The sequence below is a fragment of the Vibrio sp. Vb339 genome, from assembly GCF_902751245.1.
Classification (GTDB): Bacteria; Pseudomonadota; Gammaproteobacteria; order Enterobacterales; family Vibrionaceae; genus Vibrio; species Vibrio coralliirubri.
The window spans coordinates 288,358-346,028 of record NZ_CADDIS010000003.1; the positions used below are offsets into that span (position 1 = coordinate 288,358).

At 44.3% G+C, this 57,671-nt stretch carries 44 protein-coding genes (2 of these 44 only partly in view); 22 read left to right on the forward strand and 22 right to left on the reverse strand.

Annotated features, from left to right (window positions below):
* The 5 genes from HRQ85_RS17240 to nhaA form a co-directional block, all read left to right on the forward strand.
* Positions 1-85: the end of an MATE family efflux transporter gene (locus HRQ85_RS17240; protein WP_172380216.1), read on the forward strand. 1,289 nt of this gene lie to the left of the window's left edge; only the last 85 of its 1,374 coding nucleotides appear in the window; the start codon falls outside the window, past its left edge; it ends in the stop codon at positions 83-85.
* 122 nt (positions 86-207) lie between these two features.
* A complete protein-coding gene (locus HRQ85_RS17245; protein WP_017060385.1) occupies positions 208-879 on the forward strand; it encodes an ABC transporter ATP-binding protein in 672 nt (223 codons plus the stop codon).
* Entirely contained in the window at positions 860-3,313 is a 2,454-nt protein-coding gene (locus HRQ85_RS17250) for an ABC transporter permease (RefSeq protein ID WP_172380217.1), read from the forward strand. Before HRQ85_RS17245 ends, HRQ85_RS17250 begins: the two co-directional genes overlap by 20 nt.
* Positions 3,303-4,451 (forward strand): lipocalin-like domain-containing protein, encoded by a 1,149-nt coding sequence (locus tag HRQ85_RS17255; protein ID WP_172380218.1) that lies wholly within the window; start codon positions 3,303-3,305, stop codon positions 4,449-4,451. The genes HRQ85_RS17250 and HRQ85_RS17255 overlap by 11 nt, the downstream gene beginning before the upstream one ends.
* Positions 4,452-4,726: 275 nt before the next feature.
* Positions 4,727-5,890: a Na+/H+ antiporter NhaA gene (nhaA, locus tag HRQ85_RS17260; RefSeq protein WP_048609224.1), complete on the forward strand. Its 1,164-nt coding sequence runs from the start codon at positions 4,727-4,729 to the stop codon at positions 5,888-5,890.
* A 242-nt stretch (positions 5,891-6,132) separates the two neighbouring features.
* Here the strand turns inward: nhaA and HRQ85_RS17265 are convergent, their stop codons facing one another.
* Together HRQ85_RS17265 and HRQ85_RS17270 are read right to left on the reverse strand one after the other, a co-directional pair.
* A complete protein-coding gene (locus HRQ85_RS17265; RefSeq protein ID WP_048617519.1) occupies positions 6,133-6,744 on the reverse strand; it encodes an OmpA family protein in 612 nt (203 codons plus the stop codon).
* A complete protein-coding gene (locus HRQ85_RS17270) occupies positions 6,744-8,051 on the reverse strand; it encodes a TolC family outer membrane protein (protein WP_048617517.1) in 1,308 nt (435 codons plus the stop codon). Before HRQ85_RS17270 ends, HRQ85_RS17265 begins: the two co-directional genes overlap by 1 nt.
* A 301-nt stretch (positions 8,052-8,352) precedes the next feature.
* On the opposite strand from HRQ85_RS17270, the gene HRQ85_RS17275 reads away from it, so the two are divergent.
* The 4 genes from HRQ85_RS17275 (at position 8,353) to fabV (ending at position 16,986) form a co-directional block, all read left to right on the forward strand.
* Entirely contained in the window at positions 8,353-12,162 is a 3,810-nt protein-coding gene (locus HRQ85_RS17275) for a VCBS domain-containing protein (RefSeq protein ID WP_172380219.1), read from the forward strand.
* Between the two features lie 444 nt (positions 12,163-12,606).
* Positions 12,607-13,236, forward strand: coding sequence for a TetR/AcrR family transcriptional regulator (locus tag HRQ85_RS17280; RefSeq protein ID WP_017065403.1), 630 nt, complete (start codon positions 12,607-12,609; stop codon positions 13,234-13,236).
* A 55-nt stretch (positions 13,237-13,291) separates the two neighbouring features.
* Positions 13,292-15,574, forward strand: a complete 2,283-nt coding sequence (locus HRQ85_RS17285; RefSeq protein ID WP_048609220.1) for an acyl-CoA dehydrogenase — start codon at positions 13,292-13,294, stop codon at positions 15,572-15,574.
* 209 nt (positions 15,575-15,783) lie between these two features.
* Positions 15,784-16,986, forward strand: coding sequence for an enoyl-ACP reductase FabV (gene fabV / locus HRQ85_RS17290; protein ID WP_029405477.1), 1,203 nt, complete (start codon positions 15,784-15,786; stop codon positions 16,984-16,986).
* A gap of 240 nt (positions 16,987-17,226) precedes the next feature.
* Here fabV and HRQ85_RS17295 read toward each other — a convergent pair whose 3' ends face one another.
* Both HRQ85_RS17295 and HRQ85_RS17300 read right to left on the reverse strand, forming a co-directional pair.
* Positions 17,227-18,909: an aspartate:alanine antiporter gene (locus tag HRQ85_RS17295; protein WP_017060395.1), complete on the reverse strand. Its 1,683-nt coding sequence runs from the start codon at positions 18,907-18,909 to the stop codon at positions 17,227-17,229.
* 250 nt (positions 18,910-19,159) lie between these two features.
* Positions 19,160-19,423 carry a GrxA family glutaredoxin gene (locus HRQ85_RS17300; protein ID WP_009847069.1) on the reverse strand — a complete coding sequence of 88 codons (264 nt, stop codon included), beginning with the start codon at positions 19,421-19,423 and terminating at the stop codon, positions 19,160-19,162.
* Positions 19,424-19,829: 406 nt separating this feature from the next.
* Here HRQ85_RS17300 and HRQ85_RS17305 point away from each other — a divergent pair, with 406 nt between their 5' ends.
* The gene (locus tag HRQ85_RS17305) at positions 19,830-21,122 is read left to right on the forward strand and encodes an iron-containing alcohol dehydrogenase (RefSeq protein WP_059019308.1); all 1,293 of its coding nucleotides are present in this window, start codon (positions 19,830-19,832) and stop codon (positions 21,120-21,122) included.
* Positions 21,123-21,245: 123 nt separating this feature from the next.
* On the opposite strand, the gene HRQ85_RS17310 is transcribed toward HRQ85_RS17305, so the two are convergent.
* The 5 genes from HRQ85_RS17310 to HRQ85_RS17330 all read right to left on the reverse strand — a co-directional run bounded on the left by HRQ85_RS17310 (position 21,246) and on the right by HRQ85_RS17330 (position 26,804).
* Positions 21,246-22,100, reverse strand: a complete 855-nt coding sequence (locus HRQ85_RS17310) for a MurR/RpiR family transcriptional regulator (protein ID WP_004734686.1) — start codon at positions 22,098-22,100, stop codon at positions 21,246-21,248.
* Positions 22,101-22,459: 359 nt separating this feature from the next.
* The gene (gene panP / locus HRQ85_RS17315; RefSeq protein WP_172380220.1) at positions 22,460-24,103 is read right to left on the reverse strand and encodes a pyridoxal-dependent aspartate 1-decarboxylase PanP; all 1,644 of its coding nucleotides are present in this window, start codon (positions 24,101-24,103) and stop codon (positions 22,460-22,462) included.
* Between the two features lie 118 nt (positions 24,104-24,221).
* On the reverse strand, positions 24,222-24,749 hold the full coding sequence (locus tag HRQ85_RS17320; RefSeq protein WP_017065407.1) for a hypothetical protein: 528 nt from the start codon (positions 24,747-24,749) through the stop codon (positions 24,222-24,224).
* A gap of 174 nt (positions 24,750-24,923) precedes the next feature.
* Positions 24,924-25,829: a lysine exporter LysO family protein gene (locus HRQ85_RS17325; protein WP_172380221.1), complete on the reverse strand. Its 906-nt coding sequence runs from the start codon at positions 25,827-25,829 to the stop codon at positions 24,924-24,926.
* Between the two features lie 54 nt (positions 25,830-25,883).
* Positions 25,884-26,804 (reverse strand): HDOD domain-containing protein, encoded by a 921-nt coding sequence (locus tag HRQ85_RS17330; RefSeq protein ID WP_172380222.1) that lies wholly within the window; start codon positions 26,802-26,804, stop codon positions 25,884-25,886.
* 358 nt (positions 26,805-27,162) lie between these two features.
* Between HRQ85_RS17330 and HRQ85_RS17335 the strand changes: the two genes are divergently transcribed.
* On the forward strand, positions 27,163-27,744 hold the full coding sequence (locus tag HRQ85_RS17335; protein ID WP_060982740.1) for a TfoX/Sxy family DNA transformation protein: 582 nt from the start codon (positions 27,163-27,165) through the stop codon (positions 27,742-27,744).
* 150 nt (positions 27,745-27,894) lie between these two features.
* Here HRQ85_RS17335 and HRQ85_RS17340 read toward each other — a convergent pair whose 3' ends face one another.
* The 3 genes from HRQ85_RS17340 to HRQ85_RS17350 all read right to left on the reverse strand — a co-directional run bounded on the left by HRQ85_RS17340 (position 27,895) and on the right by HRQ85_RS17350 (position 31,158).
* Entirely contained in the window at positions 27,895-28,437 is a 543-nt protein-coding gene (locus tag HRQ85_RS17340; RefSeq protein ID WP_048609214.1) for a hypothetical protein, read from the reverse strand.
* 287 nt (positions 28,438-28,724) lie between these two features.
* Positions 28,725-29,222, reverse strand: coding sequence for a response regulator (locus tag HRQ85_RS17345; protein WP_172380223.1), 498 nt, complete (start codon positions 29,220-29,222; stop codon positions 28,725-28,727).
* Positions 29,215-31,158: an ATP-binding protein gene (locus tag HRQ85_RS17350; protein ID WP_172380224.1), complete on the reverse strand. Its 1,944-nt coding sequence runs from the start codon at positions 31,156-31,158 to the stop codon at positions 29,215-29,217. The genes HRQ85_RS17345 and HRQ85_RS17350 overlap by 8 nt, the downstream gene beginning before the upstream one ends.
* A 183-nt stretch (positions 31,159-31,341) precedes the next feature.
* On the opposite strand from HRQ85_RS17350, the gene HRQ85_RS17355 reads away from it, so the two are divergent.
* The 4 genes from HRQ85_RS17355 to HRQ85_RS17370 all read left to right on the forward strand — a co-directional run bounded on the left by HRQ85_RS17355 (position 31,342) and on the right by HRQ85_RS17370 (position 37,279).
* Positions 31,342-32,604, forward strand: coding sequence for a DUF945 family protein (locus HRQ85_RS17355; protein ID WP_172380225.1), 1,263 nt, complete (start codon positions 31,342-31,344; stop codon positions 32,602-32,604).
* Positions 32,605-32,767: 163 nt separating this feature from the next.
* On the forward strand, positions 32,768-33,862 hold the full coding sequence (gene serC, locus HRQ85_RS17360) for a 3-phosphoserine/phosphohydroxythreonine transaminase (protein ID WP_172380226.1): 1,095 nt from the start codon (positions 32,768-32,770) through the stop codon (positions 33,860-33,862).
* Between the two features lie 382 nt (positions 33,863-34,244).
* Positions 34,245-35,369, forward strand: a complete 1,125-nt coding sequence (locus HRQ85_RS17365; protein ID WP_082242610.1) for a sugar ABC transporter substrate-binding protein — start codon at positions 34,245-34,247, stop codon at positions 35,367-35,369.
* Positions 35,370-35,389: 20 nt separating this feature from the next.
* Entirely contained in the window at positions 35,390-37,279 is a 1,890-nt protein-coding gene (locus tag HRQ85_RS17370; RefSeq protein WP_172380289.1) for a GGDEF domain-containing protein, read from the forward strand.
* Positions 37,280-37,304: 25 nt separating this feature from the next.
* Here HRQ85_RS17370 and HRQ85_RS17375 read toward each other — a convergent pair whose 3' ends face one another.
* Positions 37,305-38,120 carry an AraC family transcriptional regulator gene (locus HRQ85_RS17375; protein WP_172380227.1) on the reverse strand — a complete coding sequence of 272 codons (816 nt, stop codon included), beginning with the start codon at positions 38,118-38,120 and terminating at the stop codon, positions 37,305-37,307.
* A gap of 151 nt (positions 38,121-38,271) precedes the next feature.
* On the opposite strand from HRQ85_RS17375, the gene HRQ85_RS17380 reads away from it, so the two are divergent.
* Positions 38,272-38,964: an MOSC domain-containing protein gene (locus HRQ85_RS17380; RefSeq protein WP_172380228.1), complete on the forward strand. Its 693-nt coding sequence runs from the start codon at positions 38,272-38,274 to the stop codon at positions 38,962-38,964.
* Between the two features lie 77 nt (positions 38,965-39,041).
* On the opposite strand, the gene HRQ85_RS17385 is transcribed toward HRQ85_RS17380, so the two are convergent.
* Both HRQ85_RS17385 and HRQ85_RS17390 read right to left on the reverse strand, forming a co-directional pair.
* Positions 39,042-39,758 (reverse strand): 3'-5' exonuclease, encoded by a 717-nt coding sequence (locus tag HRQ85_RS17385; RefSeq protein ID WP_172380229.1) that lies wholly within the window; start codon positions 39,756-39,758, stop codon positions 39,042-39,044.
* A gap of 5 nt (positions 39,759-39,763) precedes the next feature.
* The gene (locus HRQ85_RS17390) at positions 39,764-41,653 is read right to left on the reverse strand and encodes a DUF294 nucleotidyltransferase-like domain-containing protein (RefSeq protein ID WP_019822585.1); all 1,890 of its coding nucleotides are present in this window, start codon (positions 41,651-41,653) and stop codon (positions 39,764-39,766) included.
* 150 nt (positions 41,654-41,803) lie between these two features.
* Here HRQ85_RS17390 and HRQ85_RS17395 point away from each other — a divergent pair, with 150 nt between their 5' ends.
* On the forward strand, positions 41,804-42,445 hold the full coding sequence (locus HRQ85_RS17395; protein WP_029405474.1) for an outer membrane beta-barrel protein: 642 nt from the start codon (positions 41,804-41,806) through the stop codon (positions 42,443-42,445).
* A 124-nt stretch (positions 42,446-42,569) separates the two neighbouring features.
* Here the strand turns inward: HRQ85_RS17395 and HRQ85_RS17400 are convergent, their stop codons facing one another.
* The 3 genes from HRQ85_RS17400 to HRQ85_RS17410 form a co-directional block, all read right to left on the reverse strand.
* A complete protein-coding gene (locus tag HRQ85_RS17400) occupies positions 42,570-43,760 on the reverse strand; it encodes an amino acid aminotransferase (RefSeq protein WP_172380230.1) in 1,191 nt (396 codons plus the stop codon).
* Positions 43,761-43,962: 202 nt separating this feature from the next.
* On the reverse strand, positions 43,963-45,504 hold the full coding sequence (locus HRQ85_RS17405) for an HD-GYP domain-containing protein (protein ID WP_172380231.1): 1,542 nt from the start codon (positions 45,502-45,504) through the stop codon (positions 43,963-43,965).
* A gap of 250 nt (positions 45,505-45,754) precedes the next feature.
* The gene (locus HRQ85_RS17410; protein WP_017060414.1) at positions 45,755-46,054 is read right to left on the reverse strand and encodes a hypothetical protein; all 300 of its coding nucleotides are present in this window, start codon (positions 46,052-46,054) and stop codon (positions 45,755-45,757) included.
* A 219-nt stretch (positions 46,055-46,273) separates the two neighbouring features.
* Between HRQ85_RS17410 and HRQ85_RS17415 the strand changes: the two genes are divergently transcribed.
* Positions 46,274-47,677, forward strand: a complete 1,404-nt coding sequence (locus tag HRQ85_RS17415; RefSeq protein ID WP_172380232.1) for an aminotransferase-like domain-containing protein — start codon at positions 46,274-46,276, stop codon at positions 47,675-47,677.
* 127 nt (positions 47,678-47,804) lie between these two features.
* Complete coding sequence (locus HRQ85_RS17420) at positions 47,805-48,011, forward strand: hypothetical protein (RefSeq protein ID WP_172380233.1); 207 nt, start codon at positions 47,805-47,807, stop codon at positions 48,009-48,011.
* A 134-nt stretch (positions 48,012-48,145) separates the two neighbouring features.
* Here the strand turns inward: HRQ85_RS17420 and asnS are convergent, their stop codons facing one another.
* Positions 48,146-49,546, reverse strand: coding sequence for an asparagine--tRNA ligase (gene asnS, locus HRQ85_RS17425; protein WP_017040256.1), 1,401 nt, complete (start codon positions 49,544-49,546; stop codon positions 48,146-48,148).
* Positions 49,547-50,104: 558 nt separating this feature from the next.
* Here asnS and HRQ85_RS17430 point away from each other — a divergent pair.
* Positions 50,105-51,595, forward strand: a complete 1,491-nt coding sequence (locus HRQ85_RS17430) for a SulP family inorganic anion transporter (protein ID WP_172380234.1) — start codon at positions 50,105-50,107, stop codon at positions 51,593-51,595.
* Between the two features lie 97 nt (positions 51,596-51,692).
* Here HRQ85_RS17430 and HRQ85_RS17435 read toward each other — a convergent pair whose 3' ends face one another.
* Positions 51,693-53,315: a methyl-accepting chemotaxis protein gene (locus HRQ85_RS17435; RefSeq protein ID WP_172380235.1), complete on the reverse strand. Its 1,623-nt coding sequence runs from the start codon at positions 53,313-53,315 to the stop codon at positions 51,693-51,695.
* A gap of 488 nt (positions 53,316-53,803) precedes the next feature.
* Here HRQ85_RS17435 and HRQ85_RS17440 point away from each other — a divergent pair, with 488 nt between their 5' ends.
* Entirely contained in the window at positions 53,804-54,001 is a 198-nt protein-coding gene (locus HRQ85_RS17440; protein WP_172380236.1) for a hypothetical protein, read from the forward strand.
* 81 nt (positions 54,002-54,082) lie between these two features.
* On the forward strand, positions 54,083-55,225 hold the full coding sequence (locus HRQ85_RS17445; protein WP_086775299.1) for an amino acid permease: 1,143 nt from the start codon (positions 54,083-54,085) through the stop codon (positions 55,223-55,225).
* Positions 55,226-55,380: 155 nt separating this feature from the next.
* Here HRQ85_RS17445 and HRQ85_RS17450 read toward each other — a convergent pair whose 3' ends face one another.
* Entirely contained in the window at positions 55,381-56,742 is a 1,362-nt protein-coding gene (locus HRQ85_RS17450; protein ID WP_048609201.1) for an L-serine ammonia-lyase, read from the reverse strand.
* Positions 56,743-56,862: 120 nt separating this feature from the next.
* Positions 56,863-57,671: the 3' portion of an aromatic amino acid transport family protein gene (locus tag HRQ85_RS17455; protein WP_172380237.1), read on the reverse strand. Its footprint extends 445 nt past the window's final position; the window shows 809 of its 1,254 coding nt (coding positions 446-1,254); its start codon lies off the right edge, out of view; it ends in the stop codon at positions 56,863-56,865.

Sequence of the window (57,671 nt, forward strand, 5' to 3'; positions counted from 1 at the left end):
CCTAACGGAAGAAGTCCTCAAGTGGGGCGGGTCGCTCTATCGCATGAAAACAAGAAAATGGATTAAAAACTTGATAGGAAGTTGAAGTAGGGCGCACCAATCGCATCACTTTATCGTTGGCGTGTGATCTATCTTTCAAAATACTTCCTCCTAACAGGGAATTAGTGTAAATTCTCCTTCCAAATTCTAACTAATGCGAGCTGTTTAATGTTAAAGCTGTCAGACCTATGTAAAGGCTATGTCGATGGGGGGGAGTTTCACCCTGTTTTGCAAGGTGCTGAATTAACATTAAACCAAGGTGACCAGCTGGCATTAATGGGAGAAAGCGGTTCAGGTAAAAGTACGTTACTGAATCTTATCGCGGGTTTAGACCTAGCGGATTCAGGTGAAATCGCTTTCCCTCACTTCAATATGCACGACTCAACCGAGCGTGACCGCACCGCTTATCGCAGAAACAACATTGGCCATATTTTTCAGCAGTTCAACTTACTGCCAACGCTAAATATTGCCGATAACATCCGTTTTTGCCGCCAGTTAAAAGGCTTACCTGAAGACAAAGGTCTCTGGAGACAGATTCTCTCTGCTTTAGACCTTATGCCTTTACTTGGCCGTTACCCTGAAGAAGCGTCTGGTGGCCAACAACAACGTGCGGCCATTGCGCGTGCGCTGTATATGGAACCAAAAATCTTACTGGCCGATGAGCCGACCGGTAGTCTAGATGAGCGCAATGCAGAAGCGGTAATGCGTTTGCTGACCTCTTTGGCTCGTCAATTAGAATGTACGTTGCTGTTGGTAACGCACAGTGAAAAAGTAGCTCTGCATATGGATGGCAGGATCCGTCTACAAGGAGGGCAACTGCATGTTATGGCCCGTAGTTAAGGCACTACTCGGTCACTATCGACGTTACCCACTGCAAATTATTTTGGTATGGCTTGGTTTAACCCTCGGCGTATCACTTTTGGTTGGTGTTACTGCTATCAACCAACACGCCAAGCAAAGCTATGCACATGGCGAAAAGCTCTTTTCGAATCCTCTTCCTTACCGTATTCGACCAAAACACAACGCCAATAAAATCCCGCAAGGCTTTTATATCCACCTTCGCCGTGAAGGCTTTCAACAGTGTTCTCCTCTTGATCACCATCGTATCACTGATGAAAATGGTGCAAACTTCATGCTTGTCGGTATAGATCCTGTTTCTATGCTTCAGCTACAACCTGGTATTGCGTTAAAAGATCTCACCGCTTTGAACCTCATGAAGCCACCATATCCAATCCTTGTCAGTGATGATCTTGCTGAACACATGGAATGGCACAACGGTGATTACATCCCTTTGATGGATGGTTCTGAACTTGGTCCTGTGGTTGTTGATCAAAATAATATGATTAATGGTACAAGGTTGATTGCGGATATTTCCTTGCTCCGAATGCTTAAACGCAGTGCGGGGCTTTCTGTAATTGCGTGTTCAGACATGTCCACTGAGAAGTTTGAACGTCTCAAAAACATGCTACCTAATGGTTTGACGATCTCTCGTAGCTCTAAGGCAGAGCTTGAGTCGCTAACCAGTGCGTTCCACTTAAATCTAAAAGCGATGGGTATGCTGTCGTTTGTGGTTGGTTTATTTATTTTCTATCAAGCGATGTCGTTGTCATTTATTCAGCGCCAACCGTTAGTTGGAATCTTAAGGCAAACAGGTGTATCGGGCTGGCAACTGGCTAAAGCGCTTTGCTTAGAATTGCTGATATTGGTCGTACTGAGCTGGATCTGCGGTAATGTATTTGGGGTCATGTTGGCCAACCAATTATTACCAGCGGTATCTTCAAGCTTAGGCGACTTATACGACGCCAACGTTGGCTTAACGATCGACTGGAATTGGCGATGGAGCGGCTATAGCTTATTGATGGCATTACTTGGTGCGTTTTTAGCGTGTGCTTGGCCATTGGTGCGCTTGCTTAGATCACAACCGATTCGTTTGACCTCTCGCTTATCTTTGATGCGCTTCGCGGGTACAGAGTTTACTTGGCAAGCATTGATTGGCTGTGGTTTCTTAGTTGCCGCTGTCGCCGTGTATCAAGCCCCTCAGACTCAAGAAACGGGTTTTGCGATTATCGCGCTAATGCTGATCAGTGTGGCGCTATTTACCCCGTTTTTGATGTGGAAGTTATTTAACAGCCTCTCTTATTCATTGCGTTGGGTTCGTGCTCGCTGGTTCTTTGCTGATGCAGCTTCCAGTATGAGTTACCGTGGCGTGGCGACGATGGCGTTTATGTTGGCCTTAACAGCCAATATTGGTGTAGAAACCATGGTCGGTAGCTTTAGAGATACCACTGATAAATGGCTAACACAGCGTTTGGCTGCCGATCTGTATATCTACCCAACCAACAATGCCGCTGCTCGTATGAGTAATTGGTTATCTGACCAACCTGAAGTGGATTCGGTTTGGTGGCGTTGGGAGAAAGATGTTGCGTCTCCAGTCGGTAGTATTCAGGTGGTCAGTACAGGCCCTTCTGAAGGCGAACTAGAAGCGCTGACAATTAAATTAGGTATTCCGAATTACTGGTATCACTTACATCACTCTAAAGGTGTGTTGATCAGTGAATCGATGTCTCTCAAGCTGGGAATTCGCCCTGGCGATTACATTGACCTCTATGACAGTCTCGGCTCTGGTTGGCAGGTTGTCGGTGTTTATTACGATTACGGTAATCCTTACCATCAAGTCATGATGTCGCATCGAAACTGGCTGTATGGCTTTGCAGGGCGGGGTAATGTCGGCCTTGGGGTAATACTCAAAGACGATGTGAATTCATTAGGGCTTCGCAGCCGATTAGAAAGCGTATTCAGGCTTGGCTCTGAGCGTGTTTTCGATAACAACAATATTCACAGTCAAGCAATGCGGGTGTTTGATAGAACGTTTGCGATTGCAGATACACTAGGCAATATCACCTTGGTTATCGCCGTCTTCGGTATCTTCTTCGCGACGGTTGCGGGTGAAGTATCTCGCCAAAGGCATATTTCCTTGCAGCGCTGTTTAGGTGTATCGGCGAAAGAACTGATCCTGACCGGTAGCTTGCAGCTGTTTGTGTTTGGGCTTATTTCCTCCTTAATTGCGATTCCTCTTGGATTAGCGCTAGCTAGCCTAATTGTTGATATTGTGATCAAGCAGTCTTTTGGGTGGTCACTCGAATTACAAGTGATTCCATGGGACTATTTGCAGACATTTGCATGGGCCATGGCAGCATTGATGCTAGCTGGTGCTTTACCAGTGATGAGAATGATTCGGAACACTCCGATGAAGTCCCTGAGGGATGCGCTTTAGTATGTTTTTACGGAATACCTCAACTAAGTTAAGACAACGAATCCTGTCTTCTCTGTTATTAATCAGTTTCTTTGGCATCTTTTTAAGTGTTTGGGGTTATTACTCCTATTTCATCGATCCTGGTGAAAAGGGCTTGAATGAAGTTAACTCAATATTGGTTAATGAACACTTCAATGTGTTCGAACCTGTTTTGCCAGACCGTAATGTTTCGCTACCACAAGATTTTAAGTTCCACCCAGAGTTTCAGCACGAGTGGTGGCATTACTTCGCATCTTTGAAAGGTGATGACGGTAAAGACTATTCGGTTCAGTGGAGTTTTTTCCGTATCGCAACGGACGAACGTGAAACACCGGGGTGGCAAAGCCCTCAAGTCTATATCTCAAATGTAGTGGTCTCTTCTAAGTCTAAAGTATGGAAAGAACAGCGCATGGCTCGTGGCGGCATTGGCCAAGCGGGAATGACTAATCGTCCATTCAGGCTTTGGATTGATAACTGGAACTGGCGTGCACTCGGCAACACCCCATTCCCAGGACGCCTTCAAGTGCAAACAGATACGTTTGGACTTGAGCTCGACACCATTGCAAAAGGACCCTATGTGCTCAATGGCGATAATGGCTATCAGAAAAAGCACGACTTATTACCTGTCGCGTCTTATAACTTCAGCGCTCCATTTTTATCGTTGAGTGGTGTGTTGAACCTAGACGGCGTTACCAAGGAAGTGGAAGGCACAGCGTGGGTACATAAAGAGTGGGGCAGTGGCTTACTTGGAGTGGGCCAACAAGGTTGGGATTGGTTTGTATTTAACCTCGATGACGGCACTGCGCTGAGCATTAACCGCTATCGTCATAACCAACAGTTGCCTTACGTATTCGGGACATTAGCAACGCGCTCAGGCAAAGTTTACCAATTAACGGAATCCGACATTTCCATTCAACCATTGCAAAATACAACGTTGATGAATGGAAGACGGATGCCTTTGCAGTGGATCATTAACGTCCCTAAGCATGATATCAACCTCACAACGCGTATTATACGCAGGGATATGTGGCTTCCTTTTGTCATACCATATTGGGAAGGGCCGATTAAGGCGAGCGGGAGTCATGAGGCGACAGGCTTTATGCAGTTAACTGGCTACTAAAAAACACCTAAGGCTATCATTTGATAGCCTTTTTTTATGCCTGCGACTTTTAGCCACCCCCAATGAATTGTACATACAGGTTCGATGATCTCATCTATACTTAATTCATGGTGCATAACAACATTATGGAATATACGACGTATTGTTTAGTATTTGTAGGAAAAACCGAAGTTAAACATCCGAAGAAGTGATTATCTATCAATTAAACTTGGATATAAACTCGTGGTTATTCTTTGTTATTCGTTTATTTAAATAATAAATATAAGGGCGAAATCATGACCGACGTCATCCGTGACTTCTTTAAAATGGAATCTGCTGGCGGCATCATACTAGTCATCGCTGCGGCGATCGCAATGTTTGTAGCAAACTCACCACTGAACGAAATGTACCAAGGTGTACTTCATAGTTACGTTCTTGGTATGTCTGTGTCTCACTGGATTAACGATGGCTTAATGGCTGTCTTCTTCCTTCTAATCGGCTTAGAAGTTAAGCGCGAACTTTTAGAAGGCGCATTAAAGTCTAAAGAGACAGCAATCTTCCCAGCTATCGCAGCTGTGGGTGGTATGCTTGCTCCTGCACTTATTTACGTGCTATTTAACTCAAGTAACCCTGAAGCGCTTCAAGGTTGGGCTATCCCAGCAGCGACTGATATCGCATTCGCATTGGGTATCATGGCTCTTCTTGGTAACCGTGTACCGGTAAGCTTGAAGGTATTCCTGCTAGCACTGGCAATTATCGATGACCTAGGTGTTGTTGTTATCATTGCACTGTTCTACTCAGGTGACCTATCAACGCTTGCACTTACAGTTGGCTTCATCGCGACTGGTGTGTTGTTCATGCTAAACAATAAGCATGTGACTAAGCTGAGCGTTTATCTTATTGTTGGCGCAATTCTGTGGTTCGCAGTATTGAAGTCTGGTGTTCACGCAACATTGGCAGGTGTGGTAATTGGTTTTGCTATCCCACTGAAAGGCAATAAAGGGGAGCGTTCTCCGCTGAAACACCTAGAGCATGCTCTGCACCCATACGTCGCTTTTGCAATCTTGCCAATTTTCGCATTTGCAAACGCAGGTATCTCACTAGAAGGCATCTCAATTTCAAACCTTACAGGTATGCTACCGCTTGGTATTGCTATGGGTCTATTGGTTGGTAAGCCACTGGGTATCTTCCTATTCAGCTGGGGTGCTGTGAAAACCGGCGTAGCTAAGCTTCCTGAAGGTGTGAACTTCATGAACATCTTCGCGGTATCTGTGTTGTGTGGTATTGGCTTTACGATGTCTATCTTTATCTCGTCACTGGCATTTGGTCCAACGAACGCAGATTTTGATACGCTTGCTCGATTAGGTATCCTGATGGGCTCAACGACGGCAGCTATCTTAGGTTACTTCCTGCTAAGTATTTCTCTACCGAAAACTAAGCATCAAGAAGTAAAACTATAATCGGTAGTAGGCTCGCTTAATAGGGAGCCTACTCACTGAGTAACAAGTCAACTTCTGAGTAGCAAGAAGAGTCACAGAGTCTCCCTCGACTCATGTGACGATAAAGAACAAAAAAGCCGTGATGGGCAACCCTATCACGGCTTTATTGATCTTATAACTAAGCTGCTGTTGTTCGAACACTCGCTCTTGCTCTATATCATAGTTATATTTACATCATCGAAATCCACAGTGACAATGTCACGCTATTTTTCAAGCGTGGTGAATATGGTCCACTCCTCGACGATTTGTTCACTTAACCCTACCACGGTCGCTGTTACCTTACGGTTCAATGCGTGTGAAGTAGGGTCGTCGCCATCGCTTTCTAGGCGCTCTTCACCATAGCCGACAATTCGCACTCGCTCTGGTTCGATACCATTCGACAGTAACTCGTCTTGAACATTGTTTGCTCGTTTCTTTGATAGGTCTAAGTTGTACTCGTTAGAACCCACTTTACTCGCATAGCCTTGTATTTCAATCGAGGCACTTTTGTAGGTTTCAAGAAACTCTGCCATCGTGCTGATCTGGTCTGAGAAGATCGGGTTCACTTCAAATGAGTCATGAGCAAAGAGTATTTTTAGCTGTCTGACTTCTTCCGCACGAATCGTTTCTCCACAACCATCATTGTCGACTTGTGATGTCTCAGGCGTACCTGGACAGATATCACGAGCGTTCACCACACCATCTCTATCATCGTCTTGCAGGTCTGCAATCTGTTCTGCTTCAGGTGTCTCGATATAGGCCTCTTCCTGCTGGCTCGAACAGGCAAGTAAAGTCATCGTTAATACGGGAAGTAATAAATAAGTTCTTTTCATCATTAATACTCCACGGCCGTTGTCCACTCTTCTGGAATATCGACCAGTAGAGCATTCAATAAAGAACCTGTTGCGTTCATTACACGGTACTTAGCGTACTGCTCGGAGTAATGCGCATCGAGGTAATCTTTACGGGCTTCAAACAGTTCGTTCTCAGTGTTGAGCAAGTCAAGTAGAGTACGCTTACCTATTCGGTATTGTTTTTCATATGCGATAACGGTTTCCGAAGCTGAATCAACATGATCAGATAAGAAGTTCTTTTGTTGTAACGTCAGGTCCAGCGCACTCCATGAGAGACGAAGACCTTCTTCCACTTGTCGATACGCACGATCTCTTAGATCTTTAGCCTTATTCAGCTGGTAAGCTGCAGCTTCAGAGTTAGCACTGTCTGTACCACCGTTGTAGAGGTTGTATCGCATTCTCAACATAGCGAGTGTTTCTTGACTTGAGCCTTCATCACCACCTGCATCGTCACGCCATGACTGTGATGCTTCGATGGAGAAGGTCGGATAGTTCACGCCTTTCGATTGTTTGTATTGGAAGTGTGCAGCATCAACGTCAGCTGCTGCAATTTTTATAACGGGGTGTTTGTCTAAGGCATCAACAATGGCGTCCGTTAACGACAAAGGAATTCTAGAAATATCGGCTCTTGGGTAAATCAAGCCTAAAGGTTCTTGACCAACCACTCGTCTAAATTGGGTGTGTGTATCGATCAAATTATTCTGTGCGGCCAATAAGTTACCGTGAGCTTTTGCTATCCTAGCTTCAACTTGCGACACATCCGCAGTTGAACCTATTCCGGAGTTAGCCCGTTTCTTAATGTCTTTATAGATTTTTTTGTGTATTGAAAGGTTACTTTCAGACAGTGCCAGCACTTCAGTGGCCTTTACTGCGTCTAGATAGATTTGGGTCACCTCCAGTGCTTTGTCTTCGGCATCCGCAATCAATTGCAATCGAACCGACTCGGCTTCTGCGGCGGTACGATCAATGTCGTACAGAGTCGCGGAACCATCCCACAGCAATTGAGTGAGGGAAATCGTCGCTTCCTTTCGTGTTAGATCCGTATCGGGACCGTTGTTTGGTGCAGGATTTATACCTTCATAACCAATACCAGCGTCAAGGTCGATACTTGGCTTGTATGCTCCTCCTGAGGCATCGTTACGTTTTCGCACGCTCACATATTCGTTGAAGATGCTTTTTATCTCTGGATTTGTTGCCAAAGTAATTGCTACAGATTGTTCCAGAGTTTGAGCGATGACTGGTGTCGCACTAATTAAGCAACACATGATGGATAATTTAAACAATTTCAAAGTAGTTCTCCTTCTACTTTCAATGTCTCATCCGTTTCCCAATCTACGTTTACCGTTGAATTGAGAGAAGTGTATTAAACGAAGCTTAGGACATTTGCAAAAAAATGCGAAGTTTGTTGGTTTTTTTTTGAATGTAAGTCGCTATTGCCATTGACTAATTTAAAAAGCACCAGATTTACCAACTTTTAGTGAGTTGATTATCAATAGTGCCACTACTAGATTTATTGTAGGAAATAGCCACAGCGCAGGGTGGGATTGATTCCGCGTTTGGCGTGTTCTGGGCAGAAGTGGGAATATGGATATGGGAAATATCAACCTTAGTATACTAGGCCTTGTTAACGGGAGTGTAGTACTCGACGCTCAAGGGCAAGTTAGACGTTTGTCTCCGGGCGAACAACCAGCTGCTAGTGACGTAATTATCAGTTTTGGGACTAGTGAAGAGAGCGTGCCAAGCGTATCTGCACGTTTTGTAGATAACCAAGGCCAACAAAATGCACTAGATACTGATGATGCGATCGCTCAAGTTCAGCGTGCTATTGAAGAAGGATTTGATCCAACGGAATTAGGGGATGAGTTTGATACTGCAGCTGGTGAGCAAGGCTCTAGTTTGACCAACAGCGGTAGGATTGAACGTACCGGCGCCGAAACTCAAGCTGCCACAAATTTTGAAACTGATGGGTTTGAGTCTCAAGGTTTGTCCGAAACTCAAAGTCTTGCTCTTTTTGATATCATCGCTTTTGCGCTTATTTCAGGTGAAACTAATGTTATTGAGTTTGAGCAGGATGAACCTATTGAAACTGGGGGCGCTTTAACGAGTGAAGACCCAGACGTTACCTTTATTGTTAAAGAGGTCGCCGGGGATAATGATCTCGGTACTTTTGTTGTAAACGAAGATGGTACTTGGACCTTCGTGGCCAACAGTCCTTTTGATGAGCTTGCGGATGGTGAGCAAATTCAAGACTCGACGACAGTACAATCCTCCGATGGAGGCGAACAAGTCATTACAGTGACGATAATTGGTACTGATGATGCGGCTGTGGCTACTGATGACTCGGGCAGTGTGACTGAGGACATTGATGTAGATGAAATCACCAATCAATTAGTGACGTCTGGTCAGATTGTGATTACAGATGTAGACAGCGACACTCCTACCTTTTCAGCTGATGGTGAGTTTAACCTCGTAGGTTCAACAAACGAATCACAGCTAGGTGTATTGAGCATCGCCCCTGATGGTGCTTGGACTTACGTAGTTAACAACGATGACGTTCAGTACTTGGATGACGATGAGTTCGTGACTGAAGTTTATACTGTGACAGCAAGTGACGGTACTACGAGTGAGGTGATCATCACTATTAACGGTGCCGATGACCCATCTGATATAACCGTAGGTGAAGGTGATTCAGATACTGGTGAAGTGACTGAAGATGTGGATGTAGACCTAGAGAGCAACAACTTAATTACTTCTGGGACACTAACGATCACCGATGTCGACGATAACGATGTCGCTGCTTTTCAATCAAACGGTGTATTTAATCCTGAAGGATCAACCAATGGTACCGCGTTAGGCATGTTGACCATTACCGACGATGGTGAATGGACTTACACCGTAGACAACGATGATGTGCAATATCTTGATGACGATGAGTTCGTTACCGAGGTTTACACAGTTACTGCGATTGACGGAACCACAAGTGAAGTGACCATCACCATCAACGGTGCCGATGATCCGTCTGAGATTACTGTTGGTGAAGGTGATTCTGACATGGGTGAAGTGACGGAAGATGTCGATGTCGATCCTGAAAGCAATGACTTGATGGCGACAGGAACATTGACGATCACTGATGTTGATGCCAATGATGTCGCGGCTTTTGAACCCAACGGAACGTTTAATCCAGAAGGTTCGACCAATGAGACCGCATTGGGTATGTTGACCATAACCGATGATGGAGCATGGACTTACGTCGTAGACAACGACGATGTGCAATATCTTGATGACGATGAGTTCGTCACTGAGGTTTACACGGTTACTGCCATTGACGGAACCACAAGTGAAGTGACCATCACCATCAACGGTGCCGATGATCCATCGGAGATCACCGTTGGAGAAGGTGACTCTGATATGGGCGAGGTGACAGAAGATGTCGATGTCGATCCTGAAAGCAATGACTTGATGGCGACGGGAACACTGACGATTACTGATGTAGATGCCAATGATGTTGCGGCCTTTGAACCGAACGGAACGTTTAATCCAGAAGGTTCGACCAATGATACCGCGTTAGGTATGTTGACCATAACCGATGATGGCGAATGGACGTACGTTGTAGATAACGATGATGTGCAATATCTTGATGACGATGAGTTCGTTACTGAGGTTTACACGGTTACTGCGATTGACGGAACCACAAGCGAAGTGACGATTACCATCAATGGTGCCGATGATCCATCTGAGATTACCGTTGGTGAAGGTGATTCTGACATGGGTGAGGTGACGGAAGATGTTAATGTCGATCCTGATACCAACGAACTTTCAGCGTCAGGTACTTTAACGATTACTGATGTCGACACGAGTGACATGCCCGCCTTTAAACCTAATGGTGTGTTTACCCCTATAGGGTCTACTTATGCACTTGCTTTGGGTATGTTAACGATTACTCCAGAGGGCGCATGGAGTTATGTCGTTGATAACGATGCGGTTCAATACTTGAATGATGATGACACGGTTATTGAAAGATATGTGGTAACCGCTATTGATGGTGTAGAGCATGTTATCGAGATAACAATCAATGGTGTCAATGACGCACCTGAAGCGACCAGCTTTACGGTCGTTAATGATGAGGACGCGATTATACCTATTCTCTTCGATTCTGAAGATGGCGGCATGCCAGATTATATCTCGGATATAGAAGATGACCATGACGACATTCCACTTAATATTCGAATCGAAAGCTTGCCAACCAACGGCAGCCTTTTGTATACCGATGAAAATGGCGTCACGAGAGAAATCGTACAGTCTGATGTTGATAACGGTGAGTTGTTTGTTCCGAACAATATCAGTTTTGTAGCTGGGCCTGGAGAAATGTTTGAAATGGGCTTTAGTGGCGATCCTGAGGATATGCCAGAGCTTGTTGATGGTTTCTATAATTGGGGGGTGGAAGTTTCACCAACAGAGAGACTTATTACGCTAGATAACGGTAATACGATTACATTAACGATCGAAGATAACAATAATAAACCGTTGAAGCAGTATCAAGGCGAACAATCTCATGTTGGTTTTGGTATTGGTGATACCGATGGTAGAGGTATGAACAAACAGGAGACCTTGGTCCTCGACTTTACTAATAATCCATTAGAGGTGGTTGATTTTGGTTTAGATGGGTTGGGTGGTTCATTTAACACTGATAGTAATGTTTATGTTGAAGTGATCTATAGCTTTGCTGATGGCACTACTCAGACGGAGCAATATCAAAAAGATCCAGGAGATACAGGGAATAGCCAAATTCTGTATGATTTTAGTTATTCTTCACCAGACAATCCGATTGTTGGGATGGAGCTGTCATCGACAGGGGGCAGTTGGGAGTTACGCTATGTCCAAGGTAACGAGGCGGTAACTGAAGACCCGCAGTTTGATTATGTCGCGGTCGACTCTAATGGTGCAGAAAGCACGGTAGAGACGGTCACCATAGATATCGAAGAACCGCAGCAATATAACGTTATTAGTGCTGCGAGTAATGAACCTTTGTATGCCGAGTCAGGCAACGATCTGCTTATTGGAGATAGCGGAGACAACATCTTCACTTGGCTAGACTCTGCGCTCGACAACGGTACTGATATTATTAAAGATTTCGAGCTTTATACAGGTGGTTCTGGGGATCTGATTGACCTCAATGATTTGGTCGAAGACCCTCAAGATGAGACTCAAATGGCCGAGCTACTTGATGCGATTGAGGTCTCTGTCGACGGAGAAGATATCGCGTTGTCCATTCCAATCAATGGAGGGGATGATGTCCAAACTATCGTTGTTGAGGGGATTGCGACTGAACTGGGTGGTTCGGTTGACCTAGGTAATGACCTAGCCGTGCTGGGAGAGTTGATAAAAAATGATGCTGCTTAATTAGATAATGTGAAAGGCTCTAACGCTTAACGTAAGAAAAGCCCTCGATTTCGGGGGCTTTTTTGTGTCGAGTACCCGCTAAAGAAAAGGTATCGGAACAACACACAAAAAAAAGCCCAAACCAACGTGGTTTGGGCGGATACAAGTATAGGAGTTAATAAGGAAAATGCAGTAATTAAAAAAGCAGTGAGAAGAACAAGTTTGACGGCCTGTTAAACTTCTAAATACGCTGTTTTCTACCTAATTTATGACCCTCCATTTCCATTTCAGTTCCAAGAAAATTCATTATTTTTTTCTTTTTTTGTAAACACACAGTGATTCAATCGGTTAGTGCTGAGTTTTATTAACTGGTACGACCAATTTGTGAAAATGTGATGTTGCTTGCTTGTTAAATAAATGTACTAAGCGTATATTTCAAACAGTTGTTTAATACGAGTGATTGAAATGGCACCAAGAAGTACAACCAAAGACAAAATCTTAGATGTGGCTGAAGGCTTATTTGCTGAGCACGGTTTTAATGACACCTCTTTACGTACGATTACGAGTAAAGCGAATGTCAACTTAGCTTCAGTGAACTATCACTTTGGCGATAAGAAGACTCTGGTTCGTGCGGTACTCAATCGTTACTTAGAAGCATTTATGCCAGCACTGCAAGATGCATTAGTGAACTTAAACTTGAACGAAACGTATTCTATGAGTGACGTGTTTGAGTCTTTGAGACAGCCACTAAGAGCACTTAATGATGTTAGGCCAAATGGTACCAGCCGATTCATGCTACTCATCGGCAGAGGTTATACGGATGTGCAAGGGCACTTGCGTTGGTTCATTACTACCCGTTATAGCGAAGTACTTTCTTTGTTTACGACGTCGGTAATGAAAGCGAATCCGAACCTCACTCAAGAACAGTTATTTTGGCGATTACACTTCACCCTAGGGACTTGTGTATTCACCATGGCATCAAGTCAGGCTCTGGTAGAAATTGCAGAGAATGACTATGACAGAAAGATAGATGCTAAGGCAGTGGTTGATATTCTTATTCCATATTTAGCCGCTGGCATGTCAGCAGAAGAATAAAACAATAAAAAGCGAAACATTCACAACCAATATAGTGAACAAAAGGATCTGAACTATGAGCTCTCTAAGACAAAAATGGGTAAGTGACCCAGCTTTTAAACTCTTTAAAAAAGTACTACCACCACTATCTAGCACCGAGAAAGAAGCGATGGAAGCGGGTAGCGTGTGGTGGGACGGAGAGCTGTTTTCTGGTAAGCCAGATTTCACTAAGCTGCACCAATACCCAAAACCTCAGCTGACAGCAGAAGAGCAATCGTTCATGGATAATGAGCTTGAAACCTTGCTCGCTATGCTTGATGACCATCAAATTGTAAAAGAAGATCGAGACCTTCCTGAAGAGGTGTGGAACTTCTTACGTAAAGAGCGTTTCTTTTCGCTAATTATTGCGAAAGAGTATGGCGGTCGTGAATTCTCAGCACACGCCAACTCAACTATCGTAACTAAGATTGCGACGCGCAGTATCAGTACTGCGGTTTCGGTAATGGTTCCAAACTCTCTTGGTCCTGGTGAGCTGCTGTCTCACTACGGAACTCAAGACCAAAAAGACTACTGGTTACCTCGTCTTGCTGACGGTACAGATATCCCTTGTTTCGCACTAACAGGCCCTGAAGCAGGTTCTGATGCGGGTGGTATCCCTGATGTCGGAACTGTATGTATGGGAATGCACGAAGGTAAAGAGACACTAGGTATTAAGCTTAACTGGAACAAACGTTATATTACGCTAGCACCAGTAGCGACGGTACTTGGTCTGGCTTTCAAACTGCACGATCCAGAAAAGCTACTGGGTGACAAAGAAGACATCGGTATCACTTGTGCGCTTATCCCAGCAGATCACGAAGGTGTTGTGATTGGTGAACGTCATGACCCACTTGGTCTTGCATTCATGAATGGTCCAACACGCGGTCACGATGTGTTTATCCCAATGGAATGGCTAATCGGTGGCGCAGATTACGCAGGTAAAGGCTGGCGTATGCTGGTGGAATGTCTGTCTGCGGGTCGTGGTATTTCACTACCAGCACTGGGTACAGCAATGGGTCACCTAACTGCGAGAACAACTGGCGCATACGCGTATGTTCGTAAGCAGTTTGGTATGTCGATTGGTAAATTTGAAGGTGTTGCAGAGAGTTTAGGCCGTATTGGTGGTTTAACGTATCTACTAGAAGCAACTCGAACGCTGACAACTACTTCACTTGATATGAAAGAGAAGCCGGGTATCGTTACGGCTATCGCGAAATATCACATGACAGAGATGGCGCGTACTATCCTGAATGATTCAATGGATATCCACTCAGGTCGTGCAATTCAAGATGGTCCAATGAACTACTTGGCTGCGCCTTACCTAGGTATTCCAGTTGCTATCACAGTAGAAGGTGCGAACATCCTGACTCGTAACCTGATGATCTTTGGTCAAGGTGCGACACGTTGTCACCCATACGTGTTAAGCGAAATGGAAGCGGCAGCAAATCCAGATGAGAAGCAAGGTGCGAAAGACTTTGATAGCTTGCTGTTCAAGCATATCTCTCACGCAACTAAGAACACGTTCGGCGCGTTTGGCGCAGCACTGACTGGCTCTAAGTTCATTAAAGCCGACATGAGCGGTCCAACTAAGCCTTACTACCAAGACTTAACTCGTTTGAGCCGTGCGCTTGCTGTAAGTGCGGATTTCGCAATGCTAACGCTAGGTGGTGAACTGAAACGTAAAGAGCTTATCTCAGCACGTTTAGGTGATGGTCTAAGTTACCTTTACATGGCGTCAGCAGCGCTTAAGAAGTATGAAGACGAAGGTCGTCAACAAGCTGACCTAGACTACGTACACTACGCGGTTCAACACTGTTTCCACAACGCGGCTAAATCGCTACAAGAAGCGTACAGAAACTTCCCGAACAAGATGGTGGGTAAAGTACTTAAAGGTCTAGTTTTCCCTGTCGGTAACCACTTCGAAAAACCAAGTGATAACCTGACAGTGCAACTAGCAGAAAGCTTGATGACTCCGGGCGCACACCGTGAACGTCTGACTCACCTTTGCTACATCGGCAAGGAAGAAGAGGACAGTGTTGGCCTAATGGAGAACGCGTTCAATGCGATGTACAGCATCAAGCCATTAGAGCGTAAGATCTTCAAAGCAGTGAAAGAGGGCAAAGTGGCTCGTAAAGGCTTACTGCAAGACAAACTTGCTCAAGCACTTGCTGCTGATGTGCTAACGCAAGAAGAAGTCGACCAAATTGTGGCTGCCGATAAACTGCGTTACGCTGCGATTCAAGTTGACCACTTCAGTCATGACTTTAGTGAAACTTTGACGCGAAAAGAGTTAAAACCTAAGCTAAATAGCGTTGCTTAGATAAAGAAACGATAAAAGGCACCTAATTAGGTGCCTTTTTTGTTTTTGTCGTAGAAGTCGCAATAGATGCGTTAACAAATGGTGACTTAGTCAGCAAATATCAGCTGAGTGCTCCAACCACTTGCATTTTCACCACATTTTTACAGAAATTAGATGCCATTTGCGTACGAAACTTTTATCCTTAACCTGATTTTTTAAGGAAGTTGAATATGATCATCAAACCTCGAATTCGCGGATTCATCTGTACTACAACACATCCAGTCGGTTGTGAAGCTAATGTAAAAGAACAAATTGCTTACACAAAAGCTCAAGGCCCAATCGCAAACGCACCTAAACGTGTACTAGTTGTTGGCTCTTCAAGTGGCTATGGCTTGTCTTCACGTATTGCGGCTGCATTTGGTGGCGGCGCTTCAACTATCGGTGTTTTCTTTGAGAAAGCCGGTACTGAGAAAAAGCCGGGCACAGCTGGTTTTTACAACTCAGCAGCGTTCGACAAGCTAGCTAAAGAAGAAGGCCTGTATTCAAAAAGCCTGAACGGCGATGCTTTCTCTAACGAAGCGAAACAGAAAACGATTGACCTGATCAAAGAAGATCTAGGCCAAATCGATATGGTTGTGTACTCACTGGCGTCTCCAGTGCGTAAAATGCCAGAGACTGGCGAAGTGATTCGTTCAGCTCTAAAACCTATCGGTGAAACGTACACATCAACGGCTGTTGATACCAACAAAGACATGATCATCGAAGCAAGTGTTGAGCCTGCATCTGAAGAAGAGATCAAAGACACTGTTACTGTAATGGGCGGTGAAGATTGGGAACTTTGGATCAACGCTTTATCTGAAGCGGGTGTTCTAGCTGACGGTTGTAAAACTGTTGCTTACAGCTACATCGGTACTGAGCTAACGTGGCCAATCTACTGGGATGGCGCGCTAGGTAAAGCTAAGATGGATCTAGACCGTGCAGCGTCAGCGCTTAACGAGAAACTAGGCCAAACTGGCGGTACTGCAAACGTTGCTGTTCTTAAGTCTGTTGTGACTCAAGCAAGCTCTGCTATTCCTGTAATGCCTCTTTACATCGCTATGGTGTTCAAGAAGATGCGTGAAGAAGGTATTCACGAAGGTTGTATGGAACAGATCTTCCGTATGTTCAGCCAACGTCTATACAAAGAAGACGGCAGCGCAGCAGAAGTGGATGAAGTGAACCGTCTACGTCTAGATGACCTAGAACTTCGCGAAGACATTCAAGATCACTGTCGTAACCTATGGCCTCAAATCACAACTGAGAACCTAAAAGAACTGACTGACTACGTAGAGTACAAAGAAGAGTTCTTGAAGCTATTCGGTTTCGGTGTTGAAGGTGTTGATTACGAAGCTGAGGTTAACCCTGCTGTTGAGTTTGATGTAGCTGACATCTAATTCAAACAATCGAATCAAAACGAAATAGGCGCTCATTGAGCGCCTATTTTTTTGTCTTAAAAAGCAGATACAGGATTCGAGTGGCGGGATGCGAAGTGATTTAAGAGCAGATATGGGATTCGAGGTTCGATGATCTCTAAGAATAAGTGAGAGAAAAGAAGTCATAAAAAATGCACTAATACAAAGATGAATTAGTGCATTTGAAATATCTAAGCTTGGCTGCTTTTAAAGCCGCAGATGCTAGCTAATGATGATGATGAAAGTACCTGCTAAGGTCATCAATATATTGGCTATCGCGTAAGTGCCTGCGTAACCCAGAGCTGGAATGGTTGAGCGAGCGTGGTCATTAACGATGTCCATCGCAGGAGCGCAAGTTCGCGCGCCGATGATCGCACCAAACAACAAAGCTCGGTTCATCTTCAATACGTAGGCGCCAACCAAGTAAGCGAAGAATACTGGCAAGACACTGACCACCAGAGCGATACCGATTACCTGAGGGCCAACTTGGGTTAAGTGCTCAAATATCTTACCACCGGCGCTCAATCCGATACCGACCATAAAGAACATCAAACCGAGGTCTTTGACCATGTTCAGCGCTCCTTGAGGTACATAACCGAAAGTAGGGTGGTTCGCTCGTAGGAAACCAAGCATGATTCCCGATAGAAGCAGGCCAACTGCGTTACCTAGCCCGAACGACACCTGACCGAATGTCATGGTGATCAAACCAAACAAAATACCCAAAATGAAGAAGCTACAGAAGGCCATCAAATCCGCCATTTGGCTGTGGATTGAGATGAAACCAATTTTCTCTGCTAGGCCGTGCACACGACTCTTTTCGCCACTCACTTGCAGTACGTCACCTTTAGAAAGCACAATGTTTAAGTCCATCGGCATCTCTATTTGAGCACGCACTACGCGGTTAAGGAAACAGCCGTATTCAGACAGGTTCAAGTCTGAAAGACGCTTACCTGCAATGCTGTCACTTTTAACGACGATCTCTTCTTCCACGATACGCAGATCGAGAAGGTTACGGTCGAAAACCTCTTTACCGTTGCGGAAGCTTGGGTCTAGACGAGCGTGGCTATCTGGGAAACCAACCAATGCGATCTCATCGCCTTCTTGCAGAATCGCATCACCATCTGGGTGGGCAAGAATACCATTACGTCGAATACGCTCGATGTAACAGCCTGTTTGACGATAGATGCCCAGTTCACGCAGGTTCTTGCCGTCAGTCCAAGAGATAAGCTCTGGGCCCACTCGATAAGCACGAATAATGGGTAGGTAAACCTTACGCTGACCTGAAGCGCCTAAACCACGTTCTTGGGCGATTTGCTCTGCCGAGTCGTGTAGGTTCACTTTTTGAAGCTTTGGAATCAAGCGGGCAAACATAATCATACTGATTAAGCCAACCAAGTAAGCCATAGCGTAACCCACTGATAGGTTTTCGATAATCAGGCTCAAATCCATATTTCTTGGTAATTCTGCAAGCCCAGAATTCAGAGCATCTTGAGCACCTACCAATATCGGCGTTGCTGTTAAGGCCCCCGCCATCATGCCTGCGGATAAACCAAACCCGAGGCCAAGGTAATGACTACTGAAATAGGTTAAAGCAATTGCGGTAGAGAGAACCACAAGGCTCAGAATGAGATAGTGCTTACCGTCTCTGAAGAAGATACCGAAGAAGTTTGGTCCAGCTTCAATGCCAACACAGTAGATGAACAGCATGAAACCAATGGTGAGCGCATCTGCATTAAAAGAAAAGCCAAGATGTCCCATAATAAGGGAAGTAATCAAAACACCGATTGAATTACCAAGTTGGAGGCTACCGAAACGAATTTTACCAATGGCTAATCCAATCGATAAAACAACAAAGATGAGGAGAATGGGGTTTTGTTCTAACAGAAAAACAACGTCGATATTCACGGTGGTCGCTCAATAATTGGCGTGGAACACAGGGTAAGTTTGAGATGTGAATTGTATCTAAATATAAATAAATTATAAGCAATATTTTGCTAATTTACTTGATTTTGACCTTATTCTTATTCCGTATGAAAACTGGTCATAAAAAAAGCCCGCTACAGTGAGCGGGCTTTCTATAAATCGTACAGTCTAACGCCTAAATGGGTCAGCTGTTTAAGGCTTTAGCCTCGATTCTCGTTTGAGAAATCTTAGCTTAGTCGAAAAGACCTAGGTTTTCTTTTGCGTATGCTTCAAATTCTGTGCAGCCGCCGATGTGGTCTTGGTCGATGAAGATTTGTGGCACTGTGTCTACAGGTTTACCAACAGTCTTCTCTAGATCAGCTTTGCTGATGCCTTCAGCGTGGATGTCAACGTAACGGTAGTTGAAGTCATCGCGTTTAGCTTTAAGAGTTTCAGCATGCTCTTTTGCACGAACACAGAATGGGCAAGCAGGGCGACCAAAAATAACTACAAACATTTAATTTCTCCTAAATACGGGATGAGGCTCGTTAACTCGATTATGTTAACTATTCTTTAGTGAATGCCACTCAAAATTTCTTAAAACCAACTATGCCTCAATGCTATGGGGAAATAAAGATGGAATTACCTCTTAATACAATAGGTTTTGTCTATCAGAGCAAATAATGGTCACAAAAAGGATCCATGCTGATTTCTGACGGGTATCTAGATTGATTACCCTTAACTTAAGAGTGTGAATTACCCCTAAGAATACGACTTTAATTCATCTTTAATGCGACAAGTTGCACCTCGTCAAAAAAAGCGCATACAGAACGAGGCATCTTAATACTGATGCACGATATAAAAGCTAAATTCCAATAACCAAGAGTTCGCAGTTTTGTTCGGTCATAGGCGCAGGAGGCACCATGTTTCAATTTATGACATCTACAAAGATCATCTTTGGTGATGGAGCACTTTCCGCTTCATTGTCTCTCTTTAATCAATATGGCTACAGCGTGCTATTGGTTACAGGCAATACATTAGAGCGCACTTCAATTGTTACTGACTATCTTGATGCGCAGAGTATGCGTTATCAGCACATTGCCGTTTCCGGTGAACCTAATATCAAAATGGTTGAAGAGGCGGCTATTTCTGCACGTCGATTTAAGCCAGATATGGTCGTCGCGATGGGTGGTGGCAGTGCCATCGACATGGGCAAAGCGTTAGCCGCGGTTTTACCTAATCAAGGCAATTTATATGACTATGTTGAAGTGGTCGGGCGTAATGTTCCTCTTAAAACCAAACCACTTCCGTTTATCGCTATTCCAACTACGGCGAGTACCGGCGCCGAGGTTACTAAAAACGCGGTGCTGAAATCAGGCCAAGACCAAGTGAAAATCAGCCTTAGAAGCCCAGATATGCTGGCTGACGTTGCGATTGTCGACCCAACCCTAACTCATGGAACTAATCTTTATCTATCTGGACGAGGTGCGATGGATGCCTTTACTCATCTAATGGAAGCCTACGTGTGTGGTGAGCCGAATCCGTTAACCGATATGATTTGTGAAGAAGGGCTGCGTAAGTTGAGTGGTTCTGTGGTTAAAGCGTGTGTTTATGATGAGCCTCAAGCGCGTTCTGATCTTGCTTTCGCTTCTATGCTCGGTGGAATGGCGATAACCAATGCCAAGCTTGGCGCAGCCCACGGTTTAGCCTCAGCACTAGGAGGCAAGATTTCTGCGCCTCATAGTGTGATTACCGCGCGTTTAGCGCCGTTTGTGATGTTGGAGAACATAGCCGTTGCAAAAGAGCAGCAAAGAAGCGACATCCTAGCGCGTTATCAGCGAATCGCTCAGATAGTAACAGGTAACGTAGAAGCAACAGAAGAAGACGCAATTTCTTGGTTATCTGAAGTGCTTGATACGCTTAAGTTACCCAACTTGCTGGAATTTGGTGTCTGTGAAGCCCAGTTTGATGAGGTGTCTGCCGATGCGCTCAAGTCAGTGGCGATTAAAGGGAACCCTTTGCCATTGAACCAAGAGAGGCTCGTGCATATTTTGAAGCAGGTATGCGAGAAGTGCAGTTGTGGAGAGGGGGAGTATGAGGAAACTTTAATGAATCAAATTGACCATGAACCTGCTGTCGAGTCGAGTTTTACCATTATCAATTCTTATGCGTCCGAAAACAGCGTGGTTGAGAAGGGCAATAGCTGGACTATCTAGCAGTCTTAAACTTGTTCGTTGGATAAGTCATTTTATACAGACAAATAAAAACGGAGCTCTAGGCTCCGTTTTTTAATTTAACTTGTTCTCTGGTCATCTGTTTTCAATTCATGATTAAGCAGATTAGAACTGAGAGTACTTCTCGTAACGTGAATCACGAAGTGACTCTTTGACGCGCTTCAGGTTCTCTCTGAAACCAGAACCACGACGAAGCGTGAAGCCTGTCGCTAGCACATCGATAACCGTCATTTGAACAACGCGACTTGCCATTGGCATGTAAACGTCAGTGTCTTCTGGAACATCCAGAGAGATAGACAGCGAGCTCGCTTTATCCAGTGGAGAATCTTTTGCTGTGATAGCAATCACTGTCGCACCGTTTTCACGCGCTAAGTTTGCAATCTCAACTTGGCTTTTAGTGCGGCCAGTATGAGAGATAAGAACAATAACGTCGTTATCACTGCAGTTAATGCAGCTCATTCGTTGCATCACGATGTCTTCGAAACATGTGATTGGGATATTAAAACGAATGAACTTGTTTTGAGCATCTTTGGCGACAGCAGAAGAGGCACCCAGTCCGAAGAATGAAATGCGTTTTGCTTGAGTCAGCAAGTCAACCGCACGGTTTACTTGCATCGCATCTAGACTGTTTTTAGCAACGTCTAGACAAGCCATAGTTGATTCGAAAATCTTATGCGTATAAGCATCTGGACCATCATCTTCTTCAACATTACGGTTCACGTAAGGTGTACCGTTCGCCAAGCTTTGAGCTAGGTGAAGTTTGAAGTCAGGGAAGCCCTTTGTGTCTAATCGACGACAGAAGCGGTTAACTGTAGGCTCACTCACGTCAGCCATTTTAGCTAAGGTAGCAATGCTAGAATGAATTGCAGTTTGAGGGGAAGCCATAATTACTTCGGCTACCTTACGCTCAGACTTGCTGAAATTTTCCAGGTTTTTTTGTATTTTTTCTAATGTATTCATAGTGTTCACAAGGGTATAGAGAACAACTTGCTAGTTAATATCTTTTACCAGGGGGTATGGCTGAAGCAAATATCAGTAAACACAAAGCCAAATGTATATTCGGTATCGTAAATACTGCTGCGTCAAATAGATATCAAGCTAACTAGCACCATAGAGTCAGTATAAACCCAACATACTATTTACTAATACAAAAACACGGCATGAATGCTTAAGAATATGACAAACCTCAACAAAATTTTAGAAAACTACAGAATTGGAAGAGAGTTTGAGCAAAAAGAATGCAAAATGAGTATGAACTGACAGCTTAGTTACATCAAAAAGAAAGAAATTTTCAATTTGATGCAACTAAAATTGAATGACTATGCGTTGATTTGCGTAACCAGTTTGTTGATTTTGCCCATCAAGTTTGGTGCTAGTTTAGAGATCTCACGCTGTTCTTCAAGCACAGACGAAAGAATATCATTACCTGTTAGTGGGTTTGCTAACACCACGCGGAAAACGATGATTGGCTGATGTGCCCACGCTTCAGGGTTTAAACGTGTACGTGACACGAAAGACTTACCTGTTTCACGTTGCTTTTTCTGAATAAACTTAGTCAGCTCATTGAGCAACTCATTCAGTTCGATACGATGTTCAGGCTCAGCTTTAAGCAGTGCAGCTTTGACTGATTCAGGCACATAGCGATAAGTCAGTAGGCAAAGCTCAGGTTCTGAAACCAGTTCGAAGTCGCTCTGATCTTTAATCAGGTCGGCAAAGTAGCGCGCTTTGTTAATGCTTTGGTCGATCAGCAGTTCATAACCTGGGCGGCTAATGATGTGCATTGCGGCGTAAACCAGCATTGCCATACCTGAACGAGAACCTTCTAACGTATGGCTGCCTAAATCTTTTGAGCCTTTACGTAGAATGTATTGAGCATGATGTTCAATCGCAGTCATTGCATCTGGCTTCTTAAACAGAACCATACCCGCACCCATTGGGATATAAAGCTGTTTATGCGCATCAATCGTGACTGAATCCGCGAGTTCAATACCATCAAGCAGGTGACGATGATTGTTAGACATCAGAGTCGCACCGCCCCAAGCAGCATCAACGTGGAAATGACAATCGGATTCGGCACACACCTCGGCAATGTCTCTTAGCGGGTCGATATTACCGGTTTCGGTTGTACCAGCCACACCAATGACCGCGAAAGGTTTGATCTTGTTCTGCTTGAGCTGCTCGATCTTGAGCCTTAGATCATCAGTACAAATACGGTTGTCGTTATCTGTTTTGACAGACACTAGCCCTTCTTGACCAATACCAAGGACATCCGCGGCTTTTTTCAGAGAGTAGTGACCACGTTCAGAGACTAAGATGGCAAGGCCTTCGTAGTCGTAGTGCTTCATGGCTTTAAACAAGCCCTCTTTTTCCACACCTTTGAACGAACCTTGCGCTTTTAGTGCGTTGTTACGTGCGACCCAAAGCGCAGTAATGTTCGCGATGGTACCGCCAGAACAAAACGCACCTAAAGAGTGGTTTGCGCTGTGCATCCAACGAGAATAAAACTGGTCACTATCTTGATAAATCAGGCGATGTAACATGCCCAGAACTTGACGTTCTAGGGGAGTGAAAGCTTTTGAGGTCTCGATTTTTACTAGATTCTGATTCAACGCAATCATGATTTTTGAAAGCGGCATCAGGAAGTACGGCAACGCAGAGGTCATGTGGCCAATAAAACTTGGCGAAGACGTGTGAACCGAATGAGACACAAGAGAATCAAGGAGATGCTCAGTATGTTCAGAAACAAACTCAGGCTGCTCTGGGATATGAGCATTTGAAAAATCTTTCTCAATTTCACGCAGCGGCTTTTCTTCAGCCACAATATGTTCACGTAAGAATTGATTCAGGTTTCGTGAAAGTTTGTCTTCAATTTGAGTGAGTGTTGAATCTGGGCCTTCAGGTACCGTGAAGATACGTAGAAGACTGTCGAAGCTAACATCTGCTGTTTTTTGTTCCGTAACCATAGCAAGCGAGTTATTTTTCTAATATTGACGCGAGCGGGACAATCTAAACGAAAACGGGAACAATGTCCCGTCTTAATTATGAAATCCAACTTCTCAAAAAAGCATATTAAATGAGGGGTTATTTACACTTAATCGCTTCAAGTTTACTGATCGACTGGTTGTAACGCTGTAGCGCTGAGTCGATTTGCTTAGGGTGACTAAGCAGCTCTGCAAAGGCAGAACGTAGCTCGTAGTTTTGAGCGTGAGGCGTTGATTGGCGGTCATCGAACGTTGTTTTCGCGATTTTACCAAGCTCATCATCACGTGTTGATAGCGTTTTAATGTCGTGTTGCTCAAGCTGCAACCAACCTTCTACAGGCTGCTCTGTTGCCACTTTGCTTGAATCGTTCACAAGGTAGTAGTTAACCGCAGCACGGTTAAGCTCAAAGTGGTGCTTACGACCTTCTAGGAACCACTCACTCACTTCTGTTAGCTCTGGATATTGCTCAGAGGTTAATGCAGCAAGGTCGGCATACCAATTCAAAGAAGCGTCGATGTACGCATCATATTTTTTTGCTTGGCACTGGTTTGTCTCAGACATTGAATCTGCTGCAAAAGAGAAAGTAGAAGTTGAAGCTAGCAGTAATGCGACGCAAAGGCGTTTCATAGTGGTTCCTTTTGTAAGTTTATTCTTTTTATAACTTTGTCGTTACAGATTACCGTGATCGTTATTTGTTGAGCAATGACACTTAGTGTCTTTTTATTTCGGTAACTGTATCGATGTCTTGGGCATTGGTATTCGAGTTGCATTCTAATCTAAAACAAACGCTATTCCTGCGATCTAGTTAGCAAGAGATACAAAGAACAACATCAATATCGGAACAAGCAAACTGAGGATAAAGCCACTGACGATAGCGATAGGCACACATCGAACGCCGCCTGTTGTTTGAATGACCGGTAAGGTGAAGTCCATCGCAGTAGCACCAGCATAACCAATGGAAGTGCATGGATAGCTGCGAATCAGCACTGGAATCAGTACCAAGGCAACTAACTCTCTTAACAGTTCAAGCATGAAAGACGCGCCACCATAGACAGGACCAAAGGCGTCACCCATTAAGATACCAGCCAGAGAATACCAACCAAATCCAGAAGACATCGCCAAGGCTTTGAAGAGAGGGATATCTAGGATGTAAGCCGCGATTACACCACCCAACATTGAGGTGATGATAATCGTGATTGCGATAACCATGCCGTGCTTGTTGAGTAAGATCTGACGAAGTGTGAGTCCGCTATTACGCAGTTGGATGCCGATAAAGAACAGGAGAACAAACAGAATCCATTCGCTTGCGGTATCAACCCAATCGAGGCCAATAGGCAGTACTAAGCCAGCGATAAGGCCTGAACCCACCACTAGGATCAGCTTGGCAGATTCCATCGCCATCGAAGAGAGGGGAAGCTTCTTCTTGCTACTGTCGGTTTTGAGTGGCAATAACTTATCAATAGCGGGCAATGCCATTAGGTGACAAACGCTTAAGCAGACAAAGAAAGTGACGGTATATAGAAGGATTGTCTGCAGATTACTGCCTAGGTTATCGAGGGCGGCTAAGCTTAGTCCCATCAACGCCAGAATCACGTAGATCAACCGCGATGTTGAGCGGTTGATAAATTCTAATGTCTGAGCGTTCGAAATTGCAAAAAGATACCCCACGACGAGTGGCGCAAATATAAAGATCATCCCTGTAAACATGCTTTCCCCATTGCATTTACTTCATATTACACTTACTTGTAATTTAACAGTGACTTAGAAGCCGCTAGTATTGATCACGTCGCTTAGCTTTGCATTAAAATCATGCTTGCTCAAGTTGCTTAATTTATAAAGCACCTCTGCACCTGTCACGTTTAGTTCAACTTCGTGATCATCGATGTTCTCATCCTTGTTTCTGAACATCAGCAGGTGGTTAGCGATTCGAGCGATATCCAAGTAAGACACTTCACGTTGTTCTCGGTTATTGATGGTATTGCTGCACACATCAATAAAGTCGCTGTCGAAGCCCCAACGGTTAAGCACCAATTTACTGGTAGCGGAACATTGGCCTTGGAAGATTTGTAGAGCGATGTCGTGATCTAGGTAATTGCCATTTTCGAGGTAGAGGTGGTATTCGCTAACCAAACAGAACAATCCAATGTCAGCCAGTAATCCAACAAGCAAAGATTTTTCATGCTCAAGGTAACGGTATTCAGTAGGGGAGATCTCTTTGAAGCTGTTGGTAACAAGCACCATAGTAGCGCCTAACTCTTTTGATACAGAAGCGCTCTGAACCAATACCTTATTACACTCTTTACTGAGGTTGACTGAGTGTTTGAGTTGCTCAATAGCCTGAGCCGTCACGATGTCACGGACTCTTAATATGCCAAGGCGCGACACAGCCGTTATAATATCAACACAAGTAATATTGCGTCGGTTAAAGACGACAGAGTTAGCCACGCGAATGACAATAGCAGCGAGGCCTGGGTCTTCGAGTAAGCACTCGGCAACGTCAGCAATCCCAGTTGATTCAAGGGTACAAAGCGATTGAATCTTCAGTACAACGTTAGGGATAGGAGGAAGTGTTATTTTTCCCGCTGAGATAGAATGTCCAACAAGTTGGGCAAACTCTGATTCTAGACCCTTTAAGAGAAGAGCCTTATTTTGAGGTAGCCAGAAAAACGATAAATGATTCATATAAAAAGTAAAAACAGGTCTGTCCTGCCATTTTACAAGCCACGATGCTGCGAGGCAATACTCACCCGTCTACATAACCTTTAATAATTTGAACCGGTGTATCACTAGGTGTCCAAATTCAAGCATGGTTTGATAGTTTACTGTGAAGTCAATCATGAAAAACCGGAATACTCAATTGATTGATGTGAACTAAGTCCAGACTTATTTTTCTTTTCGAAGTATCATTTATTTAAAGGTGGAAAACGAAACCATAATATTCACCTATAGAATAAAAAAATAGATTTAAAATTTTTCGCATAACAAGCTGCTTGTCTGGTGATCAACCTAATCGGGGTAATTTGATTAAGGATCAACGGATATGACCGAGACAGCATTTATTAATTACGTGAATCAATTTGGTGAGCATCAAAAACGTTCTATGTTCGGAGGTATTGGCCTCTTTCAAAATGACGCTATGTTCGCTTTATTGAGTGAAGGTTGTTTATTCATTAGAGGTGGAAAATCACTAGATAAAAAACTGACCGATCTTGATTGTGAAAAGTATCGTCATGTAAAGAAGCAGACAACAGCAACTGTAAACTATTACGACATTACTGATCTGTTTACCTGTGAACATCCTGAATTGGATTGCATTATTCGTACTTCAATCGATAATTCAATTCAGCAGCGTAGCTTCAAGAAATCATCAGCTAGCCGTAGATTAAGAGATCTACCAAACATGCAGCTTACGTTGGAGCGCATGGTTAAAAAGGCGGGTGTGGATGATGTTTCAATGTTTATGCAGTTGGGCGCGCCTGAAGTGTTTAATAAGGTTCGCGAAGCGTACGGAAACGATGTTGACCTAAAACTACTTTGGAAATTTGCGGGTGCAATTGATGGTATTCACTGGAAACTATTACAAGAGCCACGCAAGCAGCAATTACTAAAGAGCTGCCACTAAAGAAGTTTGCCTTATATGCTTAAGATTACTGTTAATAAATAAAAACCGAGGAATGTCCTCGGTTTTTTTGTTTCTGTCTTAGCCGGATTTCTTAAAAGACTAAGTATCAAAAGGCTAAGTACTCGTTAAGAGCTAGCTTGGCTTTAAGTATTAGTACTTGAAGCGAGCAGTGAACATAAGTTGGTCACCGTAGAAGTCGTTAATACGAGCTTCAGCGCCTAGAGAGAAAAGCTCTGTAGAGTGGAAACGCGCGTAAACAGAACCTGTCCAATCATCGTTGTCATCGATAGAAACGTAACCACCTTTACCACCAACTTCTAGTTGTGGACCAAGCCATTGGCGAACACCAACGTTGATTTCCATACCGATATCAGTAGAGCTTGAGTTCTCAGGTTGAACGATACGAGCTAGCATTTCACCTGTTAGGTCTGCCCAGTTGTTTAATGGAGCGTGGAAACCAAGACCTACAGCTGAGTCGTAATCGCCTTCAAATTCTGAATCGATACGTGCTATAGCGTGAGCGTTCGGGTGAATGGACTTACTGAACGCACCACCAAATGTTACTGGGCTAGCACCGATACGTGCTTCAAAGTAATCATAGTTAAAGTTGCTCATTACCTGTGGTTGTTCATCAACAGCTAGTGCTTGACCAGAAGCCAATAGCATAGCGGTAGTAAGTAGAATTTTGCGCATAACGACCGTAAACCTATATTAGTGTTAATTCCTTTGGTTTGAGACAAATCGGCAAACCATAAACATTGAGACAGTTTAATCTAACTCACGGAAAAGTAATCCTTTAAAATGTAAAACCTTACTCATTTAGTTAAAAAACAAGCAAATTAAGGATCAGTATGTAACGGAGATCTCATGTTTTAGGGCGAATGAGAAAAATAGACGAGCGAATTATCCAAAATTTGTATGTGTTTGAACGGTTCTTATATCGGATGCCGCTTTTCTCCGTATCCATTAACCAATCAGTGCTATTCACCAAAACTGGTGCGTTTATCCGCCATTGAAGTCAGTATGCGCTCGGTATCTAAGATCGAAGTCCAGTTAAGCAATTGCTTGTCGTTGGTAATGACATAGTCAGTCAATTGTTGAGTAATCGTGTCTCTCAGTTGGTCGCCTTGCCAAGGTTTTGAAATATAGAAATCAAGTGCTGCGTTGTTAATGGCCGTGACGGTATCTTCTAGCCCAGCTTGCCCTGTGAGCAACAGCTTACGCGTTGGTTTAGTCGCGTCGTGTTGGTTTAGTTCGATCAGAAAATCGATGCCGGTCTTTTCTGGCATGATGTGGTCGCACAAGATTAAAGCGAGCTTAATACCATCTTGTCCCATTTCTTTGATGACTTGCTTGGCTTCATCGACAGACTCAGCACCTTCAACCAGAAAGTTCTCTTCAAATATCGCCAAGTCTTGAAGGACACTATTGAGAACTTCAGGTTCATCATCGACACATAAAATTAGGTACTTATTCATGAGGTGCTCCTTCTTGTTTGAATGGAAGCCACACTTGCATGTTTGTATGACTGCCTACCTCTGACTCCACCAAAATAAACCCCTGATGAGTCGAAACGATTTGTTGAGAAATGGATAACCCAATCCCTAAACCAAAGTTGCCTTCTTTTTTGGTTGTGAAATTCGGGTTGAAAATGGTGTTGATGTCTTCTTTGGCAATGCCGTGGCCAGTATCGGAGATTTGCACCACAAGAAACGCGTCGTCGCCTTTTGTCTGTTGAGAGGTAGTAATGGACACTCTCCCTCGTTCAGAAAGGGCATCGAGCGCATTGGAGATAAGGTTGGTCCACACTTGTTGCAGCGAAAGCGACTGGCACAATAAAGGCGGTAAGTCGGTATCGTAATGCTTCTCTAATTGGTGGTGTTTAAGCCTGTTTTCGAAGATCACTAAGGTATCTTCAAGCCCTTCGTGGATATCTGTGTAGTGGCGAACTTCTTCATCTTCTCTAGCATAGCTTTTTAGGCTTTTGACCATATCGGCAATACGCTTGCTGCACACTTGAATTGAGCGGATAGAGTTTCCAACATAATGGTAATGCTCTAAGTCATTGAGCAGCTCTTTGCCTGCGACAGGGGACGCTTTTAATGTGTCTAGCACCAGAGAGTCTTGGCTTAGGTTTAGTCTCACGGCTTTTTTTGCTAAAGCACGGTCATCAATCGTCGACGTAAGATGCTTTACGAGCTGTCTTTCTTGAGCCGTCGATAGTGGCTTAGCTAACTTTGAATGTGCCAGTACGTCAGTCCCTTTATTGGACTCAGGAACGGATAGGTTTGCCAATATTTGGTCGAGATGTTCTGACAGAGTTTCGATGCTTCTCAATATGGCTGCAATCGGGTTATTTAGCTCATGTGCGACTCCCGCGACTAGCTGCCCGAGCATCGCCATTTTCTCTTTTTCGATCAGTTGTTGATGTGCAGACTCTAATGATTCTAGTGTTTGCTGCAGTTTGATCTTATTGGTGATGCTGCGTTGCAAACGTCGATTGAAATGACGGAGCAATAGATTGGTAAATAAGGGCAGCAGGGTATTGTTTGAATGCATCACCTGAGCAAAGCTATCTTTATCCAGTTTGATAACGCGTGTTTGCGTTAGGGTGATCGCGGTAGAAAACGAAGGTTCACCTGTCACAAATGACATCCCGCCAACAATGTTCCCCTTGGAGTGACGTACCACTTCCCGCTGTTGCCCGAGTTCATCTTTCTTATATAGAGCCGCTTCACCCTCAATGATCAGCCATAAAAAGCGATTGTCTTCGCCTTCCACAGTGAGCAGATGCTCGGGGGAATAGTCACGAATGGCCTTAGTTTTGTCATCTTTTGAAAACACATCTTGTAAGGCACTGACGACACGCTCAGCAAGGGCATTATCAGAAAGCTGGTGGTAATCGTGAATGAACCCCGATTGGAAAGAGTGAATCTTTTGCTCAATGTGCGCTCTGAGTAAGCGCTGTTGATCCAATGCATCACTGTAAGAGAGCAGGTTTTCTGAGTCGTATTGGATGACAAAAGAGGTCAGCTCTTTTTGCGCTGATTTGAATAGAACTTGATCTTGAACCGGCTTGGTTAGACAGTGGTTGAGCCTGCCTTCATTTACAGCGGTTAGAATGGATTGAATGTCTGACGAAGCGCTGACTAATATCGTTCTTGCGGTATTACTATGGGGCAGCTGCTCAAGTTCAATCAGAAATTGCACGCCATTAAATTCAGAATGATGATGAGTGATCACCAAGGCAACGGTTTGGTTGTGATCATGAATATCTTCTAATGCGTGATGTGCGTCTTCTATGTTCTCGGCAGTATAAATATCGAATACAGAAGCCAACGGAGCCAGCTCCGAACGTATTCTTTCAATGCTAACCGGATTATTGTCCAAACAGATAACAGCGTATTGATTCACAGCTCAACCTTAATAGTAGCGACGTCTCTAGCCTAGCAAGAACCGCCGAATAAGGATGAGAGCTAGCCGTTAATTTATTGAGGCAATCGAAGTATCGAGCAATAGACTGATTTAACTCAATGTTTCTTGTTTGCTACTGATGGGTTAGACTAAAAAAAACAGACACGTGTAGAAAGAGAACTCATGGAACAGTTAAGAAAAATTGGTGCAATTGGCGGCGCAATCTCATTGGCACTTTGTTGGCCACTAGCGGTTGGTCAAATTGGACAAAATGCGATTACTGATGGCGTTGCAAAGCTTAACAATTCAAGCATTGAAGCTGAGATCGTGGAATACGATAGAGGTTACTTGTCTTCCAACGTAACCACTCGTTTAACTGTGACGGATGAAAACCTGAAAGAGCAACTTGCGATTGATGGGCTGCCGAGTGAGTTTGTCATCAATAGTGCAGTTAGCCACGGTTTGGTGAGCCTAAATGCACTGTCGACGTTTGAGAATACCGATATTCTGCCTTTAACTCTGACGACTAGCACTGAGCTAAACGGCAACACTGACTTTAACTTCGAGTTAAGCCAGTTCAATCATCAAGGTTCTGATGAGAATGGTACGTCGGTATCGATCACTAAATCGAATCTTTCTGGCCATGCGACTGTTTTAGGCCAAGTTGATTACGAGCTTTCAATCCCTTCAGTTCAAATTGATTTTGAAACCGGTGAAGAGGTAACGCTGTCTAATCTGAAAGGTGTGGGTTCAGGCCAACAAGCGAAAGGCTACTGGTTAGGTACTCAGAATTTTACTATCGATAGCTTCTTGGTTTCAGACTCTGCAATGCAACCTTTCATGACCATTGAAAACTCTAAGTACGATTTTGAATCACATCTAGATGAAGCTACTAAGCGTCTGCGCAGCAACCTCAAGCTGGATATCGCAAACATTGAGACCAGCGAAGGCCAGTTGAACAACCTAAACGTCGATTTTGAAATGTCGAAATTGGATAGTGAATCGTTTGAGAAAATCTTCGAGATTTACCAATCTAATCCAGTGATGACGCAAGAACACGTTGCAGAGATCATTCCATTTATCGATATCCTGTTTGCTAAAGGTTTCGACCTTTCAATGAACAACATGTCACTAGAGCTAGGTAAAGGGCAGTTCGAATCTAAGTGGTTGGTGAGCGTACCGGAAGGGACCGAAAACATCAGCAGCAACCCTTCGATGATCATGCCTGCATTAACGGGCAACGTTCACTCTAGCTTCTCAAATGAACTTGTTGAAGAGTACCCATTCATCCGTGAAGGTATCGATGAATTGCTTGTGATGGAAATGATCAAGGAAACAGAAAGTGGTTATGAAATCAGCGCTGACTTAGAAAATGGAAACCTAGTGTTCGAAAATGGACAAGAAATTCCATTAATCGCTCTACTTATGCCGGTTTTTGTTCAATAAACAGAGCAGGCTTGAATACTGATAGGGTGATTTAGCAGGTTAAGCTTAAACATTTTATACGGTACAAAACAAAAGAGGTCTTAAGACCTCTTTTGTTGTTTTTATGTTGGGTAAAACATGGTATTACTTGCATAGTTATTATTTAGCAGGAGCAATCATCCCCATGGAACTTACATTAGATAACGTATTCAACTTCAGTGCTGGCCCAGCTGCACTGCCTAAACCAGTAATGAAACAAGCGCAAGCGGACTTTATTGATTGGAATGGTTTAGGGACTTCCGTGATGGAAATCAGCCATCGCAGCAAGGAATTTATTCAAGTTGCTGACGAGTCCGAACAGGACCTACGTGATCTTCTGAACATCCCAGACAACTACAAAGTTCTTTTCTGTCAGGGGGGCGCTCGTGCTCAATTCGCTGCTGTTCCTCTAAACCTTTTAGGTGATGCGACGAAAGCGACTTACATCGATGCGGGTTACTGGGCAGAAAGTGCAGTGACTGAAGCGAGCAAATATTGCGAAATCGATGTATTCAACGCGAAGACGTCAATTGATAGCAAAGCAGCGGTTGTTCCAGCTAAAGATTGGAAAATCGACCCGGAAGCGGCGTATGTACATTTCTGTCCAAATGAAACCATCGATGGTATTGAAATCAGCGAGCTTCCTCAAACGGATAAGCCAATCGTAGCAGATATGTCATCTAACATTCTGTCTCGTAAGATTGATGTGTCTCAGTACGGTGTTATCTACGCGGGCGCACAAAAGAATATTGGCCCAGCGGGTATCTGCATTGCAATCGTACGTGATGATCTACTCGAACTCGCAAACGACGTGTTGCCGAGTATTCTGAACTACAAAGTGCTTGCTGAAAAAGACTCAATGTTCAACACACCACCAACGTACGCTTGGTACCTATCAGGCCTTGTGTTCAAGTGGCTGAAAGCTCAAGGTGGTGTTGAGGCGATGGAGTTGGTGAACAAAGAGAAAGCAGCGCTGCTTTACGATGCAATCGATAGCTCAGCTTTCTACAAAAACGATGTTCACACTGCAAACCGTTCTAGAATGAACGTGCCGTTCCAACTGGCCAAACCTGAGTTAGATGGCAAGTTCCTAGAATTGGCTGATGCTGCAGGTCTGAAATCGCTAAAAGGTCATAGAGCAGTAGGTGGAATGAGAGCTTCACTTTACAACGCAATGTCTCTGGAAGGCGTTCAAGCACTGGTTAGCTTCATGAAAGATTTCGAAGAGAAGTACGCTTAATCGATGACAGGGCTTTGACCGATAAATTGCTTATTTGATTTTTTATAGTGTCGAATGCACCGAACGAGATAAATGCCGCTTTTGCGGCATTTTTTTTGTCGTTAATAATAAAGGGTATGGTATGTTGATTTATTGTAAGAACAGTCATCCAGAGATATGACGGATGTATCGGAATGAGCAGACCTTTCTCTTAAAGCGAGAGTACCAACTGTTTTTTAGACACTTTTTACTATATAACGTGTCGCCCAAAACTGAATCTCTAATCATGAGCTGCGAGCGATAAGCCGCATCGACCGGTTTATTGATGGGCAATTAAAATCCAACGTCTAATTTTTACCACAAGGAATCAAGTGTGAGGTTATTGTTATTGAGTCTATTTGCGATGCTATTTCCAGCCGTTGCTTGTTCGTCCACACTTGAAATATGGGCTGGTATTAATTATGAAACGGCCGATTATGTAAAAGAACATATCGAAACGATGACGGATCATCGTGTAGAAATTCGTTCGTTTGACGTCAACAGTATTCGTTCTGAACTGCTTGTTGCTGACCCTAGAGACAATACTTTTCCCGACGCCATTTGGGTTCCCTCTGACTTCTTAGGTCTAACTGAATATATCGAATTAGCGACACTTCCTGAGGCTTGGGTCGATACCCAACGCTATGAGAAAAAAGCACTCGATGCGGTGGTCATCAACGGTGAGCTTAAGGCGTTACCGGTTGGTATTGGAAACCAGGTCGTTCTGTATTCGAGCAAGCCTCAAGCGCAAGTCGTTACATGGGAGAGCCTAATTGAACGCTCTGCTCAGTCCGATCAAGTGAGTGTGCTTTTTCCCAATCCAAACATGTACTTCTATTTAGCTTTCTATCAGCTTTTCTCTGAAGACTTATTATCGTCGAAGAATGTTAACGGTGAAGGGTTAGTTGCTATCTTTGATTTCATCGACATGTTGCAGAAGAAAAAAGTCATCGAATCATCGTGCAGTGATATTTGCGCGAGGCAAAGATTCATCAATGGGGAAGTCGAGTTTTTAATTGACGGCGACTGGGCGTTCAGCGAACTCGATGCCGCTTTTGGTCGAGATTTATACATTAATTCGTTGCCGACCTATCGTGGCGAAAGTATGTCTTCATTTAGTGGCGCGAAGGTTTTTGCTGTCACGGAAAAAGGCATGCAAAACCCAGATAAGAAATTGGCTTTGAAAGAAGTCGTTCAATACCTGCAATCAAACAGTTTCACCTATTTAGCTCACTCGAGTGCCATGGTTTCGCCGTTTTATGAGGTTAATCAACGCCGTGTTGAGGAAGGTAACCAGACATTTTCAAATATGTACGATGAGTTTCAAGCATCGCAAATGATGTCGAGTGACTACAAGATGGCGATCGTTTGGGAGGCATCGGCTCGGGCGTATCAGCGTTACAAGTCAGGGATGCCAAAGAGTGAACTGCATAAGTTTTACAATGATTTTGTTCAATATTACTCGGCGAATATGAGGGTAAGAGATTGAAGTTATCATTAAAATACACTATGGGCTTGGTGTTGCTGGCTTGCTCAATGCTCCCTGTCTATCTAGCGGGACAGTTGATTCTCAATAAACAAAACCAAAGTTCTTTAGAGCAAAAAGAAACCAAGCTGGACAACTCTACGACCGGTATTCGTCAAACCGTACAAGAGCAAATTAAGCTGACGGCGAGCCTAACCCAATGGTATTCGCAAGACCGATCACTGATTAAAGCGGGTGGTAATATCTTTTTCTCGAGTGTGGTTTGGGACAAGATGGATAGCTTCAATGCGCTAGCGGAGAGTGTGTCCGCGACTTATATTCTGGACCAAAACTGGAAGCCCATTTATGACAGCAAAGGCAGCTTGTACCATTTTGAGCAGAGCCAGTTATTAGAAAGCTTGAAGCGTCCTCAATCGGTTTATGGGCAAGGGAAATTGTTCCACACCGAGTTTACCGAAACGGAAGTGGCGGATAATGCCACTGCCGGTATTGCTTTTGTCGCGCCGATTTTACCTTATCGTTTGATTGAAGGTTCTACATACACGCCGCAGGGTTATCTTGTGGTTCTTATGGGGTATGACAGACTTAACACTAAAGTGACGCCTTTCCTGTATCAAAATGAGTCGGTTGAGTTTAACTATGTTGATTCAACGGCTGCTCAGTCTTCTGAACAAAGTGCGAACATTATCTCTATCGACAGCAAATTCTTTACCGACAAATTGGTACTGAACGTCAAACATCACATTTCCGACAGTGCGCGTTTATTAGAGATGCAACAAGCTCAGGTGGTCTTTGTCAGAATATTAGTGGCGACGCTTGCCATCGCGATTGTGTTTGCTCTGTTCCTAAGCCGCTGGTTCTCAGGGCAGTTAAACTTGTTGGCTGAATCTGTTAAGTCGTATTCGCATAACCAGTCACCGACTCATAGTGTGGATGAACATCGTTTTACAGAGTTCGTCACGCTGAGTCGTTTATTGGAAACCATGTGGGGTCGCATACAGTACCAAGTCCGTGAGCTTACCGAAAGCAACGATAAACTCGAAAGATTTAATGTTCAGCTAGAGGACTTAGTCGAAGAGAAAACCAGCAAGTTAACGTATTCGCTTGCGCGCGAAGAATCCCAGAAGCATCGTATTTTGAAGATCGTGCAGTTTGCATCATCGAGACAGGCAGCTGAATATCGGCTGATTCCTCAAATGGTCGATCAAGAGTTAAAGACATTACTTGCTCAACATTCAATTCAGTTTCATTTTAACCGAACTGGCGAGGCTGACTTGATACTCTGTGACTCACAGGGGACGGCAATTGGGTATTTTTGTTCGAGCTCATTTGCCCTACTCAGTGAAGAAGACCTGCTGATTTTTGACATGTACCAAAAACAGTTAGCAGGTTGGCTAGAGCTCGAAAATATTACGCGTATCAACATGCCAACTGGCTGTTTGAATCGTAAAGCTTTTAATGAAGATCTCGAATTCAGTAAACGAAGCATTAACGACAATCAAAATCAGATTTCTTTGATCATTATTGATATCAATGGCTTGAAAACAACCAATGATGTTCATGGGCATGAAGTCGGGGATGAGCTGATACAGCGCTGCGTAGACGTAATCAGCCACGAATTGACACCTGCCAGTAATCTATATCGTTTAGGTGGAGATGAATTTTCGGTGCTTACCTTAACGTCTGGTGAGTCGAATTCGCTCAATGTCGCAGAGATGGCTGAGCAGTTGTACATTGCTCAGGAGCAACAGACAATCGAGACCAAAACGGGTATCTCTATTCCTGTCAGATTCTCGATTGGTGCAGCCTCTAGTGATTCAACAGACGTTGAGCAATTGTTCTCAGTCGCTGATGAGAATATGTATCAGCAAAAGCGTCGTTATTACCAAACGTTGTCTGTGGTGGGGAAATAACGCTAATCACGCTGACAAATAGCGATCACGATTTTCGGCGCCCATTAGAGCGGAACTGCTGCGGCGTGAGATTAAAATAAGCTTTAAACGCTTTGATGTACGAAGAGTCGTTTTGATAGCCAACTTGGTCAGCAATACGTTGGATCGAGAGCTCTTCATCAAGCAAAGATAACGAATAAATCAGTCGGATTTGTTGTCTCCACAACTGAAATGACGTGTTGAACTCTTTTGAGAACAAGCGCGATAACGTTCGCTCCGATGCGCCGACTTTTTCTCCCCAATCTTTTAGCGAATAATCTAATCTTGGTGTGTCTGTCAGCGCTTCGAATATCAGCTTCAAGCGCCTGTCTTCGGGTAGCAATAATTGGAAGGTTTGCACATTATCTTTCATTATTTGGTCGTGCAGAACCGCGAGCAAACGCGAGACTTCATCATCACTCACCAATCCCTCGCACTGCCTTCTGATCTCTTGCAATAGTTCATTTAGAAATGGCGTGAGGGTAATGGTTCGCACTTCACGTTCATATTCACTGCCAAACGCAGGGTTAAGGTAGATGCCGACAAACGTCGTATGGCTCAATGCGATAGATTCATGTTGAATACCTGCAGGTACCAACAGCGCAGAAGTGTGCGGAACAAGATGCTGGTAGTGATCAGTCTTAGTTTGCAATAAACCTCTGATTGGAAAGATCACTTGATGCCAAGCATGTTGGTGCATTGCATCGATGAAACCTTTAGGCATGTCGATGGTCTTTACTAGCGCTGGTGAGTTGGGGTTGGCAGCCATCATCTCGTTGGAAGTCATGACATCGGAGTGAGAATCTATTTGGCGGGTTGGCATTGTTGATTGTCCTTACATCTCTACTCTGACATTGGCTTGTTAGGCTATCATGCTCGGCATAGTGAATGAAGTCGAGTGTGATGTCGTCTTATCTCACGCAGTTCAACAAGTATGTTTTCAATAATAAAGTGCCCAGTAAGAGGGAAGGGATATGAAGAAGTTAGGTGTAATCAACAGCGTATTGGTAGGTAAAACCGTTGCCTTTGCTCACGGTAGCCAGAGTGCCATCAACAAACAGGCTTTGTCGGAACGTCAACACGCCACAGAGCTTGGTTTTACCAATGACGAACAAGGTGACCCTCGTTTTCATGGCGGCATTCAAAAAGCCCTTCATATTTACCCAAGCGAACATTACCCTGTTTGGGAAAAGGACTTGGGCAGCAAAGCCATCTTTCAAACTGCAGGCGCATTTGGCGAGAACCTAAGCTCAAGCGGAGTGACTGAAACGTCTATTTGTTTAAAAGACAAGATTCGAATTGGTTCAACATTATTGGAAGTTTCACAAGGGCGTATGCCTTGTTGGAAGCTTAATGTGCGATTTGACCAAAACGATATGGCAAGAAGACTGCAAGACACACTTCGAACTGGCTGGTATTTCCGAGTATTGGAAGAGGGCGATATTGGCGCAGGTGACGAGATTACTCTGTGTGAAAGACCATACCCTGATTGGTCGCTCGCGCGCATTATGGGCGCTGTCTTTACCGGAAGCCTAGATAGAGAAGAACTGAGTCAGATGGCTGAACTTCCTTTGGTCGAGTCTTGGGGGAAGCTGGTTGAACGTCGTCTCGAAACGGGCGAAGTTGAAGATTGGGAGATGCGCTTGGTCGGGCCAACAGCTGCTTAAACACAGACAATGAAAATGAAAAAGCCCACTTATGGGAAGTAGTGGGCTTTACATGTGTACGTTCTGTTCAACGCCAGCTAGAGCCAGAAACTCTTCAAAGGCATATCAGCGTCAAAGTGATGAGCAATTTGCGCTTGGAGAAGCTCAGCGGTCGCTATAGCGTCCGTTAATGCATGATGTGGCGTGTAGTCGGGCAGGTGGTATCGACGACGACTCTGACCCAGTCTCACTGAAGCTGGCTTCTTACCTTTTAGCTTATTCCACAAGCCGCCAGCCAGTTTATTTTGGATCTGAGATTCAATCTCGAGCGTGTCGAGGACTGGGAACTCAATGCCTTCTCCGAGTCGCACTTTCAATGCATTGTCCAAAAAGTCACGTTCGATACGACGATAGTGAACCACTGGGATATGTCCCGCCATTGATTCTAAGATCTCGCCCAACACTTCGCTAAGGTCTGGCGCATCAATGATGTCATTGTGCGTGATGCCATGAATCACGACAGACTCTTCTTCTAACTTCTGTTTTGGTCTTAGCGTCCAGTGTTTGGCTTGTCGCAAGTAGATGCGATTGAGCGTAAATGGCACTAAACCAATGGTAATGATGCCGTCTTTGTTTGGGTTTAACCCCGTCGTTTCAAAGTCGACAGCCAAGAACATCACTTCTGAAAGTGGCGTATCAGGCGCAGGAAGAGGCTGGCTATAAAAGTGCTTTAAGCGCGCGTCTCTCGCTCGTTCCAGCTTCTGAGCAAACTTAAATGGCCAATCGACCGCAGGTGAACTGAATAGTTTGTTCATAGGCCCTACTTAAACTTATTGCTAGCTTGATAACGGAACTTAAGGAAGTTTTGCGCATTACTTAAAATTTGGAATGCGTCCTTTAGATTGCGTCGCTCAAAGTCAGATAAGTTCTCTGGTTCAATGTTGTTATCAGGCTCGATATTGTTATCAACATCATGCGCTTGGTGACGAATACGAACCAAAGAGATGAACTCCATGGCGTCTTTCAAATCCTGCGCTCTGCCTTTAGGCAAAATACCGGCATCGATAATATCGTCCAAACGCTCAAATGAGTTCTTCGAACGAGAAGCTACCGCTAACGAGTGAACACGAATCAAATCTGCGAGTGGCGCAGTGCCACGACGTTTAAGGTTGATCGAGTTGTTATGACGGCCATCTTTCTCCATCACGAAATCTTTGAAGAAACCAAGAGGCGGTGTTCGGTTGAGCGCGTTACGAGCAAGACACGCCAAGAAGCGATTGTTCTTACGTGCACGTCGAACAATAAAGCTATTCAATTGCTCAGCCCATTTCAAGCGGCCATACACGCCATCTAAGTCAAAGAAGATAGATGCGTTCAACAAGGCTTTCGGGTTTGGATCATCAATCCAATCGGCAAAGCACTCTTCCCACTGTCGACGTGTCATACGCCAAGTCGGGTTGGTCGCCATGATGTCGCCAGTACAGTAAACATAACCACATTGGTCTAAGCCGTCACAAATGAATTTTGAAAGTTCTTCAAAGTACTTACCGTGTTTTGCTTCGTCGTATGTGTCATCGAGGATGATGGCGTTATCTTGGTCGGTAACCAGTAGTTGCTCATCACGTCCCATCGAACCTAACGCAAGGAAACAGTATGGGATTGGTGATTTACCTAACTTCTCTTCACCCAACTCGATAATACGCTGTTTAAAACTACGGCCAATTACCGACATTGCAGTACCCACCATGTGGGCATTGGCATCTTCGTTAACTAAGCGCACAAAGCTGTCTTTCACTTGCTCGGAAAGCACCTTCAGGTCTTCGATACTTTGTTGCTGGAAGATACTACTTACCAATAACAGCGAGTTTTGAGACTCATAACGAACAATATCGGTCGCTTCGATAATACCAATCGGCTTCTTATCTTTAAGCACTGGTAAATGATGCACGTTATAGCGAAGCATGGTCATCATAGCTTCGTATACGTAAGCATTATGGTCGAGTGAGATAACCTCTGGTGTCATTACGCTGGATACTTCATCCGATGGGTCAAGACCTTCGGCGAGAACACGCGTACATAAATCTCGGTCGGTGATGATGCCAATCACGGGTGTTGAGTCATCTTCATCATCTTCAACGATATCTGGGTCGATGATCAGCAAAGAGGAAACATTATCTTGTGCCATCATGGTCGCGGCTTGTTGAATGGTGCGCGTTTTTTCGATCATTGGCGCTTCGCTGGTCAGCAGCGTTTTTACCTTTGATGTGGTTAGGTCGTTAGCGTCGTTGCTGTCTGAGTTGGCTTGGCGCAGTCGCGCGTTATCTTCTACTTCTACGAAATCGGCAAAGGAGTCGTAGTTGTCGTAGAGCTCTTGAAAGATAGGCTCAGGAATACAGTAGAGTAGGGTGTCTTCAGTCGCTTTAACTGGGAAACGCACCTTGTTGTTGGTCAGTAGGCCCATTTGACCGAACAAGTGGCCTTCATCAAGGCGGTTATAGAGTTCGCCTTTACGACGGTAGACTTCGACTTCGCCACTTCGAACGATGTATAAGTCATGAATTTGATCACCAAAGTGAATGATAGGGGTATCTTGGCGGTAATAAGAAATTTCCACGCTACTGGTCACTTTCGCCAACATCTCCTCAGGGAGTTCTGTGAAAGGGGGGTATTGTGCCAGAAAGTTTTGAATCTCTAATAACTCAGCATCCATAATGATCATCCATTGGTTTGTATGATTTCATGGTACAACATTTGATAATATTTTGCCGTCACAAATCAATCTGTGAGCTAAAACCTTTTTAAAGTCTTATGGATAGACTAACCTTTCAATTAATGGAGTGACAGTTTAAGGATGATAGGAATGTCGAAGTGGAAGCTTAGTTTTGTATCTGCGGTTTTTATGTTTTCTCCAAGTTTGTGGGCGGACACTAACGCGGTGGATATTTTGGATTACGACCATATTTATGCCACGGCGCATTCGGGCAGTTTAAATGAAGATGCAGGCAGTAATAACAATGCCTCGTCGTATGGATTAGGCGTCAGTTACGCGATGACGGATGATTGGTTGTTGCTGGGAGACTACAGCGCACGCTTTATTCACCCTGATGACACCACAACTCGAATTGATACGCTGATGCCAGGTGTTGGTTACCGTTACAGCATTAAGAAAGATTTAGATATAGTGGCTTACTACCTGCTTGGTATCACGAAAGGTAAGGTTGAAGATAATGACACCAACCGAACTGAATCTTCAGACACTGAGTTCATCCAAGGGGTAAAAGCTGAGCTTAACTATGGCTTTGCGAAACGTTGGATAGCTAACGGGAGTGTGCAAGTGAATCGAAGTGATCTGTTTGATGAAGAGATCTATCACTTAGGTTTACGTTATCTAGTGACCAACAAGTTTGCGATTGGTGGGTCATACCAACATCGAGATGGTGAAGGTAAGATTCGTAGTGAGCGTACTAACGAGCTAGGTGTGGAATTTTTCCTAGAGTATTAGCCAGTAACGGAAAGGCTGCGTGCCCTAATAGCTCTGATATACAAAGAGACTGACACAAAAAAGCCAGCTTGATTGCTGGCTTTTGCATGTCTATTGGTCTGCAAATACAGGTTTCGCTTTTCGATTAAAGAACCGCAGCGATACCTTTACATAGAGGACCCATGTTTGACTTAGTCATACCAGCAACACTGATACGGCCAGAGCCAACAATGTAGATTGCGAATTCGTCTTTTAGGCGAGTTACTTGCTCTTTGCTTAGGCCAGAGAAAGAGAACATGCCGTTTTGACGCTCGATGAACGTGAAGTCTGCATCAACACCTTCTGATTTCAGTGTTGCAACGAATAGCTCACGCATCTCTTGGATACGGTCACGCATCTCAGCTACTTCCGCTTCCCATTCAGCACGTAGAACAGCATCACCAAGGATGTGAGTGACTACAGCACTGCCGTGCGCTGGTGGGTTAGAGTAGATAGAGCGGATGATGCTCTTAACTTGAGAGAACGCTGTTGTTGCTACGTCTGTAGATTCCGCAACCAGAGTGAATGCACCTACACGTTCGTTGTACAAGCCGAAGTTCTTAGAGAACGAGCTAGCAACAAGGATCTCTTTGTTGTACTTCGCAAAAATACGTAGGCCAGCCGCATCTTCCTCAACGCCTTTTGCAAAACCTTGGTAAGCAAAATCGAATAGAGGAAGCAGTTTCTTCTCAGCAACCAGTTTAGCCAGTACTTCCCACTCTTCAGTTGTTGGGTCGATACCTGTTGGGTTGTGACAGCAGCCGTGAAGAAGAACGATATCGCCTTCAGAAGCTTTCTCTAGGTCAGCAACCATGCCTGCGAAGTCTTTGTCTTTAGTTTCAGCGTTGTAGTAGCTGTATTGAGCTGTCTCGATACCCGCAGCAGCGAAAACGCCGTTGTGGTTTGCCCAAGTTGGGTTACTGATCCAGATTTTTACGTCGCCCAGTTGGCGCTTGATGAACTCACCCGCTACGCGAAGTGCACCTGTACCACCTGGAGCTTGTGCTGTTTTAGCGCGTTGAGATGCAACGATCTCTGCGTCTGAACCGAAAAGCAATTTCTGAACCGCTAGACCGTATTCAGCCGTACCTTCAATCGTTAGGTAAGATTTGGTTTTTTCGTTTTCAAGAAGTGCAGCTTCTGCTTTCTTTACTGTTTTAAGTACAGGCGTTTGACCATCTTCATTTTTGTAGATGCCAACACCAAGGTTGATTTTCTCTGCACGAGAGTCTTTTTTAAACTCTTCAGTAAGGCCGAGGATAGGATCGGCGGGAGCAGCTAACACTTTTTCAAACATAATCTTCATCCATGTCAATTGAGAGGGGATAGTATCTATGGGTAGTTATACCTGTATGGAATTTTTAAGACAATACGAAGTGAACAGAAAGGCTAAAAAAAATCCATTTCAATCAGATTTATTGACTAAAGAGGGTATTTGATAACAAAACACCCTACGGATTAACCTATAGGGTGCAAGAAGTTAGTGGTTTTTGAATAGATTACGCTGGTTGAGCAATAAAGCTTTCGCGCTCGAGTTCACTGGCTACATTTTTGCCATCTTTGTAGGTCGCGGCAATTGAAACAAACGCTTGTTCAACCGCTAGAAAGGCGTCGACAACTTGCGGATCAAAATGCGTCCCATTGCCCTCTAAGATGATCTGTTTAGCTTGTTCATGAGTAAAGGCTGGCTTGTAGACTCGCTTCGAGATGAGCGCATCATAAACATCGGCCAATGCCATTAAACGGCCAGATAACGGTATATCTTCACCAGACAACTGATTAGGATAACCACTGCCATTCCATTTCTCATGGTGAGTCAGAGATATCTCTTTTGCGACTCTTAAGAAAGAACTGCTTCCCAACTGCTTTTCTGCGATAGATAACGCTTCAGCACCAATCGCGGGGTGACCTTTCATTATATCAAACTCTTCGTCCGTCAATTTACCCGGTTTCAATAACACGCTATCAGGTACACCGACTTTGCCTACGTCGTGCAAAGGCGCAGATTTGTAAAGCAACTCGATGTAGTTTGGTGTTAACAAGCTTGAATGGGTTTCTGATTTGCTGAGCTCTTGTGCGAGTACTTTGACGTACTCTTGAGTTCTTAGGATATGTGCGCCCGTTTCATTGTCCCGAGATTCAGCCAATGCCGATAAGCTCACAATGGCCACGTCACGTGTGGTTTTGACTTCGTTTTGCGCGGTTTCAAGGCTATCAAGCATGGTATTGGTCATAGATGCCATTGAGCCAAGCTCGTTGTAGCCGAAAATAGGTAAGCGAACGCCTTGCTCGCCATTGGTGACTTTGTTTAATGCGTGCTCTTGGCTTAGGAGAATGCGCTTAATTAGCTTGCTCCAAAGCGTCATGATGGTAATCGCGTAGCCACCCAGTACCACAGCCAAATAAATAAACTCTTTGATCACGCTGATCTTGCCGGTGCCATCCAATAAGCGGTCAGGGTTATGCTCTAGCCAAAAGATGTCTTTGACGGCAATCATCGTCAACATAGTCGTCAGTGTTACCAGAAGCATGATGACCAAACCAATCATTTGCTTAACCAGCGAACTTCTTTCACCAACCAGTTGGAAGTCGAATTGCCCAGTTGTTTCCATTTTATCCATTTGGCTGAGCTTGGCGTTCAATTGAAGAATGGTTCCGGTAAAGAAGCCGAATAGACTCATTCCAAACAGCACCTTCAAATTACTATCTATGGTGAATTCATAGCTTAAGTTGTAGTAGAGCGCGAAAGGCACACTTGCAACAAAAAATAGCAGGGTATCGAGTTGCGCGAATCGGCCTTGCTTGACCAAGGTATGTTGCGCTAATAGGTAACGACGAGCGAGCCATAATAAGACAAACACAATACTGACTTGTGTGAAAATCTCTAACGTCGTTAAGCTCTCGAGCATAGGACACACCCGACTGCCATAGGTGCCAAACAGCACGCCAGCAATGACGTATAACTTAGTCGTTAGCGATTGATTGTAATTTAAAGTATCCATCGATAAGCCTTTGTTCTCATTCTTATTAGATTTACGCATTCATTGATTCACGACTTTAGAACTGCGAATGATTAGCATAACTGACGTGAATAAGACCGGAAATTCTATCGATAGCTTTCGTGGATTGATACAAGAAACTGGTTTGTGTTAGAGATTTGTTAGCTAGGTGGGGGTTATTGCAGCATTTTTATGAAGATACTTGAATAGCCTCGGTCGAGGTTCGAGGCTATTCAGTCTGTGTACTGGGTTAGAATCGCAAATGATTGAGTTCGCTATCTATTTTACCCCGTTACTTTTTGAGATTGATTTCAGCTTCGATTGAGCCGGTTTCAATCTCAGGGTGAGACGCTAGTTTGTCTGCAGCCCATTGGTTGATGTGTTTCAGAATAGCAGACACCGCGTGTTTTTCCGTTGGTGCTTGGTCTTGTTCGACGTCGATCTTCTGCTTTGGATGTGAGCCTGTTGCATCTTCAGCGATATGTAGCCAATCTGGGTGCCAGTAATATGGCTGGCCACTCGGTGTTGTCCAACTATGAACACCGTTTGACTCTCCTTTATAACTTAATTGGTCTGCTTCTATTTTTTTCATTGTTATCTCGCATGTTTTTTGGGTTACATCAAATTATAGAGGCGTAGAACGAACTTGGCTCCCGCCTTGGTTACAAACTTAGCAAAGCATACAAAGTTATCTGTGAACCAATTCACACTATTATAGAAATTAGGTCCAATCATATGGATAGCAGCAATAGTTGTTAACGTTAGTGATAAAATCACCGGCTCACAGAATTTCTCTAGGTAGTACAATTAGATGGCGCGTTATGAAGAGCTTGCAAAGGATATTCGAACTCAGATAGCCAACAATACGTGGCGATCCGGAGAGAAGATCCCTTCGGTACGCATGAGTTGTCGAAATTACAACGTCAGCAATAGTACTGTCTTACAAGCCTATCAGTTGCTAGAAAGCGAAGGGTGGATCATCGCTAAACCTCAGTCGGGCTACTTTGTAGCGCCAAGGCTAGACGGCGTTGATTACGCACAGCCACTCGTTAGTGAAAAGAAAGCCATTAATGACCGCTTATTTGATTTCTTAAAGTCGAGTTCAGCTGAAGGAGTGATTCCTTTCGGCTCTGCATTCCCCGATCCTGACCTTTTCCCGTTACCTACCTTGACTCGAAACCTTGCCAGCGCGGGTAGGAAGATGACTGGCGCGAGTGTGATCAATAATTTGCCACCGGGCAGTGAGTCCTTGAGAAGACAAATCGCGCAGCGTTATCTGCAACAAGGCATTACGGTTAATCATCAAGACATTGTGATTACGTCGGGTGCTATGGAAGCGCTCAACTTGAGCCTGCAAACGGTCACTAAGTCGGGTGATAACGTCGTGATAGAGTCTCCCGCATTCTATGGTGCTCTTCAGGCTGTCGAGAGGCTAGGGCTTAACCCTATCGAAGTGGACGTTTGCCCAATCAATGGGTTGAATATAGAGCAGTTTGAAAACGCGCTACAAAACCAAGATGTTAAAGCGTGTTGGCTGATGACGACTTTTCAAAACCCAACGGGAACCAGTTTGTCGGAAGAGGCAAAGCGCCGTGTGGTAGAAATTGCAGAACAACATGAAACCTACATTATTGAAGATGACGTGTATGGCGATCTTTATTACGAAGGGCATAAGCCAAAGCCACTAAAGGCTTTTGATAAAACCGACTCTGTTTTGCTTTGTGGGTCCTATTCAAAAAGTTTGTGTCCCGGTTATCGAGTAGGCTGGGTTGTGAACACGCGTTTTAACGATGCGATTCAAAAGTTACAGCTTCTTTCTACGTTATCAAGCAGCGCTCCCGTTCAACTTGGTGTCGCCCATTTCTTAACACATGAAAGCTACGACAATCACCTTCGTAAACTGCGTAAAAACCTTGTCGTCAGGAAAGAGCGATTTATCGATGTCATTAAGCAGTACTTTCCGCATTCAATCGAGATTGAAGAACCGGCTGGTGGCTACTTGGTATGGATTCGTTTCTCTGAAAAATTCGACAGCCAACAGTTTCATCAACTGGCTATCGAGCAAGGTATTAGTGTCGCATCTGGTGATCTTTTCAGTGAGCAGGCCAGAGTAGATAACGCGATCAGATTGAACTTCTCTTATGAACTGACAGAAGAGAAAGAACAGGCTCTCATCTGGCTTGGCAAACTGGCACATCAACTTACGCACTCGTAAAACCTTAAGTCCCTCATAAAAAAGACAATCATTCCAACTGTACGGATTGTTTGTGGGGTAACTGTACGCCTAATTGACCAAAGAGTTGTGATTCAATAACGGTAGACCAAATATTGGAGATACCGTTATGTTGAAAATGACTATGGGAAATGAAGTTAAGCTGATTATTGTCGCGATTGTTTGCGCACTTCTGCTTATTCTCGGCCACGTACTGCTGGCAAAAGCATTCGCTGATATGGCGTGGGCAGAATACACCACTGCCGCGATCCCATTCGTTATGATGGCAATCTGCGGTCTCGCAATAAAATACGCTATCTACCAAGATGTTGATTAGCTATTGAGTAACGAGTCTTAGATGGTGGCATGCAGAAACAGCCGTCGTCTCGTTTTATTCCGAACATAAAAAAACCTCCGCAAATGCGGAGGTTTTTATTTGTTCTTAACTTTTAATATCGAATAGGTTTCGAATTAGAAGTTTGCAGAGCGTGGTGTACGTGGGAATGGAATCACGTCACGAACGTTGCCCATTCCTGTTACGTAAGATACTAGACGCTCGAAACCAAGACCGAAACCAGCGTGTGGCACTGTGCCGTATTTACGTAGGTCGCGGTACCAGCTCATGTGCTCAGGGTCGATACCCATAGCAATCATACGCTCGTCTAGAATGTCTAGACGCTCTTCACGTTGTGCACCACCGATGATTTCACCGATGCCTGGTGCAAGTACGTCCATTGCCGCAACTGTTTTGCCGTCGTCGTTTAAGCGCATGTAGAAAGCTTTGATGTCTTTCGGGTAGTTCTTAACGATAACAGGTGCTTTGAAGTGCTCTTCAGCTAGGTAACGCTCATGCTCAGAAGACATGTCGATGCCCCACTCAACGTCAAACTCAAATTTCTTACCAGAGTCTAGTAGGATTTGGATTGCGTCAGTGTAGTCAACTTGTGCGAAGTCAGCGTCAACGAATTGCTCTAGACGAGTAATTGCTTGCTTGTCGATGCGAGAAGCGAAGAACTCAAGGTCGTCGCGGCGTTCTTCAAGAACAGCAGCGAAAACGTACTTAAGCATGTCTTCAGCCAGTTTCGCTACATCGTCAAGGTCTGCAAACGCAACTTCAGGCTCAACCATCCAGAACTCAGCTAGGTGGCGGCTTGTGTTTGAGTTTTCAGCACGGAACGTAGGACCGAACGTGTAAACCTTGCTTAGTGCACAAGCGTAAGCTTCAGCATTAAGTTGGCCAGATACTGTTAGGAACGTCTCTTTACCGAAGAAATCTTCGTTGAAGTCTACGTCGCCTTTTTCAGTGCGTGGTAGGTTTTCCATGTCTAGCGTAGAAACACGGAACATTTCACCAGCGCCTTCTGCATCAGATGCAGTGATAAGCGGAGCAGAAGTCCAGAAGAAGCCTTGCTCGTGGTAGAAACGGTGAATCGCTTGAGATAGACAGTTACGTACACGTGCTACTGCGCCAATCACGTTTGTACGTGGACGTAGGTGAGCAACTTCACGAAGGTATTCGATAGAGTGACGTGTCTTAGCCATTGGGTAAGTGTCAGCGTCTTCAACCCAGCCTACAACTTTAACGTCAGTTGCTGCTAGTTCGAAGTCTTGACCTTTCGCAGGAGACTCAACAATCTTACCCGTTACTTCAACAGAGCAGCCAGTCGTTAGCTTTAATACTTCGTTTTCGTAATTATTAAGATTATTAGGAACCACGGCCTGAATCGGGTCGAAACAAGAGCCGTCATAAATGGCAAGGAAAGAGATTCCAGCTTTGGAATCACGACGTGAACGGATCCAGCCGCGAACAGTTACTTCACTGTCTACCGCTAGCTTGCCGCCAAGTACGTCTGTTACAGGCGCGTAAGTCATGTTGATTTCATTCTCCATTGAGGGACAAATTCAACTCAAAGTCTCTGGCATTGCTGCAAATAAACATACATTTGCACAATAATTAACCGAAACATTAAGTTGTATAAACTTTTTAAATCGATTGAACATATTACCTGTCATACCGACAGCTTCAACCTTTATTCTTGCTTGGTGAAAGAAATATTGTGTCTACTGACGATAAATAGGTTTGAGGGTGTGTTTTTTGTTCGATATTAGCTTCAGCCTTACCTTTGACCCTATGTGAGCTGTTGAACGAGCAAGGCGTAATCGAAACCTTTGTTTTCAATAATGGGAGTGTGATTGTATTGAGACTCACTCTATATTGGCGCGGATTCAGTCATATTGGACTTGGTCACCTTCTTAATTTCCCACTAAAGCAACAAGAGGAGTTTAATATCTACGTGTTAATTACGCCGCCTTAACCCCTGCATTCTCTCTACACCCGCACTTTTCGAGCGCTCGCTCATTCAAGAAAAACAGTCGATCAAATTATGTCTCAACAAGGCAGAACTGGCTGTACAAGTAAAAGAGAATTACATGCTTAATTATTTAAAAAAACACTGGTTATCAAACGTTAAAGGAGATTCATTATCTGGGATTGTGGTTGCACTCGCATTGATCCCTGAAGCCATCGCATTTTCAATTATTGCAGGCGTTGACCCTAAAGTAGGGCTCTATGCCTCGTTCTGTATTTGTGTCGTCACTGCTTTGGTTGGCAGTCGTCCGGGAATGATTTCCGGTGCAACAGGTGCTATGGCGCTATTAATGGTCACCTTAGTGAGAGAACACGGACTAGAATATCTACTCGCTGCTTCATTTTTAGCTGGCGTCATTCAAATCGCAGCTGGGTATCTCAAGCTTGGTAACCTGATGAATTTCGTTTCTAAATCGGTGATTACTGGATTTGTTAACGCGCTCGCCATTCTAATTTTCATGGCCCAACTTCCTGAGTTGATCAACGTTCCTTCAAGCGTTTACGTGTTGGTCGCTTTGGGTTTGGCGATCATTTATCTGCTTCCTTATTTCCCCAAATTTGGTCGCGCAATACCTTCTCCACTGGTCGCTATTGTCGCCCTGACAATCATTAGTTTGTTGTTCGGCTTAGACGTGAGAACAATTGGCGATATGGGCAAGCTTCCCGACTCACTGCCTGTGTTCTTGATTCCTAATATTCCATTCACGTTTGATACACTTGCAACCATCCTTCCATATTCGATTGCTCTGTCTCTGGTTGGCTTGCTGGAATCCTTGATGACAGCGACCATAGTCGATGATCTGACAGATACTGAAAGTAATAAAAACAATGAGTGTAAAGGGCAGGGAGTAGCGAACATCGTTGCCTCATTATTTGGTGGAATGGCGGGCTGCGCAATGATCGGTCAGTCGATCATTAACATCAAATCAGGTGGCTTAACCCGATTATCCAGCATGATCGCTGGAGTGGTTTTGTTGCTAATGGTGGTGTTTGTTTCTGATTGGTTGAAGCTGATACCGATGGCGGCTTTAGTATCTGTGATGATCATGGTTTCTATCGGCACATTCTCATGGCGTTCCATTGTTGAGCTTAAAGACCACACACTGCCAACCAATGTAACCATGCTGGCAACCGTGGCGGTGGTGGTGTTTACTCATAACTTAGCAATAGGTGTTGCGGTTGGCGTGGTGTTGTCGGCTCTGTTTTATGCACATGCCAGCAAATCCATGGTGTTTATATCCGATGAAGTCGTGACAAACGAAATGCACACCATTCACCGAGTAAAAGGGCATGTCTTCTTTGCTTCGTCAGATGCGTTTGTCGACCTATTTGATTATGACAACGCAACCTCTTTAGTGACCATCGATATATCGGACGCGTCATTCTTAGATAATACCTCGGTCGAGGCGCTTGATAAGGTTGTGTTTAAGTTCCGTAAAAAAGGGGCTTACGTTGAAGTGTCAGGAATGGATAGCGTGAGTGAGAATCTGATAGTCAAACACGCGATGTATCACAAGCATAAAGACTTAACCGCGGTTTCCATTACGCACTAATCTTGGTTTAAGGTGTTTTTAAAGCCGTAAAGCCTGAACTAGACATTATTAGGAAGATAAAGCGCTCATTGTTGAGCGCTTTTTTGTTGTAGACGATTTATGACTTCTTCTTTGTTCTCGACAAAGTAAACTGATTAATCAGTGATTCAAGGTGATCAGACAGCTCTTCTAAGTCATTGCTGATGTTGCGGGTTTCAGCCGCGGATTGCGATGTGTTGTTGGCGTGAGAGGTGATGGTCTCAACCTTTTGTTGAACATCCTGAGTCGCGTGTGTGGTGGATTGTGTTTGCTGCTGAATATTCTGTGCGTGAGCCAAGACTTGTTTCATCTCTTCGACCACACCATTCATTTCAATTGAAAGTGCGTCGATATCAGTTGAGCTTTGATGGGCTTGTTCGCAAACGCGATCGGCAGAAGTCAGCGACTCTTCGCTGCCTTGTTGGAATTGATGAATGATTGACTCAATGCTGCCAGTTGCTTCTGCGGTTCGTGATGCAAGATGGCGAACTTCATCAGCCACCACCGCAAACCCACGACCTTGTTCTCCCGCACGTGCCGCTTCAATTGCTGCATTCAAGGCCAGAAGATTGGTTTGGTCAGCAATGCCACGAATCACACTCAATATTGAAGAGACCTCTCCGGTTTGCTCATTGAGTGTCAGTATTTTGTGTTTCACTTCTTCTATGCTGCTAACGAGGTTTTTTATCTCACTGCTTGCGTCGTGTGCTTGGTTGGCACTCTTACACGCCACATCAGCGGTGTGATTGATAAGCTCTGAAGCTGTTAAAGTCGCTTGTTCTACATTGACTTGCTGTGCCTGTATTCCTTCGACATTGTGTTGCACTTCAGCGGTTTCGCTTTGCTGGTCGCTGGCGGCTTGCTCGGTAATTTGCGCGACACTAGTCAGTTGGTTTGCTGAGGCATTCAACTTGTGCGAGGTGTTTTGTACCTTTTCTAAGCTGTCAGATACGGTCCCCATGAACGAGTTGATAGAGTTAGCCAGCGTGCCAATCTCATCTTTGCTTTGCTCCGGCAGGCGAGTGGATAGGTTTTTATCGTTGCTGACTTGGGTCATAAAGCGAGAAGTCTGTTGCAGCGGGCGTACGATAATCTTACGAATTAATCCCATCGTAAGCACAAATCCGGCAAAGGAGATCACCGCCATGATACCGATCGCTGTCATCGTTTGAGTATTGATCAGCGAGTTGACATGGCTAAGGTTATATTCAAGTCGAATCGCACCCAAGACTTCACCCTCTGGTGCCATATGACAGGCGACACAATTGGTTCCTCGGTAATCTTCACTCGACTTCATTGGCAGAGCAATAACTAAGCCTTTGCCCCAATCAGCAGAAAAAGGTTCGATAACGGTTTCGCCCGCTAGCGCTCGTTTATCAATATCGTCAACCGGTGTTTGGTTGTCATTACCTGGGCCGTATAACTTGCTGACAGCGTCGGCGCGTAAAACACGAACGTCTTCAATGCCTTCTTGAGCCAGTGCTTTCTGACGAAGGGTCTCTTTTTGTGCCATGGTGCCGGTGAGCATCATCATATTGAGGCTATCGAAGTAGTTACTTGCTTTGTCGTGAAGCTGCTCACTTAACACTGAGTTTACAAGTTGCTTTTGTTGCGAATATTGGAAATAGGTCGATATTGCCAGTAAAAAAGTGAACACGATGGCGAGGGCCACTAGGATTTTAAAGGTGATTGTTGAGCGCATAAGGTGTTTGTTTTTATTAATTATAATGACGCAAATACTGTACTAGTAAGAATTCCTACCACCTATGGGGTATAACGAATTGTGTGACCACACTCCGGCTGTGGTTATGTTTCTGTGATGTAGCGAGTTTGTGCGGAATCTGATGTTGAAATGGAACGCGCTTCAAGCTCCTCGCTGTTCTTAAAACAGACTGCTGTTTTGGGAATAGAGCGCTGTGATTGTGCTGATAATTAGAAGAGTCTTGGTTGTTAATTAGCTCGATGTATTTGTCCGCTTGTCTTTTATCAATAAAGACTATTGTTTTAGACGACTTAGTGGTCAATTTATATCCAAATGGATGTTTTGTTCAATTTAATAGCAAAAATTGTGGTTATAGCGTTGTGTTTCGAGGCTCATTCGATAAGATGAAAAGACCTCTATGATAGAGGTAGGGCAGCAACGGATACGCTGCTTCAAATACTATGGAATGTGACTTATTGGACACATACATGAAATTCAAGATTACATCACCGATTATTGAACCTACGGAAGGTTCACCACATCAGTTAATGCTTACTCATGCTTCTCGCTTTACCTCTTTTAAGACAAGCTCTCCTTTGAACGCCCTGTTCAACAAAGTCTCTGCACGCTTCTTTACCGCTTATCGCTCCTATTGTTATTCGTTTTATAACTTTATTTCTATCTGAACTCCTTTGTCATCCACTCGATGAACGAAGACTCACATCTATAAAAACTAAACAAATAAGTTAAAAACAATGAATATTAAAATGATGGGTAGCTCCCTAATTATCGCTGGTACCGCTCTCGGTGCTGGTATGCTTGCGATCCCAATGGTATTGGCTCAATTCGGATTGCTTTACGGCACACTGCTGATGGTACTGATCTGCTTCGGTACGACTTACGCAGCATTACTACTTTTAGAAGCGACCATCAAAGCGGGTGGCGGTCTAGGATTAAACTCTATTGCCCGAAAAACCTTGGGTAAACAAGGTCAGTTGCTTACCAACGGCTTGCTATACGCGTTGTTGATTTGCCTATTAATGGCTTACATTCTAGGCGCAGGTGACTTGCTGAGTAAGTTACTGTCTAACTTTGGCGTCGAAATTACCGCGACTACCAGCCAAACCGTGTTTACCTTGCTTGCTGGCGCAGTAGTCGCAAGTGGTACTGGTGTGATTGATAAGCTCAATCGAGCATTGTTCTTCGTGATGCTTGCTAGCTTGTTTGCAACCATGGCTTTCTTGGCGCCGAACATGACTCAAGAAAACTTGATGCAGGTAACCAGCCATGACCACGTTGATCTAATCAAAACCAGTGCCATCCTGTTTACGAGCTTTGGCTTTATGGTTGTGATTCCAACCTTGGTTTCTTACAACCACGAAGCGACAGACAAACAGCTGCGTAACATGGTGATCATCGGTTCTCTGATCCCATTAGTGTGTTACTTGTGTTGGTTGTTTGCGGTAGTGGGTAACTTGAGTGAAGAGCAATTCAGAAGCTTTGAGAACGTATCAGATTTGATGGCGGCGTTTGAGGCTCAGTCTCCTTGGGTAGGTAACGTTCTGTCTACCTTCACGGGCTTGGCGTTGTTGACCTCTTTCTTTGGTGTGGCGATGGCGTTGTTCAACCAGAACAAAGACATGTTCAACCAAAATACAGCGGTAACGTACTGCATTAGCTTTATCTTGCCGTTGGCGGGTTCATTGCTTGCTGCAGACAAGTTCCTACAAGTACTGAATTACGCTGGCATCATCTTGGTATTCCTAGCGGTGTTCGTTCCTTTGGTTATGGTCCACAAGCAGCGCTTCATGAAAGTTGCTGATGACCGATACCGAGCAGAAGGTGGCAGCGCAATGATGTTGTTCTCACTGCTGTTTGGTTGTTTCTTGCTTATCTCACAAGTGATCTAGTTCTTTGGTCCATTATCTAAGATGCGAATCGAGCATCTTAGATATAATTGACCGGAATTCAGATACAAAAAAAGGAACGCATCGGCGTTCCTTTTTTATTATTTGCTCGTTACCAAGCAGACTGAGTTAAGCGTTGGCTTGTTAACTGATGCTGACTAGCAAACAACCTTAACAGCCAAACCACCTTGAGATGTCTCACGGTATTTAGCGTTCATGTCTTTACCGGTTTCTAGCATTGTTTCGATTACTTTATCTAGAGAAACAGTAGGAGCAGAAGAGCGACGAAGTGCCATACGAGTTGAGTTGATTGCTTTCACTGCAGCAATACCGTTACGCTCGATACATGGTACTTGTACTTGGCCAGCAACTGGGTCACACGTTAGACCTAGGTTGTGCTCCATGCCGATTTCTGCAGCCATACATACTTGCTCAGGGCTACCACCCATAAGCTCAGCAAGACCAGCAGCAGCCATAGAACATGCCACACCAACTTCACCCTGACAGCCAACTTCAGCGCCAGAGATAGAAGCATTACGCTTGTAAAGACCACCGATCGCGCCAGAAGCAGCGAAGTAACGGATGTAATCTTTCTCTGTCACTGTTTGGATGAACTTATCGTAATAAGCCAATACAGCAGGGATGATGCCACATGCGCCGTTTGTTGGTGCCGTTACTACACGACCGCCAGCTGCGTTTTCTTCATTTACTGCGAAAGCAAACATGTTTACCCAGTCAACAACCGTCATTGGATCATTGGTTGTTTTTTCTGAAGTAATCAGCTGTTGGCGAAGTGCTGCTGCACGACGAGGTACACGCAGTGGACCAGGCAGGATACCTTCAGTATTCATACCGCGATCCATACACTCACGCATCGTTTTCCAGATGTTAGCGAAGTAAGTGCGAGACTCTTCGTCTGAGTGGAATGCTGCTTGGTTTTTCATAACCAGTGTACTGATAGAAAGACCGCTTTCTTTACACTGATTAACCAGCTCTTCAGCTGTTGTGAATTCGTAAGGTGCTTTGATTGGGTTTTCTTCTTCTTTGCCGAAGTTCTCTTCGTCAACGATGAAACCGCCACCAATTGAGTAGTACGTTTTTGAGTATGCAACTTCGTCACCAACCCATGCATGAATGCTCATGCCATTCTCGTGTAGAGAAAGGTTGCTAGTGTGGAAGTTCATACCGCCATCGCGTGGGAACGATACTGTATGACAGTGCATGCCAACAGGAAGGCGCTCGGTTTCTTCTACGCGAGCAATGAAGCCAGCAATAGAATCGATATCAACACGCTCAGGAGTATTGCCAGCAAGACCCATGATGATTGCGATATCTGTGTGGTGACCTTTCCCTGTCAGTGATAGTGATCCATATACGTCCACGGTGATTTTAGTGATGTCGCGCAATTTTCCCATTGAACGTAGGTCATCAATAAATTCTTTACCCGCTTTCATTGGTCCAACTGTGTGTGAGCTCGATGGACCAACACCGATTTTATAGATATCAAATACACTAATCATAGCGATTACCTCAAAAAGAGAGCCTCCCAAGGGGAGTAGGGAGGCTCATTTATTATCATTATATTTTTTGTCTAATCTCGCGATATAAGATGGATGTCATCTTATAAAAAGGGCTTGAGATTAAAGAGCGCCGTAGATTACAGAACTAATAGCCGCTAGACCACATAAAGCTGTAAAGATTTGTACAGGTGCTGAAGTTTTGTACTTAGCCATTGCTGGTACTTTTTGCATCGCGAATACAGGCATTAGGAACAGGATAGCTGCAATCATTGGAGCACCCATTGTTTCAATCATACCTAGGATGCTTGGGTTAACTACCGCAACAATCCAAGTTGTAACAACGATGAACGCTAGAGAAGCTTTCTCAATCGTGCTGATTGAAGAACCAGAGCGAGACTTAATTAGACCAACAAGACCTTCATGAGCACCTAGGAAGTGACCAAAGTAGCTAGAAGTGATTGCTGCGAACGCTACTAGAGGACCCATGTAAGAGATAAGTGGAGACTCGTGAACGTTAGCTAGGTAAGAAAGTACCGAGATGTTTTGTGCTTGCGCTGTTGCTAGTTGCTCTGGAGATAGAGAAAGTACTACAGAGAATACGAAGAACATTACAAAACCCATCAGCATCATTGCTGCGCCGCCAGTGATCGCGTCAGTTTTCTTAACTGCGTCATCACCGTATACACGACGTTGCTCTTTAGAGAACTGTGAAATGATTGGGCTGTGGTTGAAAGAGAACACGATGATTGGAATCGCAAGCCAGATAATAGAAGGCATTGCTGACCATTCTGGGCTTGTTTCCATCATTGAAGTGTTCCAATCAGGAACTAGGTAGAAAGACAATGCTAGTAGGATGAATACTAGTGGGTAAACCATCGCTGAAGTTGCTTTAAGCATCAGCTCTTTACCGAATACAACACCTGCTGTCA

Bases quoted from the DNA above. Each gene is read 5' to 3' on its own strand.
- HRQ85_RS17280 (WP_017065403.1), top strand. From the start codon at position 12,607: ATGGCACCAAGAAGTACAACCAAAGACAAAATCTTAGATGTGGCTGAA.
- HRQ85_RS17275 (WP_172380219.1), top strand. From the start codon at position 8,353: ATGGGAAATATCAACCTTAGTATACTAGGCCTTGTTAACGGGAGTGTA.
- HRQ85_RS17365 (WP_082242610.1), top strand. From the start codon at position 34,245: ATGCTATTTCCAGCCGTTGCTTGTTCGTCCACACTTGAAATATGGGCT.
- HRQ85_RS17385 (WP_172380229.1), bottom strand. From the start codon at position 39,758: ATGAACAAACTATTCAGTTCACCTGCGGTCGATTGGCCATTTAAGTTT.
- HRQ85_RS17325 (WP_172380221.1), bottom strand. From the start codon at position 25,829: ATGTTTACAGGGATGATCTTTATATTTGCGCCACTCGTCGTGGGGTAT.
- HRQ85_RS17410 (WP_017060414.1), bottom strand. From the start codon at position 46,054: ATGAAAAAAATAGAAGCAGACCAATTAAGTTATAAAGGAGAGTCAAAC.
- HRQ85_RS17320 (WP_017065407.1), bottom strand. From the start codon at position 24,749: ATGAAACGCCTTTGCGTCGCATTACTGCTAGCTTCAACTTCTACTTTC.
- HRQ85_RS17430 (WP_172380234.1), top strand. From the start codon at position 50,105: ATGCTTAATTATTTAAAAAAACACTGGTTATCAAACGTTAAAGGAGAT.
- HRQ85_RS17345 (WP_172380223.1), bottom strand. From the start codon at position 29,222: ATGAATAAGTACCTAATTTTATGTGTCGATGATGAACCTGAAGTTCTC.
- HRQ85_RS17355 (WP_172380225.1), top strand. From the start codon at position 31,342: ATGGAACAGTTAAGAAAAATTGGTGCAATTGGCGGCGCAATCTCATTG.
- fabV (WP_029405477.1), top strand. From the start codon at position 15,784: ATGATCATCAAACCTCGAATTCGCGGATTCATCTGTACTACAACACAT.
- HRQ85_RS17415 (WP_172380232.1), top strand. From the start codon at position 46,274: ATGGCGCGTTATGAAGAGCTTGCAAAGGATATTCGAACTCAGATAGCC.
- HRQ85_RS17255 (WP_172380218.1), top strand. From the start codon at position 3,303: ATGCGCTTTAGTATGTTTTTACGGAATACCTCAACTAAGTTAAGACAA.
- HRQ85_RS17435 (WP_172380235.1), bottom strand. From the start codon at position 53,315: ATGCGCTCAACAATCACCTTTAAAATCCTAGTGGCCCTCGCCATCGTG.
- HRQ85_RS17245 (WP_017060385.1), top strand. From the start codon at position 208: ATGTTAAAGCTGTCAGACCTATGTAAAGGCTATGTCGATGGGGGGGAG.
- HRQ85_RS17400 (WP_172380230.1), bottom strand. From the start codon at position 43,760: ATGTTTGAAAAAGTGTTAGCTGCTCCCGCCGATCCTATCCTCGGCCTT.
- HRQ85_RS17250 (WP_172380217.1), top strand. From the start codon at position 860: ATGTTATGGCCCGTAGTTAAGGCACTACTCGGTCACTATCGACGTTAC.
- serC (WP_172380226.1), top strand. From the start codon at position 32,768: ATGGAACTTACATTAGATAACGTATTCAACTTCAGTGCTGGCCCAGCT.
- nhaA (WP_048609224.1), top strand. From the start codon at position 4,727: ATGACCGACGTCATCCGTGACTTCTTTAAAATGGAATCTGCTGGCGGC.
- HRQ85_RS17340 (WP_048609214.1), bottom strand. From the start codon at position 28,437: ATGCGCAAAATTCTACTTACTACCGCTATGCTATTGGCTTCTGGTCAA.
- panP (WP_172380220.1), bottom strand. From the start codon at position 24,103: ATGGTTACGGAACAAAAAACAGCAGATGTTAGCTTCGACAGTCTTCTA.
- HRQ85_RS17450 (WP_048609201.1), bottom strand. From the start codon at position 56,742: ATGATTAGTGTATTTGATATCTATAAAATCGGTGTTGGTCCATCGAGC.
- HRQ85_RS17395 (WP_029405474.1), top strand. From the start codon at position 41,804: ATGTCGAAGTGGAAGCTTAGTTTTGTATCTGCGGTTTTTATGTTTTCT.
- HRQ85_RS17440 (WP_172380236.1), top strand. From the start codon at position 53,804: ATGAAATTCAAGATTACATCACCGATTATTGAACCTACGGAAGGTTCA.
- HRQ85_RS17265 (WP_048617519.1), bottom strand. From the start codon at position 6,744: ATGATGAAAAGAACTTATTTATTACTTCCCGTATTAACGATGACTTTA.
- HRQ85_RS17330 (WP_172380222.1), bottom strand. From the start codon at position 26,804: ATGAATCATTTATCGTTTTTCTGGCTACCTCAAAATAAGGCTCTTCTC.
- HRQ85_RS17300 (WP_009847069.1), bottom strand. From the start codon at position 19,423: ATGTTTGTAGTTATTTTTGGTCGCCCTGCTTGCCCATTCTGTGTTCGT.
- HRQ85_RS17420 (WP_172380233.1), top strand. From the start codon at position 47,805: ATGTTGAAAATGACTATGGGAAATGAAGTTAAGCTGATTATTGTCGCG.
- HRQ85_RS17285 (WP_048609220.1), top strand. From the start codon at position 13,292: ATGAGCTCTCTAAGACAAAAATGGGTAAGTGACCCAGCTTTTAAACTC.
- HRQ85_RS17305 (WP_059019308.1), top strand. From the start codon at position 19,830: ATGTTTCAATTTATGACATCTACAAAGATCATCTTTGGTGATGGAGCA.
- HRQ85_RS17370 (WP_172380289.1), top strand. From the start codon at position 35,390: ATGGGCTTGGTGTTGCTGGCTTGCTCAATGCTCCCTGTCTATCTAGCG.
- HRQ85_RS17310 (WP_004734686.1), bottom strand. From the start codon at position 22,100: ATGAATACATTAGAAAAAATACAAAAAAACCTGGAAAATTTCAGCAAG.
- HRQ85_RS17380 (WP_172380228.1), top strand. From the start codon at position 38,272: ATGAAGAAGTTAGGTGTAATCAACAGCGTATTGGTAGGTAAAACCGTT.
- HRQ85_RS17375 (WP_172380227.1), bottom strand. From the start codon at position 38,120: ATGCCAACCCGCCAAATAGATTCTCACTCCGATGTCATGACTTCCAAC.
- asnS (WP_017040256.1), bottom strand. From the start codon at position 49,546: ATGACTTACGCGCCTGTAACAGACGTACTTGGCGGCAAGCTAGCGGTA.
- HRQ85_RS17390 (WP_019822585.1), bottom strand. From the start codon at position 41,653: ATGGATGCTGAGTTATTAGAGATTCAAAACTTTCTGGCACAATACCCC.
- HRQ85_RS17405 (WP_172380231.1), bottom strand. From the start codon at position 45,504: ATGCGTAAATCTAATAAGAATGAGAACAAAGGCTTATCGATGGATACT.
- HRQ85_RS17335 (WP_060982740.1), top strand. From the start codon at position 27,163: ATGACCGAGACAGCATTTATTAATTACGTGAATCAATTTGGTGAGCAT.
- HRQ85_RS17445 (WP_086775299.1), top strand. From the start codon at position 54,083: ATGATGGGTAGCTCCCTAATTATCGCTGGTACCGCTCTCGGTGCTGGT.